A 56,300-nucleotide genomic window follows, 5' to 3' on the forward strand; every position below is an offset into this window, starting at 1 on the left:
AACGCAAAAGCACGCGACGCGAGAACCGAGTTCGCAAATGCAACTTGACAGCCCAGACAGTCGCTCTCCCCCGATCGGCCGGGGGAGAGGAAGGGCGCGAAACCGCCTTCTCTCCTTCCGGAATACCAAAAGGAGAGAACGGAGAAGTCTGCGCTACTCGTCCGCCTTGAACGTCTGCTTCTGCTGGCCCAGTCCTTCGATGCCGAGTTCCACGACGTCTCCGGCCTTCAGGAACACCGGCGGCTTCATGCCGAGGCCGACGCCGGGCGGGGTGCCGGTGGAGATGATGTCGCCGGGATGCAGCGACATGAACTGGCTGAGATAGGAGACCAGATACTTCACGCCGTAGACCATCGTCTTGGTCGAGCCATTCTGCATGGTCTTGCCGTTGACGGTCAGCCACATCTTCAGGTTCTGCGGGTCGGCAACCTCGTCCTTGGTGACCAGCCACGGGCCGGTCGGGCCGAACGTGTCGCAGGACTTGCCCTTGGTCCACTGGCCCTGGCGCTCGGCCTGGAAGGCGCGCTCCGACACGTCATGCGCGACGCAATAGCCGGCAACATAATCCAGCGCGTCGTCCTCCGAGACATATTTCGCCGTCTTGCCGATGATCACACCGAGCTCGACTTCCCAGTCGGTCTTGACCGAGCCGCGCGGGATCAGCACGTCGTCATCGGGCCCGACGATCGCGGAGCTTGCCTTCATGAAGATGATCGGCTCCGGCGGCACGGTGGCGCCGGTCTCGGCGGCGTGGTCGGAATAGTTCAGGCCGATGCAGATGAACTTGCCGGTGCCGGCGACGCAGGCGCCCAGGCGCGGCTTGCCGGAGACCACCGGCAGCGACTTCGGATCGAGCCTGGAGAGCATCTCCAGCGAGGCCGGATGAAGCGCCGTGCCGGCGATGTCGGCGACATGAGCGGAAAGGTCACGGATGTTCCCATCCGCATCAAGCAGGCCCGGCTTCTCGCTGCCAGCTTCGCCATAGCGCAACAACTTCATCTCAACTTTCTCCAGCTTGCGGCCAAGGGCCGGTTTTGCAAATTCCCGTCAAAGCCAGCGGACCCTAGTCGCCGACCACACCGGCGGCAAGCAAGCCTTGCTGCCATGCCGACCAAATCGTCGAGATTTTCAGACGCTTCGATCCGACCGCCCCGCCGATATCCGAGCCTTTCGTCAGATCGACCAGCCGCCGTCGATATTATAGGCCTGCCCCGACGTGTAGGTGGCGCCGGCAAGGTAGACGGCGAGATCGGCGATTTCTTCCGGCGTGCCGAGCCTGCCCATGGGCTGGCGGGCGATGAAGGCCGCGCGGGCTGCCTCATAGTCGCCCTGCGCATGCATGCGGTCCTGCAGCGACGGGCTTTCGACCGTGCCCGGGCAGATGGCGTTGCAGCGAATGCCCTTGGCCACATAATCGGCGGCGACCGCTTTGGTCAAGCCAACCACGGCCGCCTTGGTCAGGCCGTAGACGAAGCGGTTCGGCACGCCCTTCTGCGAGCTTGCCAGCGAGGCCATGTTGATGATCGAGCCGTCGCCGCGTTCCAGCATGCCCGGCAGCACGGCGCGGATGGTGCGGATCATCGAACGGACATTGAGGTTGATCGCGAAGTCAAGATCCTCATCCTTCATCTCGAGGATCGAACCGCCATGGACGAAGCCGGCACAGTTGAACAGGACATCGACGCGGCCGATTTCGGTGAAGGCGGAAGCGACGGCCGCATCGTTCAGCACGTCGAGCTTGCGGGTCTTGATGCCGGCCGTCTTGCCGAGTTCCGCCAGCAACGGCTCATTGATATCGGTGGCATGAACGATGGCGCCCGCCTTGGCGAAAGCGAGCGCGCTCGCCCGGCCGATGCCTTGCGCCGCCGCGGTGATGACAACCACCTTGCCTGCCAGATCCGCCATGTTTCTTCTCCTCGCCTGCCTGGAGCGTTTCACCGTTTCACGGAAACGGCGAACCGCCCTATTCTCGTTGTTCAACGCAATCGGGGCGGAAAAGCGCTCACACTTTTCTGGGATTGCTCTCGCGTCCGCCTCTATCGATGACCGGCCCCAGCGTCGTGGGCCAGACAGTCGCATCGTGCGGTCACATTGCCGCTTCACAAATAAAGATGTTTTTTCTCCATAAAGAGCACTTGCCCGAGCGTCAAGCCCGAAGGATCACCTTCGGCAAAGCCGACACGGCTCCGGCATACCGAAGGCCGTTGCTCCAAAAGCACCCCTCAGCGGGGTGCCTCAGTCGCCATAGGGCACCCAGACGTTCTTGACCTCGATGGCGCGGCGCAGGAAGGGCTCGCCGCCGGCCTCGTTCGAGCCCCAGTCGAGCGTGCGGCCGTTGCCGGTCCAGACGCGCTTGAGATTGCCGACGGAATCGGCCTCTGCTTTAGCGCAGGTGTCGGCATCGGCGAACACCCAGAGCCCGTCGACATCGTCATGCTTGGCCAGCACCCCGGCGAGTTCGGCGCTGCGGCCGGTGACGATGTTGATGGCGCCGGCAGGCACGTCGGAATACTCGATCACCTGATAGAGGTCGGTGGCCACGAGCGGATGCCGCTCGGAAGGGACGGCGACCACGGTGTTGCCCATGGCGAGCGCCGGCGCCAGCAGTGAGATGAAGCCGAGCAGCGGCTGGTTGTCCGGCGCAACGATGCCGACGACGCCGACCGGCTCATGCAGCGCAAGCGTCACGACGCGGGCCGGCGGCTGGTGGACACGGCCCTCAAACTTGTCGGTGAGCCCGGCATAGAGGAACAGCCGCTCGATCGACTGTTCGACCTCTTCACGCGCCGCCTTCGCCGTCACGCCCGTCAGTTGGACAAGGCGCGCGGCGAACTCGTCGGCGCGGCCCGACAGGTTCTCGGCGAAATAATAGAGCACCTGGCTGCGGTTATAGGCGGTCGCATCCGGCCAAGCCTTGCAGGCGCGTGCAGCGGCGACGGCGTCGCGGATGTCCTTGCGATTACCGAGGCCAACCTCGCCGGCAAGCTTCCCCTTGGCAGTGGCGACGGCAAGCGAATAGTTGCCGTCCGGCCGCACCTGCTTGCCGCCGATGAACAGCTTTGCCGTGCGGTCGATTGCCGTGCCGTCGGCCTGCTCGACCGGCTGGGCCGAGCCGGCTGCGGCCGGCTTGACGACAGGCCCGACCGGCAGCTTCGCCGCCAGATACTCGAACATGCCTTCGCGGCCGCCGTCGCGGCCAAAGCCGCTTTCGCGATAGCCGCCGAAGCCGCAGGCGGCGTCGAACATGTTGGTGCCGTTGACCCAAACGACGCCTGCTTTCAGTTGCGGAGCAACGTACAAGGCAAGGTTGACGTTCTCGCTCCACACCGAGGCAGCAAGGCCGTAGCGCGTGTTGTTGGCAAGCTCGATCGCTTCCTCGGTGTTGCGAAAGCTCATGGTCGCCAGCACCGGTCCGAACACCTCCTCCTGCGCCAGAATATTAGCCGGCGAAACACCTGTCGCCAGCGTCGGCAGATGATAATACCCTGTGGTCGGCACGGCAGCGTCCGGCTGCCAGCACACCGCGCCCTGCTTCGCCCCCTCGGCGATCAGGCCTCTGACGCGATCGAGCTGGGTGCGATCGACCAGTGGGCCGATATCGGTGTTCTTGTCGAGCGGGCTGCCGACGCGCAGCCGGCTCATCCTAACCTTGACCTTGGCGATGAAGGCCTCCGCTACACCCTCCTGCACAAGCAGGCGCGAGCCGGCGCAGCAAACCTGGCCCTGGTTGAACCAGATGCCGTCGACCAGCCCTTCGACGGCGCTGTCGAGGTCGGCATCCTCGAAGACGATGAAGGCCGACTTGCCACCGAGCTCCAGCGACAGTTTTTTCCCTGAACCGGCCGTCGCCTTGCGGATGATCTTGCCGACTTCGGAGGAGCCGGTGAAGGCGATCTTCTGGACGTCAGGATGGTTGACGATGGCAGCACCCGCCTCAGGCCCGCCCTGGACGATGTTGACGACGCCTTTCGGCACGCCCGCACGCTCGCAGATCTCGGCGAACAGGATGGCGGTGAGGGGCGTGAATTCGGCAGGCTTCAGCACCACCGTGCAACCGGCGGCCAAAGCCGGCGCGATCTTCCAGGCCAGCATCAGCAGCGGGAAATTCCACGGGATGACCTGGCCGACGACGCCGACCGGCTTGTGGTCGGGAAAATCTTTCTCCAGCGTCTGCGCCCAGCCGGCATGATGGGTGAAGTGGCGGATCGCCAGCGGCACGTCGATATCGCGGCTCTCGCGGATCGGCTTGCCGTTGTCGATCGATTCCAACACCGCGAACAGACGCTGGTGGCGCTGCATGGCGCGGCCGATGGCGTAGAGCACTTTCGCTCTGGCATAGCCCGAGCTGGCGCTCCATTTCGGCAGCGCCTTGGCCGCCGCCGCGACCGCGGCGTCGATGTCGGCGGCGCCCGCATCCGAGACCTTGGCGAGCAGCTTGCCGGAGGAAGGCTCGCTGGTGTCGAAGGTCTTGCCGCCGGCGGCTGCCTTCCAGGCGCCGTCGATGAACAGCGCTTTTGAGAAATCACGTCCCGCGAGCCAGGCATCGGCCTCGTTGCGGGCTTCCGGCGCCGGGCCATAATCCATGGCGTGATAGCGTTCGAGGATATTCATGGGGCGCCTCCTTTACCCTCCCACTTGTGGGGAGGGTCGATCGGCAGAGCCGATGGGGTGGGGGTAAACGATTAGCGGATTGGTGCATTTGACAGGTCGATTTGTTTTTTGGCCCCCACCCCGCCGCTCCGCGGCGACCCTCCCCACAAGGGGGAGGGTGGGTGCTAGGCCATCGCGTGGCGGTGGTTGGCCGAATAGTGACCGGTCAAATGATGTTCGAGCTGGCGTTCGATGTCGGTGAGCAGGCTGGAGGCGCCGAAGCGGAACAGCTCCGGTTCCAGCCAGGGCCGGCCGAGTTCTTCCTTCATCAGCACCAGCCAGTCGAGCGAGGCCTTGGCGGTGGAAATGCCGCCGGCCGGCTTGAAGCCGATGAGATAGCCGGTTTCCTCGAAATAGGCGCGGATGGCGCGCACCATGGCGAGGCCGACGGGCAGCGTGGCGTTGACGCTTTCCTTGCCGGTCGAGGTCTTGATGAAATCGGCGCCGGCCATCATCGCCACCATGGAGGCAAGCATGACATTGCGCAGCGTGGAAAGGTCGCCGGTGCCGAGGATGACCTTGAGATGGGCGTCGCCGCAGGCGGCCCGCATCGCGACGATCTCGTTGAACAGCTCGCGCCATTTGGCGCCGTAGACCAGGCCGCGCGGAATGACGACATCGATCTCGTCGGCGCCGTCCTTCACCGAGGCCTCGATCTCCTGCAGGCGAGTCGAGAGCGGGGCAAGGCCGTGCGGGAAGGCGGTGGATACGGCGGCAACATGGATGCCGGTGCCGCGCAAGGCGTCGACCGCGGTGGCGACGAAGGGATGATAGACGCAGACCGCCGCCGGGCGAATGGTTTCGCCTGATATGCCGAGACCCTCGACGATATCGCGACGCAACGGGTTGATCGCCTTGGCGCAGAGCCGGCGCACGCGCTCGTCGGTGTCGTTGGAGTTCAGCGTGGTGAGGTCCATGCAGGCAATGGCACGCAAGAGCCAGGCGGCCTGGTTGTCGGCCTTGATCGAGCGCCGCTTGGTGAGCGTCGCGACGCGACGCTCCAGCGCCGAGCGATTGACGCTGCGCACCGATTCCAGGAAGCCGAGATCGAGCTTCATGCCGGGGTTGCGGGCAATGCCATGTTCCAGCGGCACCGGCGTGTTGGCGGCGGCGCGCGCCGGCAGCGGCATCACCTTGGACGCGCCTGCGCCAGCCTCGCGGATCGTGCTCATCTCCTGCCCTTCCATTCAGCGACCTCAGCCGAAGATAACCCGTGAAGCGATGCTTCACGAGTCCTTCAAAGGCTCATAGCGGAAAAAGGCGGCAAATGCAGTAGATTTTTGACCGTATGGTCAAAACGCGGAAGACGCGCGCCCTCAGCCGACGAAGGCACGCTCGACGACGAAGCTTGCCGGGTGGCTCAAGGAACCTTCCTGGAAGCCGAGGCTTTCGGCGAGTTCCTTGACGTCCTTCAGCATGTGCATCGAGCCGCAGATCATGATGCGGTCGGTCTCGGGATTGAGCTTCTCGATGCCAAGGTCGGAATAGAACTTGCCTGAGCCGATCAGCGCGGTGATGCGGCCCATGCGCGCCGATTCCTCGCGGGTCGTCGAATTGTAGAGCGTGACACGGCCGCCGGTCAGCTCACCGATCAGCGGGTCGCTCTCGAGCCCGGCCACCAGCTCCTGGCCATAGGTGAGCTCGGCATTGTCGCGGCAGGTGTGGGTGAGGATGACCTCGTCGAACTTTTCGTAGGTATCGGGATCGCGCAGCAGGCTGGCGAAAGGCGCGATGCCGGTGCCGGTCGAGATCATGATCACGCGCTTGGCGGGCGTCAGCGCGTCCAGCACCAGCGTGCCGGTCGCCTTCTGGCGCATGATGACGGTGTCGCCGATCTCAATCTTCTGCAGCTCGGAAGTCAGCGGACCGTCCGGCACCTTGATCGAGAAGAATTCGAGCTCGTCGTCCCAGGCGGGGCTTGCGACCGAATAGGCGCGAAAGATCGGCTTCTCGGCATTGGGCAGGCCGATCATGACGAACTCGCCGGAGCGGAAGCGCAGCGACTGCGGGCGGGTGATGCGGAAGGAGAACAGCCGGTCGGTATAGTGCTTCACCGACACCACGGTCTCGGCATAGACATTGGCGGGAATCGGAAACTGCAGCGGCTTGGCGCCGGCGACGTTCAACGCGGATGTCGTGTTCATTCCAGCCCAACTTTCCGGCCCAGACGGAACGCACCGGGCGCCAAATTTCTCCTGCGCGTCCGAACGGTCAGGTTCCGAGGCGCTCCTCACACACTGCCAAGCGGTAAGCTATTGTGTCGGGAATTTATTAGTATACAAATGATCTTGAGGTCAAGATGGCGACGTAAAACGCCTTTCCAAACCGAGGTATATCCGTAGTCCTGGTATTTCGGGTTTCGGCAATGAATGAGAAATTTTCGGCGTCGGCCGGAAGCGTCGTGGCTGGCATCGATGTCGGCGGAACCTTCACCGATCTGCTTTTGATCGACGGCAAGGCGGGCGGCAAGGTGCATATCGCCAAGACGCCGACCACGGTGGAAAACCAGGCCTTCGGCGTGGTCGCCGCGCTTGGCGCGACCGGCTTTCCGATCGACGGTATCGACCTCATCGTTCACGGCACGACGACCACCACCAACGCCGTGCTGGAACGCCGCCTGGCGCGGACCGGCATGATCACCACGCGCGGCTTTCGCGACGTGATCGAGCTTGGCCGCCGCACAAGGCCGCAGGCCTATGGCATGACAGGCACGTTTGTCCCCGTCATTCCCCGCGACCTTCGGCTCGAAGTGTCGGAACGGGTCGAGGCGTCCGGCGCCGTGCGCATTCCACTTGACGAAGCCGAGATGCGCGATGCGGTGAAGAAGCTGCTCGCCGCGGGCTGCGAGTCGCTGGTCATCCACTTCCTGCATTCCTACGCCAACCCGTCGCATGAGCAGCGCGCCGCCGAGATCGCGGCAGAGCTCTGGCCGAACGGGCACATCACCACCGGACATGCGCTGCTTTCGGAGGCGCGCGAGTTCGAGCGCGGCGTGACGGCCGCCGTCAATGCCTCGGTGCAGCCGATTCTGGAGCGCTATATCGAGCGGTTGCGCAAGGAACTGGCGGCAAAAGGCTACGCGCGCGACTTCCTGATCATGAACGGCAATGGCGGCATGATCTCGGCCCGCTTCGTCACGCTGGAATCGGCCAAGACCGTGATGTCCGGTCCCGCCTCCGGGGTGATCGCCGCCGCCTATACCGGAAAACGCGCCGGCTTCGGCAACCTCGTCACCTATGACATGGGCGGCACCTCGACCGACGTGGCGCTGATCCGCAATGCCGAGCCCGCCGTGTCGAATGAGATCGAGATCGAATATGCGATGCCGATCCATGTGCCGATGGTGGCGGTGCACACGGTCGGCGCCGGCGGCGGCTCGATCGCGCGCGTCGATGCGGCCGGGCTGATACAGATCGGCCCTGAAAGCGCCGGCGCAAACCCGGGCCCGATCTGCTACGGGCGCGGCGGCACGGAGCCGACCATCACCGACGCCAATCTGGTGCTCGGCCGCCTGGCGCCGAAGAAGCTGCTCGCGGTCGACAATCCGGTCACGGTCGAGCGCGTGACCGGTGTTTTCGAAGACAAGATCGGCAAGCGCAGTGGTCTCTCCGGCGTCGAAGCCGCGGGCGCCGTGCTCAGGCTCGGCAACATGAAGATGGCGGGCGCGATCCGCATGGTGTCTGTCTCGCGCGGCCATGACCCGCGCGATTTCGCGCTGTTCGCCTTCGGCGGCGCCGGACCGCTGCATGCGACGGCGCTTGCCCGCGAGCTCGGCCTGCCGCGCGTGCTTGTACCGGCGCGGCCAGGCATCACCAACGCGCTCGGCTGCGTCGTCGCCGATTTGCGCCACGACTTCGTCAACACGATCAACCAGCCGGTTAAGCTGCTCGATGAAGCCTCGCTTCACGAGGTATTGGAACGGCACCGTAACGAAGGCGAGGCGCTGATCGCTAAGGAAGCGGTGAAGCCGGACGCGATCCGCGTCACCCATTCGGCCGACATGCAGTTCGTCGGCCAGACGCATATCATCAATGTGCCGCTGCCCTCCTCCTCGGTTTCACGAGAAACGCTGCAGGAATTGTTCGAAAAGGCCTATTTCGCCCGCTTCAAGGTCGAGCTGCCGGAAATCCGCGCCAACCTCGTCAATCTCAACACCTCCGTCACCGGCGTGCGGCCGCAGATCGATCTGTCGCGGCTGATCGACCCTGCAGGACGGGCGGCGACGCTCGAGGAGGCGCGGCGCGAAATCCGGCCGGTCTGGTATAATGGGCACTGGCACGACACGCCGGTCTATGCCCGCGAAAAGCTGCCGCTGGACGCCGTCATCGAAGGCCCCGCGATCCTGGAACAGATGGACGCCACCACGGTGCTGGAGCCCGGCGACCATGCGCGCTCGGACGCCGACGGCAACATCATCATCGACATCGGCGAGGCTTGAAATGGCAAAGCTCGACACGATCACGCTTTCGGTGCTGCAGGCCGCCCTGCAGCAGGTCTGCGACGAGATGGACCTGACGTTTTCCCGCGCGGCCTTCTCGCCGGTCATCGCCGAAGCCAACGACCGTTCCGACGGCATCTATTCGGCGGTCGACGGCTCGCTGATTGCGCAAGGCAGCCAGGGCCTGCCGGTGTTCGTCGGCGTCATGCAATATTCGACCAAGACGGTGATCGAGATGATCGCCGACGGCCGCTGCGTGCCACCGGAACCGGGCGACATCTACATCGTCAACGATCCCTATCTCGGCGGCACGCATCTGATGGATGTGCGCTTCGTCATGCCGGTCTATCGCGGCGGCAAGATCTTCTGCTGGCTGTCCAACACCGGACACTGGCCGGATATCGGCGGCTCGGTGCCGGGCGGCTTTTCGGCCTCGGCCACCGCCGTCGAGCAGGAAGGTCTGCGGCTGCCGCCGGTAAGGCTGTTCAAGAGGGGCGTGCTCGATCCAGAGATCTACGCCATCATCTGCTCGAACATCCGGGTCGCCGACCAGCGCATTGGCGATATCCGCGCGCAGGCCGCCGCACTGCTGATCGGCCAGGACAGGCTCAATGAAATTCTCGATCGTTACGGTGACGAAACCGTCGTCGAGGCGATCGCGGAGCTACGCCGCCGCGCCGCCGAGCAGATGCGCGCCTCGATCGCTGTCATACCGGACGGTGTCTATCGCTCGCAGGCCTTCGTCGATTCCGACGGTGTGGTCAATGAGCCGCTGACGATCAATCTCGCCGTCGAGAAGAGGGGCGACACGCTGACCTTCGATTTTGCCGGCTCATCGAAACCGTGCGCCGGACCAATGAACAGCGTTCTCGCGACGACCCTGTCGTCGGTCTATCTCGCCATGCGCCATATCTTTCCGGAGGTGCCGATCAGCGCCGGCGCCTTCGAGCCGCTGATCGTCAAGCGGCCGGAAGGCACGTTCCTTGACGCGAAATATCCGCGCCCCGTCTCCGGTTGCGCGGCGGAGGTTTCGCAGCGCATCGCCGAGGCCGTGTTCGCCGCGATGGTGCAGGCGCTGCCGGATAAGGTGACGGCGGCGCCCGCCGGCTCCAGCGGCAATTTCGCGCTCGGCGGCAACGATCCGGCGCGCGGGCGCGACTATGTGATGTACCAGATCTCGGGCGGCGGCTACGGCGGCAATGCCGGCCATGACGGGTTGAGCAATGGCTGCTCGACCATCGGCATTTCGAAATCGCCGCCGGTCGAGATCATGGAGCAGGCGTTCCCGGTGCTCTACCGGCATTACGCGCTGCGCGAGGGCTCGGGCGGCGCGGGAAAACATCGCGGCGGCTTCGGGCTCGCCTATGAAGTCGAGATCCTGCGCGGTGAAGCCCGCGCGTCCTTCGTCATGGATCACGGCCGCTTCGGCCCGCAGGGCGCGCTCGGCGGCAAGGACGGCGCGCCGAACAGCGTGACCGTGTTCCGGGACGGCGAAGCCCATGTGCCGCCGCATCTTTCCAAGGAACAGGACATCGCGCTCAAAGCCGGCGACCGCGTGCGGGTCGGCACGCCGGGCGGCGGCGGTTATGGCGATCCGCGCGAGCGCGATCCAAGGCAGGTCGCCGAGGATGTCAGGCTCGGCTACTATACGGCCGAGCAGGCCGGGGAGATGTTCGGGGTGGAGCTGCCAGCGGACGGGCGTGGCAATAGGCCAAACGCCTAAGTCGAGTTCCTAAAGATGCCATCCCGCCGAGCCTAACCTTCACGCCAGCTTCGCCAGCAGCCGCAAGAAGGTCGCGGCTTCCTTGGCGGTGAGCGGCGCCAGCGTCTCCTCGGTGATGGTGCGCGCCAGCGGGATCAGCCGCTCGATCGCTTCGCGGCCTTCAGCCGTGAGATTGACCAGCAGCCGCCTTTTGTCGACTTCGTGCTTGGCAAGCTCAACCAGGCCGCGCGCCTTCAGCCGGTCGATGACGCCCTTTACGGTCGCGGCATCCATGGCGATCAGCGTTCCCAGCTGGTTCTGCGAGGTCTCGCCGATATCGTAAAGCTTGGCCAAGGCGGCGAATTGCGGCGGCGTCAGGTCGCCAATATGCGAGGCGAAGATCGAGACATGGCGCTGATGCGCCTTGCGCAGGATGAAGCCGACCTGGTCCTGCAGGTGGTAGTTGTTCTCGTCGCCGTCTTCGGCCTCGACCAGCCGCAGCAGATTGTCCTCGCCGCTCATCTGAGGCCGTCCCATGCCTTGATGTCCTCCGCCGCCAGGCCGCCCATGCGGTTGTGGACGCGCGGACCGCAGGTCATGGCGAGGCAGAACAGGATCTCGTCCGGACGCGGGCCGTCGCTGATGCCGACCTCCATGGCGTCGAAATGGCTGCGCACATAGGCGGCGTTGATGTGGCCGAGCGGCACGTCGAGCTTTGACCCGAAGGCGCCGACCTTCTTGGCCGAGGGCACGATCGCCTTGGCGCCGCCGAGGCGCTCGCGCATGGCGTAGCCGCCCGGCACGTGCCATAGCGCGCCGTGCTCCAACTCGCCCGCCGTGCCGACGATGGCGCCCTTGCCATAGCCGTCGATCCTCTTCACATCGCCGCCAAGTGCTGTAATCAGCCTGTCCGAGAGCAGAAGCCCGAGCGGCTTCAGATCCTCCATCGCGCCCTGCAAATCCTCGACATAGCGGCCGGCAAAAGGATTTTTCACGAGCGCCATGGCAGCGGCGCGCAGGCGCGGCTCTTTGGCCGCGGGTCCGCCCTCGTGGAAAATTTCCTCGGTCAGAACCGCGATTTTGCGGATCGGAAACTCAGGCATCGGCAAATTCCTCCTGTGCATGCTTATTGGGCGCAGCGAGCGTCACCGAGCCACTGATGCGGGCCTCGCCCGCCAGAAACAGCGCCGAGGCGGTGACCAGGCCGCGCCGGCGAAAATCTTCGGCGACGGCAAGGCCGTTGTCCAGCGCCCGCGCCACCTCGGCGGCGCCAAGCGCGCCGACGCTTTGCGTCACCAGTAGCTCACCGAGATCGCTGTCGGGCGCCAGATCGCGCGCGGACACACGTTCGATCGCCGGGTGGCCCGGCAGGTCGACGGCGTTGGCAATCAGCGTCGCCGCGGCGTCGGCCTCCGCGCCGGTGCGCGCAAGAACGGTGACGGCATCGGCAATGCCCAGCGAAAACGACCGGCCGCGCCAGCCGCTGGTGGCGACGCCGCGCACACCATCTTCGGAGCGGATGGTAACCCGGTCGGCCATGCCATTGCCGGTGCCGGCGATCGCAACCGTCATCGACCTCCCGATGCCAAGATGGAGCGCGCAGTCGCCGCCATTGTTGACGTAAGCGCGGTCGAGGCGGCGGCCGGCGAGCATTGAGCCAAGAATTTCGTCGGCCACCGAACCGGCAACGGCGGCCATCGGCGTGATGAAGCATTCCGCCAACGGCATGACGGCCGCTTCCATGCGGCGGGCCGTTGGGCCCGCAAAATCGCGCGGCGCCAGGAAGAAGGCCGGCAAGCGCAATTCGGGCAGTTCCTCGACCACCTCGATCAGGATCGTCTGAAAGCGGGCGACTGCCTGCTCGTAAGCGGCGCGGCATTCATCCGTTTCACCGAAGGCCTCGACGATCAGATCGATCGGCCCATGGTTGAGATGAAGCCGCCGGCCGTCGGCGAGCCAATGCGCCTGCGGGCCATTCATCATCCAGCACCATTCGCCGCACGCCGCAGCTGCACCAGCGGTGGCCAGGGATTGCCGGCCGGCGCGCCGGTGTTGCTGCGCGGATTGAGATATTCGCCGCCCTTGGCGAGGATATCCTCGACGCTGCGTATCTCGTTCTCATAACCGCCGAGGCGGACATAATCGTCGCGGCGCATGGTGAATTCGATCGGCGCCACAAGTGCCGGGGTCGGTACATAGCCGAAGGCGCCTTCCGGAACGCGGGTGACGTCGACCATCAGCGTGATGCCGCCGCCTGGCCAGACATAGACCGGCGCGCCGCCGACCGTGACATAGGTTTTCAGGCCCTGCACCGATCGGGTGAGGTTGACCGGGTTTTCGGTGACGCCGGCACGCAACGAGCCGCCGGCGCCGCCGATGAACAGAACCGTGCACAGCGCCGGCTCGCAATTGTCCTCGATCAGGCCGACGGATTTTTGCAGCCGCTCGGGGAACGGCTTCTGGATCGGTTTCAACTGGTCGTCGAGCTCGTAATAGGCGAACTGCTCGCCGGTGGTCGAAACCATCAGCAGCGACAGGCCCGGGCGCGCGCCCTTCTTGGCGTTCCAGTCGCCGAGGATCGACAGCGGATCGGAGATCGTCGTGCCGCCCCAGCCGAGCCCGGGTTCCGATACCTTGAAATAGCGGCCGGGCGTCGAGCGGCGACCGATGATCTTTATGCCCGTATCCTCCCAGCCCAGCACCTTGCCGGCCTGATGCTCGGACACGACACCCGTGATGTGGTCGTCGACCACCACCACCTCGTCGACCAGCCCGCGCCATTGCGTGGCGAACATGCCGATGGTGGCCGAGCCGCAGCCGACGCGCATGCGGTGCTCGACCTTGCCGTCGATGACCGGCGCCTTGCCGGCCTCGACGATGACCGTCGCGCCGCCATCGATGGTGAGCTCGACCGGCTTCCTGTTGCAGAGATTGAGCAGCGCGTCGCAAGTGGCACGGCCTTCCTGCTTGGAGCCGCCGGTCAGGTGATGGACGCCGCCGAGCGACAGCATCTGCGAGCCATACTCGCCGGTGGTGACATGGCCGATCGCCTCGCCTTGTGCGCGTACCGTCGCCGTCTCGTCGCCGATGTGGCGGTCGGTGTCGATCTTCACCTTGACACCGCAATAGGAGAAGATGCCTTCGGTGACGACGGTGACGAGATCGACGCCCTCGACTTCCTGGCTGACGATGAAGGGCGCCGGCTTATAATCCGGATAGGTGGTGCCGGCGCCGATCGCCGTGACGAAACGCCTTCCGGTGTTGACCAGTTCGCCGTTCCAGGCTTCGCCCTCGGCGACGAACGGCACGACCGAGCCACCGGTCTCGGCCGTATGGTCGAGGATGGTCAGCGGATCCATGCGCACGATGCGGCCGCCGATATTGCCGTAGCGGTCGCAGGCGCCGGTGCGGCCGTCGGCGATGTAGCACATGACCGGGCAGGCATCGCAGCGGATCTTTTCCGCCACCTGCTTCTCGCCGGGATCATGGGTTTCGAAACGTTCGGCAAGCTCGCTCATCGGCGCGCCTCCTTCTCGCGGATCGCCGCCAGGATGCGGCTCGGCGTCGCCGGCACCTTGGTGACCAGAACACCCGTGGCATGGCGGATGGCGTTTAGGATCGCCGGCGCCGTCGGGATCAGCACATGCTCGCCCAGACCCTTGGCGCCAAACGGCCCTTCGGGATCCGGAACCTCCACCAAAATGTGCTCGACCGGCGGCACGTCGCCGATGGTCGGGATGAGGTAATCGTGCAGATTCTCGGTGCGGCCGGGGATATATTCCTCCATCAGTGCCATGCCGATGCCTTGCGCGATGCCGCCCTCGATCTGGCCCTCGACCAGCAGCGGATTGATCGCCTTGCCGACGTCATGCGCGGCGGTGATCTTGATCAGCCTCACGGTGCCGAGCTTAAGGTCGACCTCGAGCTCGGCGATCTGCGCGCCATAGCCGTAGACCGCGTAAGGCTTGCCCTGGCCCTTGGCGTCGAGCGGCAGCGTTGGCGGGTCGTAGGTTTCTTCCGCAACGAAAACCAGGCCATCGCCATCAACCTTCAGCGCCGCGAGATCGATGCGCCGCACCGCGTCGCCCTCGCAGATGGAGATGCTGGCGCCATCGAGAACGATCGTCGCGTGCTCCGAGACATTGGCGAAGCGCAGGATTTTCTCGCGCAACGCGCGGCCGGCCTTCTCGGCCGCCTTGCCCGTCACAAAAGTCTGGCGCGACGCGGATGTTTTGCCGGCATCGGGCGTAATGGCGGTGTCGGCACTCTTCAGCTTGAACCTGTCCAGCGGCAGGCCGAGCGCGTCGGCGCAGATCTGGGCGATAACCGTGTTGGAGCCCTGGCCGATGTCGACCGCGCCCTGGTGCAGGACGACCTCGCCCGAGGCCGAGATGCCGACCTTGATGGTCGAGGGATTGGGCAGCGAGGTGTTGCCGCAGCCATACCAGCAGGAGGCGATGCCGACGCCGCGCTTGCTTGCGCCATGGCTCTCATTGAACGCCTCCGCCTCCGACAGCGCGCGCGCCCAGTGCGGCTGAAGCTTCTCCAGGCATTCGCCGATGCCGACACCCGATTCCAGGCGCTGGCCGGTGACCGTCTCGCAGCCGTCGCGCAAGCAGTTCTTCAGGCGGAAATCGAGCCGGTCGATACCGAGCTTGCCGGCGAGCTCGTCATAGAGCGTCTCCTGCATGATGGTCGCTTGCGGCACGCCGAAGCCGCGGAAGGCGCCGGCGATCGGCCCGTTGGTGTGGATGGCATAGCCCGTCGCCCGGTAGTTTGGCGTGAGGTAAGGACCAGAGGCATGCACCGGCACGCGATTGGCGACAGTCGGGCCCCAACTGGCATAAGCGCCGGTGTTGAAATCGCCTTCGAAGACCATGCCGATGACGCGGCCTTCGGCATCGGCGCCGATCGTCGCCTTCATCTCGGCGGGATGGCGCTTGGTGGTCGACATCATCGATTCGTTGCGTGTGTAGGCAAGCGCGGCCGGCCGCCCCGTCTTCATCGCCACAAGGCCGATCAGCGGCTGCAGCGAGACATCGAGCTTCGAGCCGAAGCCGCCGCCTGTGGCGGTCGGCACGATGCGCACCTTCTCGACGGGAAGGCCCAGCACCTTGGCGGTGTCGTCGCGGTCCATATAGGGTGCCTGCGTGCAGGCGACGACGACCAGCGTGTCGCCGTCCATGTAAGCGTAGCCGGCTTCCGGCTCGATATAGGCATGCTCGACGAAGGAGGTCTCGATGGCGCCCGAGACCGTGGCCGCTGCTGCGGCGAGCGCTCCTTCCGGATCGCCGCGCTCGACATAGCCGGAGGTGAGCAGGTTCGCCGGCCGGTGCGAATGGATCAGCGCGGCACCTTCGGCCTTCGCCTCGCCGGGCTGCAGCAGATGCGGCAGCTCGGTCCAGGTGATCGGGAAATCCGTCAGGTCTAGGTCAAGGATGGCTTCGCGCTCACCCGCCACCAGCGCCACCGCCTCGCCGCGCAGACGGACAAAACCCTCGGCCAGAGCCGGTTGGTCGGCGAAGGGGCCGATGACGCCGAAACAGTTCTTGCCCGGAATGTCCCTGGCGGTGAAGACGCCGGCGATGCCGGGACGGACCTTTGCCCAGGCGTCGAGGTCGCCGAAGTTGAAGCGGGCATGATAATGCGGCGAGCGGACGACAAGCACCGCCAGCGCGTCGGCAGGAAAGGAGTCGCCACCGAACTTCTCGTCACCGGTGACTTTCGGCACGCCGTCGAGCCGGATCGGCGAGGCGCCGACGGCGCGGCCCGCTTTCGGCAGGCGAAGGTCGAGGTTACCGTCGAACCGAGGAGGTTGGCGCTGCCCCTCACCCTTACCATCTCCCCGTAAGGACGGGGAGAGGGGAATCGCCGCAGTTGGAGCGCGTCCCTTCTCCCCGTCTCTATACGGGGAGAAGGTGCCGGTAGGCGGATGAGGGGCAGCGCCGTCCGTCGGTGATTCGCACCGAGCAGCATCCATGACAGCCGCAATGATCTTGCGATACCCCGTGCAGCGGCAGAGCACGCCGCCCAGCGCATCCTGCGTCTCGGCTTCGCTCGGGGTGGGGTTGCGCTCCAAAAGCGCGGTGGCCGCGACCAGCAGGCCAGGCGTGCAGATGCCGCATTGCGCGGCGCCATGCTCCAGGAACGACGCCTGCAGGGCCGAAAGCCGGCCATTGGCAAGTCCCTCGACAGTGGTGACGGATGCGCCGACCACCGAGGCTGCCGGCATCAGGCAGGCGCAGACCGGATTGCCGTCGACCAGCACCGTGCAGGCGCCGCAATCGCCGGCATCGCAGCCGACCTTGGTGCCGGTCAGCCGCAACTCGTCGCGCAGAACCTGCGATAGCCTCCGGACCGGCGGCACCGAAACGCTGACGGCCGCGCCATTGACCTCGAAGGCGATGTCGGCGCGTTCGATGCCGGACTGGGCCATGCCGGATTGGGCCGTGCTCATGCCGCCACCTTGCCTTGATCAAGCCCGACGGCACCGCGCACGGCGCGGACGACGATCTCGCGCGCCGCTTGCTCCCGGTATTCGGCGCTGCCGCGCACATCGGCGATCGGTGACAGTTCATCGAACGGCGCCGACAGCACCGCATCGGCAAGCGCCTCATCGATCGGACGCCCGCGCAGGGCCGCCTCGACGCCGGCAAGACGGCGGGCGACCGCCGAGCAGGAGCCGACGGCAATCGCCGCTTCGGCGACGGCGCCATTCTCAACCACGAGCCGCGCCGCCGCCATGGCGATCGAGATGACGAGATAGCGCCGGGCGCCGAGCTTGACGAAGGCCGAGGCGCCGGCCGCGGAACGCTTCGGCACGCGAATGGCGGTGACCATTTCGCCCGGCTGCAGCGCCGTGCAGCGATTGCCGAGAATGAACGCGTCGAGCGGCAGGTGACGGGTGGCGTCTACGGAACGCAATTCGACATCGGCGTCGAGCGCCAGCAGTGCCGGCACGCCATCCGCTGCCGGCGAGGCGTTGCAGAGATTGCCGGCAACGGAAGCGACATTCTGGATCTGCACGGAACCCACCTCGCGCGCGGCTGCCTTGAGCGCGTCGAACGCCGCCGGCAGAGGGTGCCGGACAATGTCGGTCCAGGTCGTGCGGGCGCCGATCCGCCAATGCTCACCTGCCTCCGCGATGCCGCGCAGTTCGGCGAGACCGTTGATGTCGAGGACGTTGTCGCGGAACGGCTTCGCGCCCTGCGCCGGGTAGAAATCCGTGCCGCCGGCGAGAATGCGCCAGCGATCCTCGCCAAGCAGAGCGAGCGCCTCGTCGACCGTGGTGGGTTTCGCGTAACGGATCACGCTCTGCCTTCCAGAACCTTTCCAGAAACGGACCATTCCCACTTGGCCCTCCCAAAGCACTGACCTTGGGCTTTCTGCCGGTTCGCACCGGTCAAATTCATTCGTATGCAAATGATATCAGGCGGGCCGGAATTGTCAAAGCCGGAGTTGGCGCCGCGAAGACCTGAACGCGATTGTTATGGCGCCGGAGGTTGACGCCGCCGGCCATCTGGTCAAGGTTCCCTCTCTGGTCGCGTCAGCGGCTTTTGACTGCAGCCCCCAAAGCCGAACCAGGGGGGGCCGAACCAGAGGGCCGACCGAGAGGGCCGAACGAGAGGAAGCCGCATGGCCGAAGAAGCGCTCATCGTCATCGACCTGCAGAACGATTTTTGCCCGGGCGGCGCGCTGGCGGTCGCCGGCGGCGACGAGATCGTGCCTTTGGTCAACGATCTGATCCGGCGCAGCGAGCATGTGATCCTGACGCAGGACTGGCATCCGGCCGGACATTCGAGCTTCGCCTCCAGCCATCCCGGCAAGCAGGCGTTTGAAACCATCGAGATGCCTTACGGGCCGCAGACGCTATGGCCGGACCATTGCATCCAGGGCAGCCTCGGTTCCGATTTCCATTCCGGACTTGCCTGGACTAAGGCGGAGCTGGTGATCCGCAAGGGATTCCGCACCGCGATCGACAGCTATTCGGCCTTCTTCGAGAACGACCACACGACGCCGACCGGCCTTGGCGGCTATCTCAAGGAGCGCGGCATCGACGCGATCACGCTGGTTGGGCTGGCCACCGATTTCTGCGTCGCCTTCTCGGCGCTCGATGCCATCAAGCAGGGCTTCAGGACGACCGTGCGGCTCGATGCCTGCCGCGGCATCGACCTCAACAGCTCGGTCGAGGCGATGCTGAAGCGCATGCGCGAAGCCGGCGTGATGCTCGAAGATCGTCCGGCGGATTGACCGGACTGTGGGATATCGAGGCGGCTTCTCGATCTCGATGAGCAGCTTGACCGCCGGCCTGATCGCTGCGGCCCTGATCGCATTTGCGCAGCCGGCGCTCGCCGCCGAAATTCACGAACTGCCGGGCGCCGCCATGTCGCTGTGGTGGGGGCTACCCTTTGCCGGCCTGCTGTTGTCGATCGCGACGGGGCCGCTGCTTTTCCCGCATGTGTGGGAACATCACTATGGCAAGATCACCGCTGCCTGGGCTGCGCTGGTGGTCGTGCCGCTGGCGGTCGTCTTCGGCCTTCCTTCGGCAGGCGAAGCGGTGCTGCACACGCTGCTCACCGAATATCTGTCCTTCATCATCCTGTTGTTCGCGCTCTACACGATCTCGGGCGGCATCCTGCTTGCCGGCAACATCCACGGAACCCCGCTCACCAATGCCGGCCTGCTGCTCATCGGGGCGCTGCTTGCCTCGGTCATCGGCACGACCGGCGCCTCGATGATCCTGATCCGGCCGATGCTGCGCGCCAACGACAACCGGCCGTTCAATGCCCATGTCGTGATCTTCTTCATCTTCCTGGTCTCCAACATCGGCGGCTCGCTGACCCCGCTCGGCGATCCGCCCTTGTTCGTCGGCTTCCTGCGCGGGGTCGACTTCTTCTGGACGACCGCGAATTTGTGGCGCGAGACGCTGTTCACCGGCGGCCTGGTGCTCATCGTCTTCCTGGCGCTCGACATCGTGCTGCATCGTCGCGAGGGCGGCATGCCGAAGATCAAGGACCCGACGCCGGACACGAAAGTGCGCCTGCGCGGCCTGGCCAATTTGCCGCTGCTGGCCGGCGTGATCGGCGCGATCCTGCTTTCGGCAAGCTGGAAGCCGGGCGTCAGCATCCCGATCCTCGGCGTCGGCCTCGAGCTGCAGAACCTGGTGCGCGACGCCATCATCCTGGCGCTGGCCTTCCTGTCGCTCAAGGTCTCGTACAAGAGCCACAGGGAGGCGAACGGCTTCACCTGGGGGCCGATCGCCGAGGTGGCGAAACTCTTTGCCGGCATCTTCATCTGCATCGTGCCGGTCGTCGCCATTTTGCGGGCCGGCCATGACGGCACGCTGGCGCCGCTGGTGGCGCTTGTCACCTCCGCCGACGGCCGGCCCAACGATCTCGCCTATTTCTGGCTGACCGGGGCACTGTCTTCCTTCCTCGACAACGCGCCGACCTATCTGGTGTTCTTCGAGCTTGCCGGCGGCGAGGCGCACCACCTGATGACGGAAGCCGCCTCGACGCTTGCCGCGATCTCGGCCGGCGCCGTGTTCATGGGCGCCAACACCTATATCGGCAACGCGCCGAACTTCATGGTCTTCGCCATCGCCAGGCATCGTGGCTTCAAGATGCCTGGCTTCTTCGGCTATATGGCGTGGTCCGGCCTGGTGCTGTTTCCGACGTTTTTGATTGCCGGGTTTTTGTTTTTCTAACCGACGCCGACATACCGCCGCACTGCGGACGGATCCGCCCGCAACGCCTCGACATCGACCGTCTCGCGGTTGCGGCCGTTCTCGATGAAGCAAACCCGATCCGCCACCGACAGCACGGCATCGACACGCTGCTCGACCAGGATGGTCGAAACCCCGAACTGGCGCAGCTTCGCCACCGTCTCGCGGATCATGGCGATCATCGACGGCATCAGCCCTTCGGTCGGCTCGTCGAGCAGGAGCACTTGCGGCTCGAGGCAGAGCGCGCGGGCCATCGCCAGCATCTGCTGCTCGCCGCCGGACAGCGTGCCCGAACGCTGCTTCAGCCGCTCCCCGAGCAAAGGGAAGAGATCGAGGACGTTGTCACGCGTCTGCTTGCCCTTGCCGCGCGCCATCAAGCCGATCTCGATGTTCTCCGCCACGCTCATGTCGGCAAACAATCGCCTGCCCTGCGGCACATAGGCGACGCCGGCCTTCGGCACGTCATGCGCGGCAAGCCCGGTCAGTTCCTTGCCGTCGAGCTTGATCGAGCCGGCAGCCGCCGGGACCAGCCCCATGATCGCCTTCAGCGTCGTCGTCTTGCCGGCGCCGTTGCGGCCAAACAGGCAAAGCACCTCGCCCTTGTTCAAGACGAGGTCGAGGCCGTAGAGCACCTGCACCTCGCCATAGAAGCAGCCCAGCCCGGAAATGGTCAGCAACCCCGGATCAGCCATGGGTCGCTCCGAGATAGGCGTCCTGCACTTGCGTATTGGCGCGGATCTCACCCGGCGTGCCTTCGGCGAGGATCTTTCCCGAGTTGAAGACGGTAATGCGATCGGCAAGCTGCATGACCACCGGCATATTGTGCTCGATCAAAAGCACCGTCGCGTTCCTGGCGATCTCGCGCACCAAAGTGATGAAATTGTCGATCTCGCTATCGGCCAGGCCTTGCGTCGGCTCGTCGAGGATAAGCAGGCGCGGCTTCAGCGCCAGGCCCATCGCCACTTCGAGCAGGCGCTGGTGGCCGTAAGAAAGCTGTCCGGCCAAAGTGCCGGCGCGGTCGGCAAGGCCGGTGCGCTCCAGAGCCGCCATCACGCCGCTCCTCACCTGCCCCTTTGTGCGGCCGTCCGTGAGGGTACGCTGCACAGGCAAGGCGACATTGTCGAAGGCGGTGAGATTGGCGAAGACGCTGGTGATCTGGAACGTATAGGCGACGCCGAGGCGAACCCTTTTGTAAGCCGGCATGGCGGTGATATCGGCGCCGTCGAAGACGACCATGCCGGAGGACGGCCGGATGCGGCCCGAGAGCAGGCTGACGAAAGTGGTCTTGCCGGCGCCGTTCGGGCCGATGATGGCGCGGATCTCGCCCGGCATCAGCGCGAAGTCGACGCCGTCGACGGCGCGCAGGCCGCCGAAATTCCGCGACAGGCCCTTGGTGGTGAGCAGCGGCTTCATGGCAGCCACCCCAGCCAGCGTTCGCGGATGCTGCCCAGGACGCCTTTCGGGAAGAACAGCACCAACAGGATGAGCGCCACGCCGACGATCAGGAGATAGGCGGAGGTGAAGCCGCTGGTGATGTCGGTGACATAATACATGAACAGCGTGCCGATGAGCGGCCCGAGCGTGGTCGCGGCGCCGCCGAGCAGCACCCAGAGCAGCGGCAGGATCGAGTACTGGATCGACGCGAAGCTCGAGCCGACATAGCCGAACAGCAAGGCATAAGCAGCACCGGACGCCGCGCAGATGGCGCCGGAGGCAACGACCGCCGCAAGCTTGTTGGCGACCGTATCGTAGCCCAGCATCTTTGTCCGCTCCTCGTTCTCGCGGATCGCCACCAGCACGCGGCCAAAGCGGGAGCGGACCGTGGCTAAAGTTACGAGCAGAATGATCGAGAAAAGCGCCAGCGCAATCATGTAGCGCACTGTCGGATCGGTCAGGTCAAAGGATGCGCCGCCGATCGCGACCACCCGCGATGCCTGCTGGATGACCAAGCCCTGGTCGCCGCCGGTCCAGGCGGCGAAGTAAAGAATCAGCAGATAGAAGACCTGGGCGAACATCATGGTGACGATCATGAAGGCAACACCCGAAGTGCGCAGCGCGAGCAGGCCGATGACCAAGGCGAGCAGCGCGCCGCAGGCGATCCCGACGACGAAGGCTTCCGGCACGCCCCAGCCGAGATGATAGACGGTCAAGCCAGCGCCATAGAGGCCGGCCGAGAAGAACATGGCGTGGCCGAGGCTGAGCAGGCCGCCATAGCCGAAGAGCAGATTGTAGCCCATGGCGAAGACGGCCAGCGCCATGATGCGGGCGAACAGGCCCTGGTGATAATCGGGCAGGATGAAGTTCAGCGCGAAGAGAAGCGCGATGACGCCGATATGCAGGGCGTAGATCTTTGCCGGCGAAGCATCCCTCATCTGGACGTCGCCCCGAACAGGCCTTGCGGCCGGAACACCAGCACCATGGCGACGACCAGCGTGGCGATGATCTTGGCGAGCGTCGGCGAGAAGAACATCGAGATGATGCCGTCGGAGAGGCCGATCAGGATGGCGGCGACCACGGTGCCGCGGAGCGATCCCAGGCCGCCGATGATGACGACGATGAAGGACAAGAGCAGCGGGTCCTGGCCCATCAGGTAATGCGCCTGGCTGATCGGCACGATCAGCACTGCGGCGATGGCCGCCAGCATGGCGCCGACGGCGAAGACGCCGGCATAGACGCGCTCCACCGGAATGCCGAAGGCCTGCGCGGTCTCGCGGTCATATTGCGTGGCGCGCATGATCAGGCCGATTTTCGTCCGGGTCAGCACCAGCCAGGTGATCACCAGCAGAATGGCGGAAGCGGCGACCACCGACAGCTTGTAGCCGGAATAGCCGAACCACGGCAAAAGGATGCGGTAGCTGAAGGGCGGCTCCACCGGACGCGCTTCCGGGCCGTAGAAGGTCAGCGCCAGCTGCTGGATGATGTAGAGCATGCCGATGGTGGCGACGATGGTGCCTTCAGGATTGTAGTTGAGCCGGCGCAGCACCAGGCGTTCGGCAACGAGCGCGACCAGCCCGACCAGCAAGGGCGCGATCACAAGTGCTGCGACGAAGCCGATCGCTGGATGGCCGGAGATCGCCGTCGACACCGCCCAGGCGAGCACCGCGCCCAGCATGAAGAACTCGCCATGCGCGACATTGACGACGCGCATGACGCCGAATACCAGCGACAGGCCAAGCGCCGTCAGCGCCAGCACAGCGGAGGTGACCAGGCCCTCGAGGGCGGCGAGGAGGAGATGGGGTCCGAAGTGCATCAGCTATGAGACAAGCTCACAGCGCCTGCGTCGTATAATCCCCTTCCGGCTCGTAGAGGCCGTCCTCGATCTTGGTCTTGTGGACAACCTTGAGCTTGCCGCCTTCGACCTTGGAGATGTTCTGGATGCCGAAGCACTGGTGGATCTTGCCGTTGAAGGTCTTCGGACCCTGCGGATGCTCCGGCCCCTCGGCGAATTCCTTCAGCGCTTCGGTCGCCTCGACCAGCTTGGCGCGGTCCTCCGGCCCCTTGTAGCCGGCATCCTCCATCGCCTTCTTGACGACATAGAGCGTCTCCCAGCAGCCGAACATGTGGGCGGCGGTGGACACGTCCTTGGCGTCGCCGACGGCGGCGCCATTGTCGTCGATGCCGACGGCGGCACGGTAGGCCTTCTGCGCGGCGGAATCGTCGGGCTGCGCGTAGCGCGGCGAGCCTTCCCAGAAATGGCTGCCGTCGAGGAATTCGAGGCCCGGGCTGTTGATGTCGACGGCTTCGAGCGAGTCGATGAAGCCGAAGAGCTGCGGCCTTTGCGAACCGTAGAACTCGCCGAGCTCCTTGACGAAGGTGAGCACGGCCGGACCGACCATGACATGGTAGATCACCTCGGTCTCGGCCGGGATCTGCGGGAAGTATTTGGTGAAGGAGCTCTCCGTCGGCGGGATGGCGATCTGCGCGATCACGTCACCACCTTGCGCCTTCAGCGCCGGCGGCAGGTAATCGCGGTGGTCGTAGCCGAAAGCGAAGTCCGGGAAGATCTGCGTCACCTTCTTGCCGGCATTCGCCGCGATCCACGGCGCCATCGACTGGATCTGGCTCTTCACGTCGGTGATGCCGGGCTGGAAGACATAGCGGTTGAGCTTGGTGGAGGCGACGTGATGGCCTTCGCTGACGACGAAATAGGGAATCTTGTTCTCGCCGGCGGCGGGCGCCGAGCCGATCACGACATGCGAAAACAGCGTGCCGAAGACGATGTCGGTCTTGTGCTGCTTGGCGAATTTGTTGACCACCTCGGCGCCGCGGGCCGGATCGGTGCCGTCATCCTCGATCACCAGCTCGACCTTGCGGCCGCTAATGCCGCCGGCATCGTTGATCGCCTTGACGGCGGCCGCGCTCGTCTTTTCGTACCAGCGGCCATAGGCGGCACCGATGCCGGTGCGGTGCGACTGGAAGCCTATTCTGATGGGCGCCGAGCTCTGCGCCTGGCTATAGCGGACGAAGCCGGGGGCCAGCGCAAGGCCGGCGCCCGCGGCCATGCCCTTCAGCGCGGTGCGGCGCGACAGCGTCGTCTTGGAGAGGTCGAAAAATCCGTTCTTGTCAGCCATGTCCGTTCCCCTGTTTTTTCAGTTCTGACCAGCGATAAGGCGGCTAAACCATCCTCTTCCCGAGGATGGGAAAATTGCATGTGTACAAACTAAATCACCAAAGCCCCGACCTGGCAAGCGAGCTTCCCCAAGGACAGCAACCTTGTCTCATCCCGCTGTCGGCGTTGCAAGCAACCACAGACCGAAGATGGTGTAGGCGATCATCAACAGGGTGAGCGGGAGCTGGCTGAGCGCGGCGCGGGACAAATGCTTGTGAAGGCGCCAGGCAAGGCCATGCGCGACGAGGACCGCCAGCACATGGCCGGCGATGATGACGCCGGCTTGCAGGTTCCACAGCCACCAGGCCGATTGAGCGCCGGCGACGACGCCGGCTTCGACCATCATGCTGGCGGTGCCGAACAGGTTCCAGCCAAGCCCAAAGGGATCGGACATGGCGACCAAGGCGTATTGGCCGTCGACCAAAAGCACGATGAGGTAATGCGCGATGTGGTAGGCAAGCGCGATCGGCACGATCGACCAGACCAGCAGGCCGGCGGTTTTTCCGAACGGCTGCGCATCGCCGGCGAGTCGTTGGCCGAGAAAGACGGCCAGCGCGAACACAGCCGCGAGCAGGATGAAGGTGAGCACGAGGCCGAAGCTGCCGATGCCGATCAGCGCGGTGCGGCCGGGATATTCCAGCGGGTTGACGCCGAAGAGGCCCAACCAAAAGAAGGTTTTCGACAGGCCGTCAAAGGATACCGAAGACAGCGCCAGCAGAAGAAAGGCCGTGCCGCTCAGCGGCAGCGGCTCGGCCGCGAGCAGCTTGGCGCCCGGCCAGCAGAGCGAGAGCCGGCCATCGCGGCGATCGAGCGGCGCGAAGCGGGCGACCATGGAAAAGAAGACGGTCAAAAATTCGCCGCGCTTGCTCCAGGCGCCATAGCCGAAGACGAGCATCGCGACAAAGCTCGCCAGCCAGTAGATGCCGGCGGCAAAGGCGAGGCGGGCCGGATCGTCGGGCGCCGGATCGATCAGCTCGAACCAGGCGAAGGCGAGGAACAGCGCGAAGGCGGGCCAGTAGCCGAGCCATGGCGGCAGGCCCGTTGGTTTGGCTTCGCCGGCCTGAAGGCCGAACATGCGAGAGGCGACGCGCCAAGGGCCGTACCACGGGTTGAGCCACGACCAGAGGTCACCGCAGATGCCCTGCAGCAGCGTGAAACCGGCCCAGAGCAGGGTCCAAATAACCAGCGGGAGAGGATTGGAAAGCGGGTCGCGGCTGCCGAAAAGACCGGCGGCGACGAGAAGTATCAAGCCGGAAAATGAAATGACGCTGACGATGATGCGCAGGCGGTCACTGAAGGCAAGCAGGGGCAGGCGCCGGCGCCAGAAGCGGTCGAGGGCGGCCGGCGGCAGCAGCGCCAGCACGAGGAAGCTGACGGCCACCGCCAGCGCGCCGCCGGCGATGTAATAGCCCGTCGGGAGAAGCAGGACATGGCCGCGGTCGGAGGCGTGGGCGAAGGCAGGGGTGGGGAGGAGGGCTGCTAAGGCAGTTGCAAGAAAGGCTAGCCTCCGAGGTTGGCGCCCTACGGCGCCCCCCTCTGTCCTGCCGGACATCTCCCCCTCAAGGGGGGAGATTGGCGGCTTCAGCGCCGGCTCATTCCTGACAGCGTTGAAAATTGGCGAAAGCGGGGGTGCCAAGATGATCTCCCCCGTAGAGGGGAAGATGTCCGGCAGGACAGAGGGGGGCGCGAAGGAACTCAGCCTATCCAACTTTGCTGTCCTGCAGGGTGACGTCAGATCGGCAGAGTGTTCACACCTTCACCAGCTGCTCCACCCGATCCTTCTCGCCGAAGATCCTCAGATACCTTTTGATCTCCTTCTCCTCGCCGGTCGCCTTGGCGGGATTGTCCGACAGCTTCACCGCCGGCCGGCCGTTGGCTTCGCTGACCTTGCAGACCAGCGAGATGGCGTCGAGGCTTTTGGTTGCGGTCGGCGCGCAGCCCTCGAAATCGTTGGTGAGATTGGTGCCCCAGCCGAAGGACATGCGCACCTTGCCGCGGAAATGCTTGTAGGTCTCCTCGATGGTTTCGACTTCCAGGCCGTCGGAGAAGATGAGCAGCTTCTGCTTGGGATCCTTGCCCTTCTCACGCCACCAGGAGAGGATCTTCTCGCCGCCTTCGATCGGCGGCGCGCTGTCCGGCCGGAAGCCGGTCCAGTCGGCGATCCAGTCCGGTGCGTCGCGCAGGAACGCGGCCGTGCCGAAAGTGTCGGGCAGCACGATCAGGAGGTTGCCGCCATAGTAGCGCTGCCAGTCCTGCAGCACCTTGTAGGGCGCTTCGCGCAACTCCTGTTCGGAATTGGCAAGCGCTGCAAACACCATCGGCAATTCATGCGCGTTGGTGCCCAAAGCCTCGAGGTCGTTGTCCATGGCCAGAAGCACGTTGGAGGTGCCGGTGAAGGCTTCGCCGATGCCTTCCTTCAGGGCCTCGACGCACCAGCGCTGCCACAGGAAGGAATGGCGGCGGCGCGTGCCGAAGTCGGAAATGCGGATGCCGGGCAGCGCCTTCAGCCGCTCGGTCTTATCCCACATCTTGGCCTTGGCGCGGGCATAGAGCACATCGAGCGTGAAGGGGCCGAAGGAGCGCATCGCCGCTCGCGAGCGCAGCTCGTTGATGATGGCCAAAGCCGGAATTTCCCAGAGCGTCGTGTACATCCAGGGGCCGGCGAAGGAGAGCTCGAACTGGCCGTCGCGCCTGGAAAGCTCGTATTCGGGCAGGCGGAAGTCCTCGAGCCAGGCGAGGAATTCCGGCTCGAAGATCTGCTTGCGGCCATAGAAAGTGTTGCCGCCCAGCCAGATCATCTCCTTCTTGGAAAAGCGCAAGGTGCGAGCGTGGTCGAGCTGCTCGCGCAATTCGCCCTCGTCGATCTCGTCGGCCAGCCGCACCGAGGTGGTGCGGTTGATCAACGAGAAGGTGGCGTCGACCTTGGGGTACATGCCCCAGATCATCTGCAGCATCAGAAGCTTGTAGAAGTCGGTGTCCAGCAGGCTGCGGACGATCGGGTCGAGCTTCCAGGTGTGGTTGTAGACGCGCCGCGCTATATCGGTCTTTGCCATGTCTCAATGCGCTTTCGTTGCTCGCTAGATCACTGTTGTTGAATCGTCATCCTGATCTAACTTTGGATTGGAGCACGGTTCCCGCTTTTCGGGATCATGCTCTAGCCGCGGGAATGCGTCTTAGCATTGTATTTTCGAACGCGCTTGCTGCTTTGCAAGCTGGCCCGACAAAAAGCAGCTATGCAAGTCCAGCCCTCGGGACGCCGCCTGAACCATTTACACCTTTCCTGAAATTGCTCTCGCCCCGACAACCCTGAGCGATGGACGTTTCCTGCGGCTCGGCACGCGGCCGGCCACCGGGGCGTCGGCGCGGGCCTCGTCCTGCTCCTTTTCGGCGAACAGCCAGTCGATGAAGAGCTGCACGATCGGCGCCGAGCGCATCTCGTTGCGACAGACGACGTAGAAATCATCGACCGCCGGCACCGACAGCGTGAAGGGCGCGACGAGCATGCCTCTGGCGAGCAAGGCGCGCGCGGTGACGGAGTCGCCCAGCGCGACGCCATGGCCGTGCACGGCGGCCTCAGTCGCCATCCGCGCATCGCCCAGACGATGACGGCGGCCGCGCTCCAGATCGAGCGCGTCGGCGGCGGCCAGCCAGGTATGCCATTCACGGCCGTCGTCGCCATGCAGGAAAACATGGTCGGCAAGGTCGCGCACGCTGCGGATCGGACGGTTGTTGATCAGCGTCGGACTGACCACGGGGAAGAGTTCCAGCCCGGACCATTTGCGCATCCAGCAGTCGGTCCAGCCGCCGTCACCATAATGCACGCAGACGTCGATATCCGGGGCGCGGATGTCTTTGGGGTCGTTGGACGGGATCAGGGTGAGCTGGATGTCCGGATACTGCGCCGTGAAGGAGCCGAGCCGCGGCGTCATCCACAACAAGAGCAGCGCCGGCACGCAGGAGACCGACAGCGCGCCGGCATTTGCTGGCCTGGTCATGCGCTGGGTGGCGGCGGCGATACCGTCAAAGGCGGCCGACACCGCCGGCAGGAATTCGGCGCCATGCGGCGTCAGCTTCACGCGCTGACCGATGCGCTCGAAGAGTTTCACGCCGAGCGACTGCTCGAGCGCCTTGATCTGGTGGCTGACGGCGCCATGCGTGACATTCAGCTCACCCGCGGCCTTGGTCAGCGAGGCATGCCGCGCCGTGGCCTCGAAGGCGCGCAAGGGGTTTAGCGGCGGCAGGCGCTTGGCCATGGAAGAGCTCCTACTTTGTGAGATTTTCTCACAGCCAGGACCCTAACAATATCAATTGATTTTTCAATGCGGCTGCCCGAGACTTTTACCCGGAACAGCTTCAAGAGACGTGGAATCCGCAGCAGCCGGGAGCAACGATCCAGCCGGACAACGGGCTGGCTTGGCAAATCGCCCATGCGGGCAACGCTGCAGGCAGGCAAGAGAGGAGAACCACATGGGTTACGATCGCGGCAAGCTCGAAGCGTTGCGCCGCAAATATGGCGAGAGCCATGGCGGCGAGATGTTCGACCCGAAATTCCGCAAGGTCGCCGACAAGATCTTCAACAAGTCGGGCACGCGCCTCGCCCCCTATTCCGGCGTCCCGACCTTCCTCGCCGCGCCCTACCGCGAAATCGCCGCCGAGAATCCGGATTTCGGCGACCTGCAGGTGGCGATGATCGGCGTGCCGATGGACCTCGGCGTTACCAACCGTCCCGGCTCGCGCTTCGGGCCGCGCGCGCTGCGCGCCATCGAGCGCATCGGCCCCTACAACCATGTGCTGGAATGCGCGCCGACGCATGAGCTGCGCGTCGCCGATATCGGCGACACGCCGTTCCGCAGCCGCTACCGGCTGGAGATCAGCCATGAGGACATCGAAAAGCGCACCAACCAGATCGTCGATGCCGGCGTGCTGCCGCTTTCGGTCGGCGGCGACCATTCGATCAGCCATCCGATCCTGAAGGCGGTCGGCAAAAAGGCGCCGGTCGGCATGATTCATATCGACGCCCATTGCGACACCAGCGGGCTGTTCGACATGACCAAGTTCCACCATGGCGGGCCGTTCCGCAACGCGGTGCTGGACGGCGTGCTCGATCCCTCGCGCACCATCCAGATCGGCATCCGCGGCTCGGCCGAATATCTGTGGGAGTTCACCTACGAATCCGGCATGACTGTCGTGCATGCCGAGGAGCTGACCGGCCTCGGCATCCCGGCCATCATCGAGAAGGCGCGCAAAATTGTCGGCGACGGCCCGACCTACATCTCCTTCGACGTCGACAGCATCGATCCGGCCTTCGCGCCGGGCACCGGCACGCCGGAAGTCGGCGGGCTGACGACGCGCGAGGTGCTGGAGCTGCTGCGCGGCCTGAAAGGCCTCAACATCGTCGGCGGCGACGTCGTCGAGGTGGCGCCGCAATATGACGCGACCACCAACACCGCCCATGTCGGCGCCCAGGTCCTGTTCGAGATCCTCAGCCTGATGGTGTTCAGCCCGGCGATCAAGAAAGGCTGATACCAAAGCACGCAATTCCGGGCGGAAGACCGCTTCCCCTGGAACTGCTCTACCAACACGGCCGCCGCGCTGGAGCCGACGGCCGGTTTCAAACAACAAGCTTCCAGCAGGGGAACTAAAATGACTCTTCGCAACGTACTGAAATCCGCTTTCGCAGCAATGCTGATGCTCGGCGCCGCCGGCCTGACCACACATGCCAAAGCCGACGCCGTCGACGACATCACCAAGGCCGGCGCCATCAATGTCGGCATCTTCTCGGACTTCCCGCCCTTCTCCTCGGCCAGCGCCGATATGAGCATCAAGGGCTACGACATCGACGTGGCGCAGGCGATCGCCGATGCCTTGAAGGTGAAGCTCAACCTGGTCAGCGTCACCGGCCAGAACCGCATTCCTTATCTCACCGACAAGCGCGTCGATATTTTGATGAGCGTCGGCTACTCCAAGGAGCGCGAGCAGGTGATCGATTTCGCCGCCGCATACGCGCCCTATTACATCGCCGTCATCGGCCCGGCCGAGCTTGCCGTCAACGGCAAGGACGACCTCGCCGACAAGTCGATCGCCGTCAATCGCGGCACTCTGGAAGACACCTCGCTGACCCAGGCTGCTCCCGCCTCGGCCGACATCCGCCGCTTCGACAACTACAATTCCGTCATCCAGGCCTTCATCTCCGGCCAGACCCAACTGATGGTGGTCGGCAACGATGTCGGCGCCCAGGTGCTGGCCAAGCAGGATGCGCTGAAGCCGGAGCAGAAATTCCAGCTTTTGACCTCGCCCTCGCATATCGGCCTCAACAAGAATGAGGACCGGCTGAAGAAGGCGGTGAACGACGCCGTCGCCAAGATGCTGGCGGACGGCAAGCTCGACGAGAGCTCGAAGGCCTGGCTGAAGACGCCGCTCAATCCCGACAACCTCAAGGATTGATCTTCGGAGCGGTTCGGCGTCGTAAGAGGCGCCGAACCCTCCTCAGGTCAGGCACCTTCCAGCAAGGTCAATCGCCATGGGCTACAGCCTCGACTTCGGCTGGCTTGCGGGCGCGGCGGGCGTAATCGCAAGCGGCGCGGCGATGACGCTGCTTTTGATCGCAGTTACGACGCTGGCGGGCACGTTCCTCAGCATTCTTGGCGCCGCCGGCAAGAGAAGCGGCCCGAAGCCGCTCAGGCTGGCGATCGGTGCCTATGTCGAGGTGATGCGCAACACGCCGTTCCTGGTGCAGCTGTTCTTCATCTTCTTCGGACTGCCCACGCTCGGAATCAGGCTGGACCCAATCCTTGCTGCCATGCTGGCCATGACGCTCAACATGGCGGCCTATACGATCGAGATCGTCGGCGCCGGGCTGGACGCCGTGCCGCGCGGCCAAACGGAAGCCGCCCTGGCGCTCGGCCTCAGGCCCCGCCAGGTGTTCGTCAAGATCGTGCTGCCGCAGGCGCTGAAGGTGATCTACCCAGCGCTGACCAGCCAGATCGTCATCATGATGCTGGAATCGGCCGTGGTCTCGCAGATTGCGGTGCGCGAGCTGACCTACGAAGCCGACATGCTGCAGGCGCGCACCTTCCGCGCCTTCGAGACCTATTTCGTCGTGACCATGGTCTATCTCGGCCTGTCGATGGGGCTGCGCCGGCTGCTCATTGCCGGCGGACGAGGGGCGCTCGGAGCAGGTGTGTCATGATCGAGTTCACCTTCTGGGACATATTGCGCAACCTGCTGCTCGCCGCGCGCTGGACGGTGCTGTTGTCGCTGGCCGCCTTCATCGGTGGTGCGCTGGTCGGGCTCATGGTGCTGTTCTTCCGCATCGCCCGGAACAAATGGGTCAACCGGATCGCCTCGGGCTATATCGCGCTGTTCCAGGGCACACCGCTTTTGATGCAGCTCTTTTTGATGTTCTTCGGCCTGCCGATGCTGGGCCTGCGCATCGAGCCATGGACGGCGGCGGCGCTGGGCTTGACCTTCTTCGCCAGCGCCTATCTGGCCGAGATCTGGCGTGGCGGCGTCGATGCGCTGCCGCGCGGACAATGGGATGCCGGCGCAAGCCTCGGGCTGCACTATCTGCAGGAGCTCAGGCTGATCATCCTGCCGCAAGCCTTCGCGATCACCCGCGCGCCGACTGTCGGCTTCCTGGTGCAGCTCATCAAATCGACGGCGCTGACCTCGATCATCGGCTTCGAGGAACTGGTCAGGACTTCCAACGCGATCAACAACGCGACTTTCGAGCCGTTCAAGGTCTATGGACTGGTGGCGCTGATCTTCTTCGTCATGTGCTTCCCGCTGACGCAATACGCGCGGCGGCTGGAGCAACGCGCAGGGGCGCGCTGAGACGCCAAGGCTGCTGACGACTGGACGCGCAGCCTTGTCGATCAATGCCCGAAGGCGAGCGCCGGCGCGATGCGATCGCGCCTGAGCCAGCGCGCGAGCAGGAGCGCCGCCACCACGGCCAGTCCCGAGGCCAGGCCGATCCAGATGCCGACGCCGTTGAAGCCGAAATGGAAAGCGAGCAGCACGCCGAGCGGCAGGCCGATGCCCCAGTAGCCGACCGCCGCATAGATCATCGGGACCTTGGTGTCGTGCAACCCGCGCAGCATGCCGGCGGCGACGGCCTGGGCGCCGTCGAAGATCTGGAACAGCGCTGCGAACATAAGAAACGACACGGCAAGCGTGATCACCCTGGCATTGGCCGGATCGGCGAGATCGATGAAGGCGCTGATCAGCAGATGCGGCCACAGAATCATCACCAGGCCCATCAGCGCCATGAAGGACACACCGACGACGAAGGCCGTCCAGCCGGCGCGCGAAACGCCTTCCGGATTGCCGGCCCCATGCGCCAGGCCGACCCGGACTGTGACCGCCTGGTTGAGGCCGAGGGGCACCATGAAGGAGATCGAGGCGATCTGGATGGCGATGGCATGGGCGGCAAGCGAATCCGCGTCGATCAGACCCATGAGCAGGGCCGCCGCGTTGAAGATCGTCACCTCGAAGGCGAGGATGCCGGCGATCGGCAGGCCGAGCCTGAGCAGGCCGCGGAAACGCGGCCAGTCGGAGCGCCAGAAGCGGCCGAACAGACGGTAGCGGCGGAACTTCTTCTCCTTGATCACCACCGCCGCCAAGCCGGCGAACATCAGCGTGCTGGACAGAGTGGTGGCGAGGCCGGAGCCGGCGATGCCCATCGACTTGACGCCGAGATTGCCGAACATGAACACCCAGTTGAAGAAGGCGTTGCAGGCGACCGCGACGAAAACGATGATCAGCGCCCAGCCCGGCCGCTCGAGCGCCGAGATGAAGGAGCGCAGCACGATATAGCCATAGAAGGGCAGAACCGCCCATTGCAGCCAGTGCAGATAGATGCCGGCCTCATGCGCAAGCTCCGGCTGCTGGCCCATGGCCAGAAGCACCTCTTCGCCATGCGAGAGAAAAAGCCAGATAGGGATCGAGATCAGGATTGCCAGCCAAAGGCCCTGGCGCACGGTGCGGCGCAGGTCGCGCACCGAATGGCGATGACGGCCGAGCTCGGTCGCCATCATCGGCGAGGTCGCCAGCATCAGGCCGAGGCCGAAGATCAGCGGCATGAAATAGAGGTTGGAGCCGAGCGCGCCGGCGGCGAGCGTATCGGGCCCGAGCCGGCCCATCATCATGACGTCGGTCGCGGTCATGGCGGTCTGGCCGAGATTGGTCAGCACCATCGGCCAGGCGAGCGCGATCGTCGCCCTGATTTCCTGACGCCAAAGATTTTCCGGCGCGCGAGCGCCGGCTTCGATCGCAGACATTGTTCCGCTCTTTCAGAACACGGCGCGTCGGCCAAAGGGCCGGAAGCCGCACGACAACGGCGCAAAATGGCGCCATTTGCGTCGCCTTGTGAACGAAATGCGACATGTTGGCAAGGGAGGAAGCCCGGTTAGCGATTGATCCAGGCGGAGCCGGGATGCAGCGACGCCTCTTTCATTTGCCGCCTGCAGGCTGCTACGGATCCCTCAGGCATGCGCAGCCAGCCGCCATGCCGGGAGGAATGGATGCCGTTCAGGCGCAGAAAGAACACGGCCGCGATCCCGCGCACGGTGCCCGCTTTCGAGCACATCGTGACCGAGGCGAGCGAGAGTTTCCTGTGGCGGCTGGACGACTATCCGTGGGAGCGCAATGTCTGGAATTTCCATCCGGAATACGAGATCCATCTGCTCAGGAAATCGTCCGGCGTGGTGCTGGTCGGCGACCATATCGGCGAGTTCGGGCCGGGCTATCTGACCATCGTCGGCGGCGGGCTGCCGCATGACTGGGTGACAGCGGTGCAGCCCGGCGAGCTGATCGAAGGCCGCGATATCGTGCTGCAATTCGATCCCGAGCGGCTGCGCGGCTCGGCCGGGCTGCTGCCGGAGCTGCGCGAGCTGGAGCCGTTCCTGGAACGCTCGCTGCGCGGCATGGTCTTCCATGGCCGCACCGCGCTCGACGGCGCCGAGCTCATGGAACGGATGGGCGAGGTGCACGGGCTGGCAAGGTTCCGCATGTTCCTCGAGCTGCTCGAGCTGCTGGCCACCACCGACGAATACGCGCTTTTGTCGTCGCCCGACTTCTCTCCGCTTCTGGACGCCGAGTCGCTCGACATTATCCAGCGCTCGTTGACCTATCTGTTCCAGCATTTCGCCGAGGACCTGAGGCTGCCGGACGTCGCGGCATTGGCCGGCATGAGCGAAAGCAGTTTTTCCCGCTTCTTCCAGAAGAACACCGGCAACTCGTTCAGCGACCACCTCGCCAAGCTCAGGCTCTGGCAGGCCTGCAAGCTGCTCGCCGACACCGATATCCCGATCACCGATATCTGCTTCCAGGTCGGCTATATGAACATCTCGAACTTCAACCGCGCCTTCCTGCGCAAGCACAAGATGACGCCGTCATCCTATCGCAAGCTGTCGCGGCAGCGGCTGGCGCTAAGGGCGTAATACAGCCGAGATACGTCCACTTCGATAGTTCTGATACTCGTGTGACGAGCAGACTCTGCCTGCGCCATATTTTGCGTCGCACAATGCATAAAAGTACAGGTCTGCTGCAACGGGGCTTCTAGTCTCGCTCCCTCCAACTGCTCATTTTGGCGACGGGTGGCAGGTCACATGGGCGACGGTGAGGGTCGCTTAGCCCGAGGACCTGCCGCTTTTCGCGAGTGTTCCTGGAGGAGAAAAACCAATGAATTCAACCCGGCTCGCTGCCAGCCTCGGCGCAGCGTTCGTGCTTACCGCTTCTGTGTCAACCGCAGCACTTGCCCAGGCGCCGGTCTGTTCGGCGCCGGTCAAGGTGCTGGCGCAACCGCGCGACGGGTTGACGCTTCTGGAGGACTCCAAGGACGAGTTCAAGAAGCTCTCCGGCGCCTCGTTCCAGATCGACTACCTCAACGAGAACGACCGCCGCGCGAAGTCGCGCGCCGATGCCTCCACGGTCGGCAATTACAACGTCTACTACGTCGACGAGGCCAATGTGGCGCTGTTCGCCTCCTCGGGCTGGATCGCGCCGCTCAAGGATTATTATCCGGCTGAATATGACTACGCCGATTTCGATCCGGGCCGCCAGAAGGTCGCCACCTATGACGGCAAGGTCTGGTTCGCGCCGCTGACCGGCGGCGGCGACCTGATGGTCTATCGCAAGGATGTGCTGGAAGCCGCCGGCATGCAGCCGCCGAAGACGCTGGATGAGCTGATCGCCGACGTGCCGAAACTGACCAATGCCGACAAGGGCATGTATGGCATCGCGCTGCGCGGCGCGCGCGGCTCGGGCGCCAATGTCTGGCGCTGGATGCCGTTCTTCAAGGCCTATGGCGGCAAATGGTTCGACGGCGACAAGCCGGCTTTCAATTCGGACGCCGCAGTCAAGGCGACCGAGACCTATCTGAAGCTGTTCAAGGACTCGGCGCCCGGCACGCAGACCGGCAGCTGGGATGAATCGACCGGCGCCTTCCTGTCCGGCCAGGTGGCCATCCTTGTCGAATCGACGCCGCTATCGGGCATGGCGGTGGACCCGAAAACCTCGCAGGTGGTCGGCAAGGTCGGCTTCCTGCCGCCGCCCTCGCCGCTGCCGGGCGGCGGCTATGGCCACGGGCTTGCCATCGGCACCAAGGCCAATGCCGATGACGCCGCGAAGAAATGCGCCGGGCTGTTCATCGCCTGGGCGACATCCAAGGAAAATGAGAAGCGGCGGCTCGACGCGCACCAGTTCGGCGAGCTGAACCGCACCAGCATCCTCTCCAGCGAGGAATTCGCCGACATCTACGGCGCCGATCTCGGCCAGGCGCTGGCCGAAACCGGCAAGGTGACGGCGGTGAACTTCTGGCAGGATCCGCGCTGGCCCGATCTCGGCGACCGCTGGGGCATCATTCTGGAGGAACTGGTCACCGGCACGCGCACAGATATCAAGGGCGGCCTCAACGAGCTCGAGGCCTATGCCAACGAGCTGGTGAAGAAGAAGTAATCCTCCCGCCCGCGGCGCGCGGTTCGCGGCGTTCGAAGGAATGCCGGGATGCGCGCCGCGGGACCTTCACCAGACAGCAGCAAAAATCCGAGGATAGGCAATGCGCCGACGCTCTTCCCTGCCGGTCACATTTCTGGTTCCGACGCTTGCCATCCTTCTGGTGCTGTCGATGGTGCCGACGCTCTACGCCATCGTGATCGCACTGCAGAACCGTGAACTGAGCGCGCCGGGCTATTCCTGGGTCTGGTTCTCGAATTTCGCGGACCTCTTTGCGGACCGCCGCTTCCTCAATGCCGTCTGGGTTTCGGTGAAGTGGGAGATCGTCACCGTCATCGCGACGATGGTGGTTGCGGTCGGGCTCGGCGTTTTGATGTTCGAGGTCGCCTCGCCGCGGCTGCGCAACTTCTACTACCTGCTCTTCATCATCCCGGTGCTTTTGCCGCGCGTCTCTGCGGCCTTCGTCTGGAAGTTCGCATATCACCCGCTCTACGGCATAGCCACCTATCCCTACCGGCTGATCACCGGCGGGCTGGTCTTCGATCCGCTGTCCAAGCCGGCGACCGCCTTGTTTGCCGTCGCATCGGTGGATGTCTGGCAATGGGGACTGTTCTTCGCCGTCATCGTGCTGAAGTTGCTTGAAACCTTGCCGCCGCAGCCGATCGAGGCGGCCAGGCTCGACCACGCCAAGCGCTGGCAGATTCATGCCTATGTCACCTTGCCGATGCTGAAGGCGCCGCTGATCAGCCTGATGTTCGTCAAGATGATCGAGTCGCTGCGCTCCTTCGACCTGATCTATGTGATGACGCGCGGCGGGCCGGGCGTCGCGACCGAAACGCTCGACATGTACGCCTTCTCGCAAGGCTTCATCGAGTCCGGCAAGGTTTCCTACGCCTCGGCCATGGCGGTGCTGATGATGATCGCGACCGTCATCACCTTCACCTTGCTTTGGAAGCGGGTGCAGGCATGAAGCAATATCGATTGAGACCGGGCCGCGTGATCGCCAAGGCCGTCCTGGCGCTGGCCGGATTCCTGGCCGTGTTCCCGCTTTTCTGGACGGCGCTCAACGCGCTGAAGAACAATGTCGACATCATCACCCGCGTGCCGAAGGTGATCTTCACGCCGACGCTCGCCAACATCAGCTACATCCTCGGCCGCGACAGCGTGCTGACCGGGCTGTACAATTCCGCGGTCGCCTGCGGCGCGGCGGTGCTGATCGGCATCGTGCTCGGCCTGCCGGCGGCCTATGCGGTGGCGCGCTATCCCAATCGCTTCGCCGGCGACATCCAGTTCTTCGTGTTGTCGCTGCGCTTCCTGCCGCCGGTGGCGGTCGCCATCCCGCTGATGGTTATCTGGCTGCAGGTCGGCCTCTACGACACGCTTCCCGCGCTGATCGTCACATACTCGCTGCTCACCATCTCGGTGATCATGTGGCTTGCGATCCCCGCCTTCCAGGGCGTGCCGAAGGAGATCGAGGAAGCGGCCTTCGTCGACGGCTACGGCGCCTATTCGGTGTTCTGGCGGATCGCGCTGCCCGTCGCCGCGCGCTCGCTGATCGGCGCCATCGCCTTCAGCTTCGTGCTGGTCTGGAACGAGTTCCTGATCGCGCTGATGCTGTCGAGCTCCAACGCCAAGACGCTGCCGATCGTGGCATCCGAGCTCTCCCAGCAAGGTATGAACGTGCCCTGGGGCATCCTCAACGCCTCGGTCGTGCTTCTGTCGCTGCCGCCGCTGCTCTTCCTCGGTGTTTTGAGCGGCTTCCTGAATTCCGTTTTCCGGCAAAAGAAAAGTTGAAGTGAGGATACCCGATGCGGGCACTGGTGCTTGAGAAAAAAGGCGAACTGTCGCTGCGCGAGATCGCGCTGCCGCAAGACGTCGGACCGGACGATGTCAGGATCGCCATCCACACGGTCGGCGTCTGCGGCAGCGACGTGCATTACTACACGCATGGCGCCATCGGCAGCTATATCGTGCGCCAGCCGATGGTGCTCGGCCACGAGGCCTCGGGCACGATCGTCGAGGTCGGCGCGAACGTCACGAACCTCAAGGTCGGCGACCGCGTCTGCATGGAACCCGGCGTGCCGAACCTTGCGTCGCGCGCAACGAAGCTCGGCATCTACAATGTCGACCCGGACGTCCGCTTCTGGGCGACCCCGCCAGTGCATGGGGTGCTTGCGCCCTATGCCGTTCATCCGGCCGCCTTCACCTACAAATTGCCGGACAATGTCTCTTTCGCCGAGGGCGCGATGGTCGAGCCCTTCGCCATCGGAATGCAGGCGGCGGCGCGCGCCCGGATCGTGCCCGGCGACGTCGCCGTCGTCGTCGGCTGCGGCCCGATCGGCATCATGATCGCGCTCGCCGCGCTGGCGGGCGGCTGCTCCAAAGTGCTGATCTCGGACTTCTCCGCGCCGAAGTTGGAGATCGCCGGCCAATATCCGGGGATCGTGCCGGTCAATATCGGCGAACAGTCGCTGGTCGATGCCATGCGGTCCGCCACTGACAATTGGGGCGCCGACATCGTGTTCGAGGCGAGCGGCAGCCCGAAGGCTTTCGCCAATTTGTTCGACATCGTGCGGCCGGGCGGCGCAGTGGTGCTGGTAGGCCTGCCGGTGGAGACGGTCGAGCTCAACGTGCCGGCGGCGATCGCCAAGGAAGTCCGCATCGAGACCGTGTTCCGCTATGCCAACATCTTCGACCGCGCCCTGCAGCTCATCGCCTCGGGCAAGGTCGATCTCAAGCCGCTGATCACCGGCACCTATGATTTCTCCGAAAGCATCAAGGCGTTCGAGCGCGCGGCGCAAGGCAAGCCGCAGGACGTCAAGCTGCAGATCCTGCTGACCGACGAGAAGGGATAAGGGATGTCCGCGATCGTTTGCTCCCATGTCGACAAGGCCTATGGCGCCACGACCGTCATCCGCGATCTCAATCTCGCGATCGAGGAGCATGAGTTCGTCGTGTTCCTAGGACCCTCCGGCTGTGGCAAGTCGACCTTGCTCAGGATGCTCGCCGGGCTGGAGGAGATCAGCGGCGGCGAGGTTTCGATCGGCGGCAAGGTGGTGAACGATCTCGAGCCGGGCGACCGCGGCATCGCCATGGTGTTCCAGAATTATGCGCTCTATCCGCATATGACGATCTTCGACAACATCGCCTTTGGACTGAAGCGGCAGAAAGTGCCGGCGGTCGAGATCAGGAAGCGAGTCGAGGCAGTCTCCAGGACGCTCGGCCTGGAGCCTTATCTCGGCCGCAAGCCGACCGAGCTTTCCGGCGGCCAGCAGCAGCGCGTGGCGATCGCGCGCGCCATGATCAAGACGCCGAAAGTGTTCCTCTTCGACGAGCCGCTCTCCAATCTCGACGCCAAGCTGCGCAACCATATGCGCGTCGAGATCGCCAGGCTGCACCAGTCGCTGAAGACGACCACCGTCTATGTCACGCATGACCAGCTCGAGGCGATGACGCTGGCCGACCGCATCGTGCTGTTGAAGGACGGCGTGATCGAGCAGGTCGGCTCGCCAGCGGAGATCTATCGCCGTCCCGGCAACCAGTTCGTAGCCGGCTTCATCGGCACGCCGAGCATGAATTTCATCGAGGCCACGGTGGCCCGAAAGGGCGATGGCTGGACGCTGACCGGCGCGGGGACAGTGCTGTCGCTGCAAGACGGCGACTTCCACCTGCAGCACGGCGATCGCGTGGTGCTCGGCATCCGGCCTCCGGACCTGAAGACGGCGCAAGCCGGTAACGCAAACCTTTTGCAGGGCACCGCCGACCTCATCGAGTTTCACGGCAACGACGCGCTGGTGACCTTCGGCTCGGGCGGCAAGGAGGTCAGCGCTCTGGTGCCGGCCCGCGAATGCCCGGAGTTGCGGGCGCCCGTGCGCTACAGCTTCGAGGAGGACTGCATCCATCTGTTTGACGGAGAGACAGGCAAGTCGCTGCGCAGACAGTAAGACGGCGGAAGCGTTCCTGGAATCGCTCTACCCGATCGCGTCGAGCGCCTGCCGCTGGCGGTGCATTTCGAGGAAGATGCGGTAGTCGCGGTCGAAGCGGGCGCCGGCTTCCTTGTTGGGGGTGCGCGTCCGGCCGCCCTGCTGCATGGCGACGCAGGCCGCGTTGAGATCGGGGTAGAGCCCGGCGGCGGTCGCCGCCACCATGCCGGTGCCGAGCAGCACCGCCTCGTCGGCCAATGGCTCGACCACCGTGCAGCCGGTGGCGTCGGCATAGAGCTCCATCAAAAGCGGGTTCTTGGTGTGGCCGCCGGTGACGTGCAGCGTGTCGATCAGATAGCCGTTCTCGTTCAGCGCCTCCAGCACATGGCGCACGCCGAGCGCGATGCCGACGGCGGTGCGCCAGTAGAGCTTGCACAGGCTGTCGAAGGAGGAATCGAGCGTCAGTCCGCTGATGACGCCGACGGCATGCGGGTCGGCGAGCGGCGAGCGGTTGCCGTGGAAGTCCGGCAGCACATGCAGCCTTGCGGCCAGCGCATCGCCCTCCTCGGCGCGCAGCTCGGCGACGCGCCTGGCGATCTTCATATGCATGGCCGCGTCCGGCTCGCCGCCAGCGCCATGCCAGCGGATGATGTGATCGAGCAGCGCGCCGGTGGCCGACTGGCCGCCTTCCGACAGCCACAGCCTCGGCAAAGCCGCGCCGTAATACGGCCCCCACACCCCGGCGAAGGGCTGCGGGTCCTTCGACATGGCCATGACGCAGGACGATGTGCCGGCGATCAGCGCCAAATGCCGGCTGATGTCCTTCTCGTCGCCGGCAAAGCCGCCGAGGACGCCGAGCGCACCGGCATAGGCATCGATGACGCCGGCGCCGACGCGGCATTTTTCGGTGAGGCCGAGCTCGGCGGCGGCCGCGGCCGTCAGCGGACCGATATCGGCGCCGACCGGGCTCGCCTTTTCCGGCAGATTGCCATGCTCGAACAGATCGCCAAGGCCGACGAGATCGAAGAAATCGCGCCGCCAGCTTTTTTCCTCATGCGCGAGATAGGTCCATTTCGCCGTCAGCGTGCATTGCGAGCGGGCGAGCGAGCCTGACGCCTTCCAGGTCAGGAAATCGGCAAGGTCGAACAGATAGCCGGCTTCATTCCATGTCTTCGGCAGATGGCGCTTCAGCCACATCAGCTTCGGCGTCTCCATCTCCGGCGACATCACGCCGCCGATATAGTCGAGCACGGCGTGGCCGCTTTTCGTGCATTCATCAGCCTCGGCGATGGCGCGATGATCGAGCCAGACAATCGTGTCCCAGCGCTTCTCGCCAGTGACGGAGACGCTGATCTGGCCGCCCTGCCTGTCGCGCGCGACCAGCGAGCAGGTCGCGTCGAAAGAGATCCCGGCGACATCGCCGGCGGCGACGCCGGATTTCTCGAGGGCGGACCGCACCGATTTGCACACCGCCGACCAGACATCTTCCGAATCATGCTCGGCATGGTCGGGCTTGGGCTGGTGCATGGCGATCGGATGATCGGCACGGCCGAGCAGGTTGCCTTCAGAGTCGAGAATGCCCGCGCGAGCGCTCCCGGTGCCGACATCGACCGCGCAAACGAAACTCTTCCTCAAGATGCTTTTTCTCTCGCTCCCAGGCCTGCAATCAGATCGGGCAATTGCAGCATGTCAGCGAATATAAAGTCCGGTTCCGTCGACGCAAGCCGCGCCTTGAGGGCGGGGTTGGCGGCATGCGAGCCGCCGGTGAAGGCAAGGACGCGCATACCCGCCGCGCGGGCGGCGGCGATGCCGGCTGGGCTGTCCTCGATCACCAGGCACTCGCGCGGATGCGCCCGCATGCTGGCGGCGGCGTAGAGGAAAAGATCGGGCGCCGGCTTGCCGCGCTTGACCATGGTGGCGCTGAACAGATGCGGCTCCAGCAGGGATAGCAGGCCGGTGACGTCGAGCGCGTAACGGATGCGCTCCAGCGTGCCCGACGAGGCGACACAGCAAGGCAGGCCTAGCTTCGGCAGCACCTCCTTGACGCCCGCGATCGGCTTCAGTTCCTCGCGGAATTTGCGCATCAGGTCGACGCGCATCGCGGTCAGATGCTGGTCGCTGATGTCGAGCCCGAACTCTTGGCCGAGGATCTCGCGCACGCTCTTCATGCTCTTGCCGAGGAAATGCTCGTAGGCGGCGTCCTCGCTGACCGTGCCGCCGGCAAGCTCGATCATGCCGAGCAGCGCCGAGACCGAAAGCGCCTCGCTGTCGACCAGAACGCCGTCACAGTCGAAGATGACCAGTTCCGGCGTCATGGCTGTTGCTTCCAGCTAAGCAATTCCAGGAACAGCGTGAGCGGTTTTCCGTCCGGAATTGCGTCAAAAGAGACAGAGGCTTTCAGAGCCTTCCGGCGAGATAGCGCGTCAGGGTTTCGCGCGCGCCGTGCGCCCACAACACCTTCAAGGCATGAGTGAAGGCCTCGGCGAAGACGGGCGAGCGGCCGACATCGCCGTAGATGTCCTCCATCGCCAGCCAGGCCTTCGGATCGTCCTTGGCCGCCTTGGCGGTGGCTTGCATGCGGTCCCAGCTCGGATCGTTCGGCTCGATGACGGCGCCGCTGTCGGTGGTGCCAAAGCAATAGCGGCACCAGAGCGCGGATTCCAGCGCGAGGCCGGCGACGCCCTTGCCCGCCTTCAGCCGGTCGGCGATCGTCGGGATGATGAATTTCGGCTGGCGGTTGGAGCCGTCGAGGCAAAGCCGCCGGATGGTGTCGCCGATCTTGGGATTGGAGAAGCGGCGCTCGATGAGCTGGTAATAGTCCTCCAGATCGGTATCTGGCACCGGCGGCACGGTCGGGATGATCTCGTCATGCTCGAGCTTCGACAGGAAGGCGCGCACCAACGGCTCCTGCATGCCTTCATGAACGAAATGGATGTCCATCAGCCCCGCCGGATAGGCGATCGCGGCGTGGCCGCCATTGAGGATGCGGATCTTCATCAGCTCATAGGGCGAGACATCCTTGACGAATTGCACGCCGACCTTTTCCAGCGCCGGGCGGCCGGCGGTGAAATGGTCCTCCAGCACCCATTGCTTGAACGGCTCGCAGAACACCGGCCAATTGTCCTCCAGCCCGAAATCGTCGGCCAGGATCTTGCGCTCGCGGTCGGTCGTGGCCGGCGTGATGCGATCGACCATGCCATTCGGGAAGGCGACCTTGTCGCCCACCCATTTGGCGAGATCCTCGTCGATCAGCCGGGCGAGGCCGATGACGCCGTCGGAGGTGACGTGGCCGTTATGGGGGATGTTGTCGCAGGACATAACGGTGAACGGCACGATGCCGTCGGCGCGCCGGCGCAACAGGCCGGCCAAGATGATGCCGAAAACGGTTTTCGGCACGGCGCCCGGCTGCGCGTCGGCGACGATGTCGGGATGGGCCGGGTTGAACTTGCCGGATGCCGGGTCGATGAAATAGCCGCCTTCGGTGATGGTCAGCGAGACGATCTTGATCGCCGGATCGGCAAGCCGCTCGACGATGGCGGCCGCATCGCCGGGGGTGAGGAAATCGACCATGGCGCCGGTGACGCGGGCGCTCATGTGGCCGTCGTCCTGCTCGACTACCGTGGTCAGCCAGTCCTGCTCCTCGAGTTTGGAGCGGCCGATCTTCTCGCCTTCGAACACGCCGGCGCCGATCAGGGCCCAGTCGTGACCTTCGCCGGTGGCGAACAGATCGTCGAGATAGACCGCCTGGTGCGAGCGGTGGAAATTGCCGACGCCGAAATGGACGATGCCGGCCCTGAGGGTAGAGCGGTCATATTTCGGACCGGCGACGTTGGCCGGCAGCCTGGCGAGGTTCGAGGAAGAGAGTTTCACGGTCATCGCATTTACCCTTTGGCCGATCTGCAGCCCGACTGATTACGCCTCCTTCGAGAGGAGCGAAGATGAGGGGCAACACCTGGTGTTCCAGTATGCTGCCCCTCACCTGCCCCGCGGCGTCTTCTCCGGAGGAAGAAGAGAAGCGCCTCCCCTCAACTCGTCCGCTCAACTCATCCATTGGCCACCATCGACATTGTAGGTCTGGGCGACAATGTATTCGGCCTCGTCGCTGGCGAGGAAAACCGCCATGCCGGCGAGGTCCTCGGGCTTGCCCATGCGGCCATAGGGAACGCCCTCGCCGACCAGCCGCTTCTTCTCGCCTTTCGGCCGGTTCTCGTATTTGGCAAAGAGCGCGTCGACCTGGTCCCACATGTCGCTGTCGACGACGCCCGGCGCGATACCGTTGACGTTGATGCGGTGCTTGATGAGGTCGAGCCCGGCCGACTGCGTCAGCGAGATGACGGCGGCCTTGGTGGCGCAATAGACCGCGACCAGCGGCTCGCCGCGCCGGCCGGCCTGGCTCGCCATGTTGATGATCCGGCCGCCCTTGCCGCGCGCGATCATCGAGCGGGCGGCTGCCTGCAGCATGAAGAGCGTGCCGGCGACATTGACGGAGAACAGCTTTTCATAGCTCGCCCTGGTTATCTCGACGATCGGCGCGAGGTCGAAGATCGCCGCGTTGTTGATCAGCACATCGAGACCGCCGGTCTTCGCCTCGACCGCCTTCACCGCCGCCTCGATCGAGGACTGATCGGTGACGTCGAGCCGGATCGCGTAAGCGGCGGGGCCGATCGCTTTCGCCGTCGCTTGCGCCGCCTCCAGGTCGATGTCGGCAATCGCCACCGTCGCGCCCTCGCGCACATAGGCTTCGGCGAAGGCCCTGCCGATGCCGCGCGCCGATCCGGTGATCAGCGCCGATTTGCCTTTCAGTCTCACTGTCCCGTCCTCACTGGACCAGCGCCTTGCCGTCGGCGCCGAAGCGGTGGAGCTTGGCCTTGTCGGGGGTCAGATAGACGGTGTCGCCATGCTTCACCGCGACCTCGCCGTCGGCGCGGACATTGACGGTGCCGATGCCGTCCGCCTGGACATGCAGGAAGGTGTCGGAGCCGAGATGCTCGGCAACGCCCACCGTCGCCTTCCAGTCGCCGGCCGAGGTCGAGATGTTCAAGTGCTCGGGCCGGATGCCGATGGTCTTGGCGCCGTACTTCTCCGCCGGCGCGCCTTCGATCATGTTCATCTTGGGCGAGCCGATGAAGCCGGCGACGAAGAGGTTCTTCGGCGTCTTGTAGAGCTCCATCGGCGAGCCGACCTGCTCGATATTGCCGGCATTGAGCACGACGATCTTGTCGGCCATGGTCATGGCCTCGACCTGGTCGTGGGTGACGTAGATCATCGTCGTCTTCAGCTGATGATGCAGCTCGCTGATCTCGAGCCGCATGGTGCCGCGCAACGCCGCGTCGAGGTTGGAGAGCGGCTCGTCGAACAGGAAGGCCGAAGGCTGGCGCACGATGGCGCGGCCGATGGCGACGCGCTGGCGCTGGCCGCCGGAAAGCTGGCCGGGGCGGCGCTCGAGATAGTTGGTGAGGTTCAAGACGCGCGCGGCGTCCTTCACCTTCTTGTCGATGGTCGCCTGGTCCTCGCCCGCCATCTTCAGCGGGAAGGCGATGTTCTTGGCGACCGTCATATGCGGGTAGAGCGCGTAGGACTGGAAGACCATGGCGAGCTTGCGCTTGGCCGGCGCCTCGCGCGTGACGTCACGGCCATCGATCGAGATGGTGCCGCCGCTGGTGTCCTCCAGCCCGGCGATCAGCCTGAGCAGCGTGGACTTGCCGCAACCCGAGGGGCCGACGAACACCACGAACTCGCCGTCCTCGATGTTGAGGTCGATGTTCGGAATGATCGTCGTCGACCCGAAGGACTTGGAGACGTTCTTGAGCGTGATGTTTCCCATGGTTTCCTCCCGGGGATGGTCTTCGTCGTCCGCCGCCTGAGCGTGCTACTTCACGGCGCCGAAGGTGAGGCCTCGCACCAGCTGCTTCTGGCTGAACCAGCCCATGATCAGGATCGGCGCGATCGCCAGCGTCGAGGCCGCCGAGAGCTTTGCCCAGAACAGGCCTTGCGGACTGGAGAAGGAGCTGATGAAGGCCGTCAGCGGCGCGGCGTTGGTGGTGGTGAGCCGGATGGTCCAGAACGCCTCGTTCCAGGCGAGGATGATGTTCAGGAGCATGGTCGAAGCAATGCCGGGAATGGCCATCGGCGTCAGCACATAGATGATCTCGTTCCACAGCGAGGCGCCGTCCATGCGCGCCGCCTCCAGGATCTCGCCGGGTATCTCGCGGAAATAGGTGTAGAGCATCCAGACGACGATCGGCAGGTTGATCAGCATCAGCATGACGGTGAGGCCGATGCGGCTGTCCAGCAGGCCCGAGTCGCGGAAGATCAGATAGATCGGAAATAGCACCGCGACGGCCGGCATCATCTTGGTGGACAGCATCCACATCAGGACGTCCTTGGTGCGCTTGGTCGGCGAGAACGCCATCGACCAGGCCGCCGGGATGGCGACGATGAGCGCGAGGATGGTCGAGCCGACCGACAGCAGCACCGAATTGAAGAAGAATTTGAAGTAGCCGCTCTGCTGCTGGACCTCCGAGTAGCTCTCGAAAGTCCCGGAGGGGATCAGGTTGAAGCCCTGGATCGCCTCCTGCTCCGACTTGAACGAGGTGATGATCGTATAAAGGATCGGAAAGAAGATCAGCAGGGCGACGATCCAGGCCGCGGCCGTGGCGATGGTTTTGTGCTGGGTGGTGACTGCGCGTGCCATCTTGTCCTCCCTTACTTGTCCAGGTTCTTGCCGACGGCGCGCATGGCGAAGAATGCAACGATGTTGGCGAGAATGACGGCGATCACGCCACCGGCGGATGCCTGGCCGATTTTGAACTCCAGGAGCGCCTTCTGGTAGACGAGGAAGGGCAGGTTGGTGGAGGCATAGCCCGGGCCGCCATTGGTGGTGACCAGGATCTCGGCATAGATCGACAGCAGAAAGATCGTCTGGATCAAGATGACGACGGTGATGGCGCGCGACATATGCGGCAGCGTCAGATACCAGAAGCGGCTGAGGAAGCCGGCGCCGTCCATCTCGGCCGCTTCCTTCTGCTCGCCGTCGAGTGACTGCAACGAGGTCAGCAGGATCAGCGTCGCGAAAGGCAGCCACTGCCAGGCGACGATCAGGATGATGGCGGTCAGCGGATGCTGGCCGAACCAGTCGATCGGCTGGGCGCCGAAGAAGCGCGCGATGTCAGCGAAGACGCCGTATTGCGGATGCATGATCATGTTCTTCCAGACCAGCGCCGCGACCGGCGGCATGACGAAGAACGGCGAGATGACCAGGATGCGCACGACGCCCTGGCCCCAGATCGGCTGATCGAGCAGCATCGCCAGAAGGATGCCGCCGACCACAGTGATGACCAGCACGCTGACGACGATAATCAACGTGTTGAGGATCGAGGAGAGGAAGGCCGGGTTGGAATAGAACAGCGCGTAATTGGAGAAGCCGACGAAGCCGTTCCGGATCGGGTTCAGCGGATTGTATTGTTGGAACGAGAACCAGAGCGTGAACAGCAGCGGCACGATCATCCAGACGAACAGCAGGATCACCGATGGCGCCATCATGAAACGGGCAAGCGAACGGGTTTGCTGAGTAGCCATGACGGTCACCCTCCCAAAGTCAGCCGGATTTCCAGTGTTGTGCCAGAATTTTCCCGATTTTGAAGGGGGGCCGCCCGAACTGGGTTTCGGGCGGCCCCTTGCCGGTCATGATGCGCGGCCGGCGTTCGGCACCGGGAGGAGCCTTACTTGATATAGCCGCCTTCGGTCATCGCCGCGGTCGCTGCGTCCTGAGCCTGCTTCAGCGCGTCGTCGACGCTCGACTGGCCGGCAAGGGCGGCCGAGAAGAGCTGGCCGACGGTGGTGCCAAGGCCCTGGAATTCAGGAATGGCGACGAATTGCACGCCGACATAGGGCACCGGTTTGACGGTCGGATGCGTCGGGTCGGCGGCATTGATGGAGTCCAGTGTCATCTTCGCGAAAGGCGCTGCCTTCTGGTACTCCGGATTGGCATAGAGCGAGGAGCGCGTTCCAGGCGGAACGTTGGCCCAGCCTTCCTTCGAAGCCACCAGTTCCAGATAGTGCTTCGAGGTCGCCCAGGAGACGAACTTCTCGGCGGCATCGGCCTTCTGGGTGCCGGCGGGGATCGCCAGCGACCATGCCCACAGCCAGTTGCCGCGCTTGCCGAGGCCATTGTCGGGCGCCAGCGCATAGCCGACCTTGTCGGCGACCTGCGAGGCCTTCGGATCGGAAACGAAGGACGCGGCGACGGTGGCGTCGATCCACATGCCGCACTTGCCCTGCTGGAAGAGCGCCAGGTTCTCGTTGAAGCCGTTGGAGGAAGCGCCTTCAGGACCGTCGGCCTTCATCAGGTCGACATAGAACTGCAGCGTATTCTTCCATTCGGGCTGGTCGAATTGGGGCTTCCAGTTCTCGTCGAACCAGCGGGCGCCGAAGGAGTTCGACATAGCGGTGAGGAAGGCCATGTTCTCACCCCAGCCGGCCTTGCCGCGCAGGCACACGCCGTTCACGCCGTTGGCGCGGTCGGTCATCTTGTCGGCGGCCTGCTTGATGAAGTCCCAGGTCGGCGCGTCGGGCATCTTCAAGCCCGCCTTCTCCATCAGGTCCTTGCGGTACATGACGAAAGAACTCTCGCCGTAGAAGGGCGCGGCATAGAGCTTGCCGTCGACGGAGAGGCCGCCGGCGATGGCCGGGATGATGTCCTTGACGTCATAGTCGTTGCCGAGCTTGTCGAGCGGCAGGAGCCAGTTCTGCTTCGCCCAGATCGGGACCTCATAGGTGCCGATGGTCAGGACGTCGTACTGGCCGCCCTTGGTGGCGATGTCGGTGGTGACACGCTCGCGCAGCACGTTTTCTTCAAGCGTGACCCAGTTGAGCTGGATGTCGGGGTTAGCCTTGGTGAAGTCGTCCGTCAGCTTCTGCATGCGGACCATGTCGCCATTGTTGACGGTGGCGATGGTGATGGATTCGGCATGCGCGGCGAAAGCGAGGGCGCTGGCCGACAACAGGCCCAGGATGAGCGTGCGAAGTTTCATCAAATTCCTCCCATAAACCAAGATGAGCATTTGCCTTGGCTTTGGGCAATTACTCACTTACCGTGATTTATGTCAAGCCGGAATCTGTGCTGCAGCGCAGCAGAAATGACGCAACGTGAGCCGCCCGGCGACGTGGCCCGGCCCACTGGAAGGGAAGCCGGGTGGCCTGCTTACGGGCAGGCGATCTCGGCCAGGATCCAGTCGCGGAAGGCGCGGATCTTCGGCACGTTGCGACGGGCCGTCGGATAGACCAGCCAATAGGCGTGGCCATCATCGCCGACGAGGTCGAAGGGCTGGATCAGACGGCCGTCGGCGAGCTCGTTCTTGAACAGCGCCCTGGTCAGGATTGCCACGCCATGGCCGGCCATCGCCGCGTTCGCCTCATAGGCCTGCGCGCCCATGCTGGAGCCCGGCCGTTTGGCTAGATCGTGCCCGGTCACGCCGGCGGCCTCGAACCATTGCGCCCACCAGATGTCGCCGGGGTCGAGGATCGGCAGCCGCAGCAGGTCCGCCGGTTCCTTGACGCCGCCTATGCTTGCCGCGAGCTTGGGACTCAGCATCGGCGTGAAATCGGCGTCGAGCAGCTTGTGCGCCTCCAGGCCCGGCCATTTACCAGCGCCGGAGCGGATGGCAAGATCGACATCCTCGCGCGCGAAATCGGTCAGGCGGCTCGACGTGTCGAGCCGCACGGCAAGTGCGGGATGGGCGAGTTGGAACGAGCCCAGATGCTGCGCCAGCCAGTTCGAGGCGAAGGTCAGCACGGTGGTGACGCAGAGCAGGCCGTCGGCGCCGCCGCGCGCCGCGGCATAGGCATGGCCCAGGATGGAAAAGGCCTCGCTGACGGCGGGCGCCAGGCGCTGGCCGGGCTCGGTCAATTCGATCTGCTTCGGCCGGCGCAGAAACAGCGGCGCGCCGATGCGCTCCTCCAGCACCTTGATCTGATAGCTCGCAGCCGCCTGGGTCATGCCCAATTCCTGCGCCGCCTTGGTGAAGGACAGGTGCCTCGCCACCGCTTCGAACACCCGGATCGCCTGCAGCGGCGGCAGCGGCGCAAGCTGCGGAGAACTCAGATCGGGCATAAGGCCTCCTTATGGGTCATGATCGAGGTTTAATTGGAAGCACGAAGCGGTCAGCCCGATATTTGGGATCAACGATCAATCCAGTTCAAGGCTGACGATCATGGTCACGGTTCAGGAAAAACTCGTTTCCACCCCGGCACGCGGCTGGTTTCTCACGCTCGTGCGGGAATTTGCAAGGTTTTCGGGCCGCAGGCGCACTTATCTCGATGTCCGGGAACTATCCGAGCATCTGCAGCGCGACATGGGTTTTCTCGACGGCAACGATCCGCATGGCCGTTCGCAATAGCCGGCTCTTTTTTATGGGCAGTCAGCCGGCAAGCAGGGCTTCGGCCGTCCGTTCGTCGGTGATGAGGCCGTTGACCAGCCGGCGATTGACGGCGGCAAGGATGCCCGGCAGCTTGCGCTCGCCCATGGCCAAAGCGATGACCAGCGACCTTTCCCGCGACGGCAGCGCGGCGGAAGACACGCGGTCATTGGTGATGCCCTCGATCATGCGACCTTCGCGGTCGAAGACCCAGCCGACGATCTCGGCGATGCCGCCGGCCTTCTGCAGCGCCTTCAACTCGCTTTCGGAAATGAAGCCATCCTCGTAGAGCGGAGCTTTGGGCCCGAGGTCGCCGATGCCGACGAAGGTGACGTCGGCTTCCGCGGCAAGCGCCAGCGTCGGCTGGATCATCGGCTGGTTGAGCAGCATCTCGCGCTCTTCCGGCGAGGAGGCGATGACCGGCAGCGGCATCGGGAAGGACCGCGCCTTGACGCGGTCGGCCATGGTGAAGATAACGTTGTAGAAGGCGGCCGAGCCGTCGGGCGAGATGTTGCCGGTCAAGGACACGACCTTGTGCTGCGGGCAGTCCATCGGCGGCAGCTGCTCGATCGCCGCCTTCAGCGTGCGCCCGGTGCCGATCGCCATGACGATTGGGGTCTCCGAGCGCAGCCGGCGTTCGATCTCGGCCGCGGCCGCCTCGGCGATGCCGATCGTCGTCGAACTCGACGTCGGGTCGCTCGGCACCACCTCGACAAGGTCAAGCGCGAAGCGCGACTTCAGCCGCGCCGCAAGGTCGAGGCAGTTGGCGATCGGATGATCGACGCGCACCTTGATCAGGCCTTCCGACATGGCGAGCGACACCAGCCGCTGCGCGGTCTGCCTGGAGATGCCGAGCTTGGCGGCGATCTGGTCCTGCGTGTTGCCGGCAACATAATAGAGCCAGCCGGCGCGCGCGGCGTCGTCCAACCTGGTGCTGCCGGTTTCCTGTCGCGAATTCACGTCCTGCCTCCCCACCCGCAAGAATACTGAAACGGGCGCCATAGCTTACAGCGAATATCGTAACGCGCAATTGCCTATCGAAAGAGCAATTGCTTGGGCGTCTCGCAGGTTGGCGAAGGATCAATTCGCCATGCTTGCGACATTTGCCGGCGGGACGGTTTATCTCCACCGGGAAACCGATTAAGGGGATCGGCGAAAGGAGCCGCGCATGACGCCGAAAGCCGTTTTCTGGGATATGGACGGAACGCTGGTCGACAGCGAGCCGCTGCACGAGGCGGCGCTCGCGGCGGCCCTGCGCAGCGTCGGCATCGCCCCGCCGCACGACCTGCACGAGCGGGTGCTGGGCATCGCCGCATGGCCCGTCTACGAGATGCTGCGCGACGAGTTCGGCCTCGACCTGCCCTTCGACGACTGGATCGGGCGCAAATACGATCACTATCTGCCGCTGGCCAAAACACTGAAGCCACGCCCCGGCGCGATCGAAGTGTTCAACGAATTGCGCGCGCTCGGCGTCGAGCAAGCGGTGGTCTCCAACTCCGACCGGCTGATCGTCGACGCCAATCTCAACGCTGTCGGCCTTATCTATCCCGGCATGCTGACGGTCAGCCGCAACGACGTGATCGACGGCAAGCCGCTGCCCGAGCCCTTCCTGCGCGCCGCCTATCTGGCCGGGGTCGAGCCGGCGGACGCATTCGCCGTCGACGACAGCCTCACCGGCGCCATGGCCGGCCTGGCGGCCGGCATGAAGACGATCTTCTGGCCGGAAGCACCGATGGAAGGTCCGGCCGGGGCGATCGTCATCAACAGCGCCGAGGAGTTGCGGGCGCAGTTGGGACTCTGAGAAAATCGCCAACGGAGGCGCTGGTCGACCCCCACTCCGTCCCGGCTTCGCCGAGCCATCTCTCCCCCGATCGACGGGGTAGAGGAAAGGCGCCCCGCTTTTTGCCGTCAACGCTCGGCTAGCAACACTCCCTTCCTTTCCCTCCGGAGGGGGGAAAGGTGGCGCTGCGAAGCAGCGACGGATTGGGGGAACCACGTGGCAATCAAGCCAAGGCCCGATCAGCCGCACCAGTAACAGAAGATGTGTGCGTAGCGTAACCGGGAGAAGGAAGCCAGCATCAATTCCGGTAGACCGGCTCTTCCTCGTCGAGGATCGCTTTCAGCTCGGCCAGATGGCGCTCGGCCTGGCCGGGGTAATCGTCCATTTCGCGCGCGGTCTTCTCGGCGATCTCGTCGGAGAGGGTGCGCAGCGGACGGCCGGTCCACAGCGCCTTGATGTAGGTCTCGGCGGCGCGCTCGAAATAGAACATGCGGTTGAAGGTGTCGGCGACGGTGTCGCCGATGACCATCACGCCGTGATTGCCCATGACCATCACCTTGACCTTGGGGTCGGTGAGAAGCTGCGAGCAGCGCTCGCCCTCCTCCTCGAAAGCCAGCCCGCCATAATTGGCGTCGACGACATGGCGGTTGAAGAACATGGCGGAGTTCTGGTCGACCGGCGGCAGCGTCGAATCCGCCAGCGAGGCAAGCACCGTGGCGTGGATCGAATGGACATGCATGGCGCAGCGCGCATGCGGGACATTGCGATGAATAGCGCCATGCAGGCCCCAGGCGGTCGGGTCGGGGGCATCGGGACCGGACAGCGTGTCGGGATCGTTGGCGTCGATCAGGAGTAGGTCGCTCGCCTTGATACGCGAGAAATGCACTTGGTTCGGGTTCATCAGGAACTTCGTGCCGTCCTCGTTGACCGAGAGCGAGAAGTGATTGGCCACCGCCTCGTGCATGTTGAGCCGGGCGGTCCAGCGGAAGGCGGCGGCGAGATCGACCCGCTCCTCGTAATAGGGCAGGTTGCTCAGCGGTTCCTTGTGCAGGCGGGCAAGGCTCATCGAAATCCTCCGCTTGGGTTTGTTTTTCCGAGAATGCCGCGCATGGCCGCTGCCAGCAACCGATAATCGGTGGCTCAGCGGATCAAGCCGCCGGGCGCGCCGGTTGCAGCCCGCCCTGCTCGACGATGAAGTCGATCACTTGCTGCAAGCCCTTGCCGCGCGACAGGTCGGTGAAGCCGAAGGGCCTTTTGCCGCGCATGCGGCCGGCGTCGCTCTCCATGACGTCGAGGTTGACGTTCACATAGGGCGCCAGATCGCTCTTGTTGATGATCAGGAAATCCGAGCGTGTGATGGCCGGGCCGCCCTTCCTCGGAATCTCCTCGCCCTGGCAGACCGAAATGACATAGAGCGTCAGATCGGCAAGATCGGGCGAGAAGGTGGCGGCGAGATTGTCGCCACCGGATTCGATGAAGATGATGTCGAGATCCGGAAATTTTTTGTTCAACTCGGCGATGGCGCGCAGATTGATCGAAGCGTCCTCGCGAATGGCGGTGTGCGGACAGCCGCCGGTCTCGACGCCGACGATGCGCTCTTCGGGCAAAGCTTGTAGCCGCGCCAGCATCATCGCATCCTCCTTGGTGTAGATGTCGTTGGTGACGACGGCGATCGAAAAATCATCGCGCAGCGCCTTGCAGAGCTTTTCGGTGAGCGTCGTCTTGCCGGAGCCGACCGGGCCGCCGATGCCGATGCGAAGAGGACCGTTTTTCGACGTCATGCCGGAAACTCCGAGATAGCGAGAACGACAAAGCCCAACCCGATCAACAGGCAAAGCGGCGAATAGAGGCGCTGGTCGAGCCGCGCGAAAGGCTGTTCGGGCGCAAGCCTGCGCCACCAGGGCGTGAAACCGGCAATGCCGCGTCCTAGGAAGACGAGGCCGATCATCAATGCTGTGGCCGCCAGGCCTGCTCGTGGAAAGGGCGTCGCAAAGACACCCGCAAGCGCCAGGGGCCAGAGCGTCGCCAATGCCAGACAGGCCGCGACGGCAAAGCTCGCAGCTGTCGACGGCATCTCGTCGACGCCGCGGAAGCCGACGACGGCACGCGCACAGGACGCCTGGTCCGTGCCCGGCCAGATGCCGCCTATGCCCCAATAGACATGCAGCGTGGTGATCAAAAGCAGGACGAAGGCGAGGATGACGGCAAGCACGATCATGAGCGGAACAGCCGCGAATATTGCGTTTCGTGGCTCATCGCGACGATGTCGGAGACAAAAGCCGCGCCGCCCAGATCGTCGAGCGTCGACACCGTTGCGCGAGCTGCCGTGTCTATAGCCCAATTTTCAAAGCCGGCTAACAACGAGACGGCATCGAGCTGGCCGACGACGCCGAGCCTGATCGCCGCCTGCACGAGATTGGAGAAGAAAGCCTGAAGGAAGGCCGACAGAGCCTGCGCGAGGTCGATGCCGCCGCTGCCGGCAACGGCACCGACCGCGACGCAATAGGGGCAATCGGCCGGCAGGCGCTGCAGCACCGGAGACGACCAGGCGGACGCCGCCTGGAGAAAAGCCGCGCCCTGCAGCATGGTTTCGAGATGACGCTCCCGCGACCCGGCGAGCGCTTCGGCCAATGTGGCGACTTCCGCCAGGTCGCCGCCGTCACGCGCGCGGCGCCAGCTCTCGGCGAAGAGGACCGCGTCGTTCCAGCCTGAACCCATCTCGACCAGAGTCTCCAGCCAGCCGGTGAGATCTTCGCGATCCGCGATCAATCCATCCTGCACGGCGCGTTCCAGGCCATGACTGTACGAGAAGCTACCGACCGGAAAGGCCGGCGACAGCCAGGTCATCAGCCGCAGCAGCGCTATCGATGACGGCTGGTCAGTCATGGTGGTGATGGTGGTCGTGATGGTCGTGATCGTGATGATCGTGGCCATGGTGGTCGTGGTCATGGTGGTCGTGCGAATGGCCGTGATCGTGGCCATGCCCGGAATAGGCACCGCGCACCGGGCTGAACGGCTCCGACACCTCGTTCACCGTGGCGCCGAGGCCTTCGAGCATCGCCTTGATGACATGATCGCGCAGGATGAGGATGCGGTCCGCCTCGATC

Annotated in this window: 51 protein-coding genes (1 of these 51 running past the window's edge); 16 read left to right on the top strand and 35 right to left on the bottom strand. The window is 64.5% G+C overall.

What is annotated here, in order from left to right:
- Positions 1 to 153: 153 nt before the first annotated feature.
- From P9273_RS24280 to P9273_RS24300, 5 genes are all read right to left on the bottom strand, one after another.
- Positions 154 to 999 carry a fumarylacetoacetate hydrolase family protein gene (locus tag P9273_RS24280; RefSeq protein ID WP_278051028.1) on the bottom strand — a complete coding sequence of 282 codons (846 nt, stop codon included), beginning with the start codon at positions 997 to 999 and terminating at the stop codon, positions 154 to 156.
- Positions 1,000 to 1,173: 174 nt separating this feature from the next.
- Positions 1,174 to 1,905, bottom strand: coding sequence for an SDR family oxidoreductase (locus P9273_RS24285; RefSeq protein WP_278051029.1), 732 nt, complete (start codon positions 1,903 to 1,905; stop codon positions 1,174 to 1,176).
- Positions 1,906 to 2,235: 330 nt separating this feature from the next.
- Positions 2,236 to 4,611, bottom strand: a complete 2,376-nt coding sequence (locus tag P9273_RS24290) for an aldehyde dehydrogenase family protein (RefSeq protein WP_278051030.1) — start codon at positions 4,609 to 4,611, stop codon at positions 2,236 to 2,238.
- A 164-nt stretch (positions 4,612 to 4,775) separates the two neighbouring features.
- Positions 4,776 to 5,822 (bottom strand): deoxyribose-phosphate aldolase, encoded by a 1,047-nt coding sequence (gene deoC, locus P9273_RS24295; protein WP_278051031.1) that lies wholly within the window; start codon positions 5,820 to 5,822, stop codon positions 4,776 to 4,778.
- 144 nt (positions 5,823 to 5,966) lie between these two features.
- Entirely contained in the window at positions 5,967 to 6,794 is an 828-nt protein-coding gene (locus P9273_RS24300; RefSeq protein ID WP_040998372.1) for a ferredoxin--NADP reductase, read from the bottom strand.
- 221 nt (positions 6,795 to 7,015) lie between these two features.
- On the opposite strand from P9273_RS24300, the gene P9273_RS24305 reads away from it, so the two are divergent.
- Both P9273_RS24305 and P9273_RS24310 read left to right on the top strand, forming a co-directional pair.
- A complete protein-coding gene (locus P9273_RS24305; RefSeq protein WP_278051032.1) occupies positions 7,016 to 9,088 on the top strand; it encodes a hydantoinase/oxoprolinase family protein in 2,073 nt (690 codons plus the stop codon).
- A 1-nt stretch (position 9,089) separates the two neighbouring features.
- Entirely contained in the window at positions 9,090 to 10,811 is a 1,722-nt protein-coding gene (locus P9273_RS24310) for a hydantoinase B/oxoprolinase family protein (RefSeq protein ID WP_278051033.1), read from the top strand.
- A 39-nt stretch (positions 10,812 to 10,850) separates the two neighbouring features.
- On the opposite strand, the gene P9273_RS24315 is transcribed toward P9273_RS24310, so the two are convergent.
- Genes P9273_RS24315 through P9273_RS24340 form a run of 6 tightly spaced genes read right to left on the bottom strand, consistent with a single transcriptional unit; the run spans position 10,851 to position 18,101 of the window.
- Positions 10,851 to 11,312: a MarR family winged helix-turn-helix transcriptional regulator gene (locus P9273_RS24315; protein WP_040998375.1), complete on the bottom strand. Its 462-nt coding sequence runs from the start codon at positions 11,310 to 11,312 to the stop codon at positions 10,851 to 10,853.
- Entirely contained in the window at positions 11,309 to 11,893 is a 585-nt protein-coding gene (locus P9273_RS24320; protein WP_278051034.1) for an amino acid synthesis family protein, read from the bottom strand. Before P9273_RS24320 ends, P9273_RS24315 begins: the two co-directional genes overlap by 4 nt.
- Positions 11,886 to 12,770, bottom strand: coding sequence for a UPF0280 family protein (locus P9273_RS24325; protein WP_040998380.1), 885 nt, complete (start codon positions 12,768 to 12,770; stop codon positions 11,886 to 11,888). The genes P9273_RS24320 and P9273_RS24325 overlap by 8 nt, the downstream gene beginning before the upstream one ends.
- Positions 12,770 to 14,308 (bottom strand): hypothetical protein, encoded by a 1,539-nt coding sequence (locus P9273_RS24330; RefSeq protein WP_040998382.1) that lies wholly within the window; start codon positions 14,306 to 14,308, stop codon positions 12,770 to 12,772. Before P9273_RS24330 ends, P9273_RS24325 begins: the two co-directional genes overlap by 1 nt.
- Positions 14,305 to 17,247, bottom strand: a complete 2,943-nt coding sequence (locus tag P9273_RS24335; protein WP_278051035.1) for a molybdopterin-dependent oxidoreductase — start codon at positions 17,245 to 17,247, stop codon at positions 14,305 to 14,307. Before P9273_RS24335 ends, P9273_RS24330 begins: the two co-directional genes overlap by 4 nt.
- Positions 17,244 to 18,101, bottom strand: coding sequence for an FAD binding domain-containing protein (locus tag P9273_RS24340; protein WP_040998451.1), 858 nt, complete (start codon positions 18,099 to 18,101; stop codon positions 17,244 to 17,246). Before P9273_RS24340 ends, P9273_RS24335 begins: the two co-directional genes overlap by 4 nt.
- 324 nt (positions 18,102 to 18,425) lie before the next feature.
- Here P9273_RS24340 and pncA point away from each other — a divergent pair, with 324 nt between their 5' ends.
- Both pncA and P9273_RS24350 read left to right on the top strand, forming a co-directional pair.
- Positions 18,426 to 19,040 carry a bifunctional nicotinamidase/pyrazinamidase gene (gene pncA, locus P9273_RS24345; protein ID WP_040998386.1) on the top strand — a complete coding sequence of 205 codons (615 nt, stop codon included), beginning with the start codon at positions 18,426 to 18,428 and terminating at the stop codon, positions 19,038 to 19,040.
- A gap of 37 nt (positions 19,041 to 19,077) precedes the next feature.
- On the top strand, positions 19,078 to 20,496 hold the full coding sequence (locus P9273_RS24350; protein ID WP_052458723.1) for a sodium:proton antiporter: 1,419 nt from the start codon (positions 19,078 to 19,080) through the stop codon (positions 20,494 to 20,496).
- Here P9273_RS24350 and P9273_RS24355 read toward each other — a convergent pair.
- From P9273_RS24355 to gcvA, 8 genes are all read right to left on the bottom strand, one after another.
- Complete coding sequence (locus tag P9273_RS24355) at positions 20,493 to 21,206, bottom strand: ABC transporter ATP-binding protein (RefSeq protein WP_040998388.1); 714 nt, start codon at positions 21,204 to 21,206, stop codon at positions 20,493 to 20,495. The two genes, P9273_RS24350 and P9273_RS24355, sit on opposite strands and share 4 nt — an antisense overlap.
- The gene (locus tag P9273_RS24360) at positions 21,199 to 21,927 is read right to left on the bottom strand and encodes an ABC transporter ATP-binding protein (RefSeq protein WP_040998390.1); all 729 of its coding nucleotides are present in this window, start codon (positions 21,925 to 21,927) and stop codon (positions 21,199 to 21,201) included. Before P9273_RS24360 ends, P9273_RS24355 begins: the two co-directional genes overlap by 8 nt.
- Positions 21,924 to 22,886: a branched-chain amino acid ABC transporter permease gene (locus P9273_RS24365; RefSeq protein ID WP_040998392.1), complete on the bottom strand. Its 963-nt coding sequence runs from the start codon at positions 22,884 to 22,886 to the stop codon at positions 21,924 to 21,926. Before P9273_RS24365 ends, P9273_RS24360 begins: the two co-directional genes overlap by 4 nt.
- Entirely contained in the window at positions 22,883 to 23,764 is an 882-nt protein-coding gene (locus tag P9273_RS24370) for a branched-chain amino acid ABC transporter permease (RefSeq protein ID WP_040998394.1), read from the bottom strand. The genes P9273_RS24365 and P9273_RS24370 overlap by 4 nt, the downstream gene beginning before the upstream one ends.
- Positions 23,765 to 23,780: 16 nt before the next feature.
- Entirely contained in the window at positions 23,781 to 25,085 is a 1,305-nt protein-coding gene (locus P9273_RS24375; protein ID WP_040998396.1) for an ABC transporter substrate-binding protein, read from the bottom strand.
- A 147-nt stretch (positions 25,086 to 25,232) separates the two neighbouring features.
- Positions 25,233 to 26,675 carry a hypothetical protein gene (locus P9273_RS24380; protein ID WP_278051036.1) on the bottom strand — a complete coding sequence of 481 codons (1,443 nt, stop codon included), beginning with the start codon at positions 26,673 to 26,675 and terminating at the stop codon, positions 25,233 to 25,235.
- A 196-nt stretch (positions 26,676 to 26,871) separates the two neighbouring features.
- Positions 26,872 to 28,176: a nicotinate phosphoribosyltransferase gene (gene pncB / locus P9273_RS24385; RefSeq protein WP_040998400.1), complete on the bottom strand. Its 1,305-nt coding sequence runs from the start codon at positions 28,174 to 28,176 to the stop codon at positions 26,872 to 26,874.
- A 216-nt stretch (positions 28,177 to 28,392) separates the two neighbouring features.
- Positions 28,393 to 29,376 carry a transcriptional regulator GcvA gene (gcvA, locus tag P9273_RS24390; protein ID WP_278051037.1) on the bottom strand — a complete coding sequence of 328 codons (984 nt, stop codon included), beginning with the start codon at positions 29,374 to 29,376 and terminating at the stop codon, positions 28,393 to 28,395.
- A gap of 214 nt (positions 29,377 to 29,590) precedes the next feature.
- Between gcvA and speB the strand changes: the two genes are divergently transcribed.
- The 4 genes from speB (at position 29,591) to P9273_RS24410 (ending at position 32,956) form a co-directional block, all read left to right on the top strand.
- A complete protein-coding gene (gene speB / locus P9273_RS24395) occupies positions 29,591 to 30,646 on the top strand; it encodes an agmatinase (protein WP_278051038.1) in 1,056 nt (351 codons plus the stop codon).
- A gap of 120 nt (positions 30,647 to 30,766) precedes the next feature.
- Complete coding sequence (locus P9273_RS24400; protein ID WP_278051039.1) at positions 30,767 to 31,567, top strand: transporter substrate-binding domain-containing protein; 801 nt, start codon at positions 30,767 to 30,769, stop codon at positions 31,565 to 31,567.
- 76 nt (positions 31,568 to 31,643) lie between these two features.
- A complete protein-coding gene (locus tag P9273_RS24405; protein WP_278051040.1) occupies positions 31,644 to 32,312 on the top strand; it encodes an amino acid ABC transporter permease in 669 nt (222 codons plus the stop codon).
- Positions 32,309 to 32,956 carry an amino acid ABC transporter permease gene (locus P9273_RS24410; protein ID WP_278051041.1) on the top strand — a complete coding sequence of 216 codons (648 nt, stop codon included), beginning with the start codon at positions 32,309 to 32,311 and terminating at the stop codon, positions 32,954 to 32,956. Before P9273_RS24405 ends, P9273_RS24410 begins: the two co-directional genes overlap by 4 nt.
- Before the next feature lie 41 nt (positions 32,957 to 32,997).
- On the opposite strand, the gene P9273_RS24415 is transcribed toward P9273_RS24410, so the two are convergent.
- Positions 32,998 to 34,401 (bottom strand): MATE family efflux transporter, encoded by a 1,404-nt coding sequence (locus tag P9273_RS24415; RefSeq protein ID WP_278051042.1) that lies wholly within the window; start codon positions 34,399 to 34,401, stop codon positions 32,998 to 33,000.
- 243 nt (positions 34,402 to 34,644) lie between these two features.
- On the opposite strand from P9273_RS24415, the gene P9273_RS24420 reads away from it, so the two are divergent.
- The 6 genes from P9273_RS24420 (at position 34,645) to P9273_RS24445 (ending at position 41,019) form a co-directional block, all read left to right on the top strand.
- Complete coding sequence (locus tag P9273_RS24420) at positions 34,645 to 35,562, top strand: AraC family transcriptional regulator (protein ID WP_278051043.1); 918 nt, start codon at positions 34,645 to 34,647, stop codon at positions 35,560 to 35,562.
- 241 nt (positions 35,563 to 35,803) lie between these two features.
- The gene (locus P9273_RS24425; RefSeq protein WP_278051044.1) at positions 35,804 to 37,078 is read left to right on the top strand and encodes an ABC transporter substrate-binding protein; all 1,275 of its coding nucleotides are present in this window, start codon (positions 35,804 to 35,806) and stop codon (positions 37,076 to 37,078) included.
- Positions 37,079 to 37,178: 100 nt separating this feature from the next.
- Positions 37,179 to 38,045: a carbohydrate ABC transporter permease gene (locus tag P9273_RS24430; protein WP_278051045.1), complete on the top strand. Its 867-nt coding sequence runs from the start codon at positions 37,179 to 37,181 to the stop codon at positions 38,043 to 38,045.
- Complete coding sequence (locus P9273_RS24435) at positions 38,042 to 38,869, top strand: carbohydrate ABC transporter permease (RefSeq protein WP_278051046.1); 828 nt, start codon at positions 38,042 to 38,044, stop codon at positions 38,867 to 38,869. The genes P9273_RS24430 and P9273_RS24435 overlap by 4 nt, the downstream gene beginning before the upstream one ends.
- A gap of 14 nt (positions 38,870 to 38,883) precedes the next feature.
- Positions 38,884 to 39,930 (top strand): NAD(P)-dependent alcohol dehydrogenase, encoded by a 1,047-nt coding sequence (locus P9273_RS24440; RefSeq protein WP_278051047.1) that lies wholly within the window; start codon positions 38,884 to 38,886, stop codon positions 39,928 to 39,930.
- Positions 39,931 to 39,933: 3 nt separating this feature from the next.
- On the top strand, positions 39,934 to 41,019 hold the full coding sequence (locus P9273_RS24445; RefSeq protein ID WP_278051048.1) for an ABC transporter ATP-binding protein: 1,086 nt from the start codon (positions 39,934 to 39,936) through the stop codon (positions 41,017 to 41,019).
- 27 nt (positions 41,020 to 41,046) lie between these two features.
- On the opposite strand, the gene P9273_RS24450 is transcribed toward P9273_RS24445, so the two are convergent.
- The 9 genes from P9273_RS24450 to P9273_RS24490 form a co-directional block, all read right to left on the bottom strand.
- Entirely contained in the window at positions 41,047 to 42,633 is a 1,587-nt protein-coding gene (locus P9273_RS24450) for an FGGY-family carbohydrate kinase (RefSeq protein ID WP_278051049.1), read from the bottom strand.
- Positions 42,630 to 43,313 carry an HAD family hydrolase gene (locus P9273_RS24455; RefSeq protein WP_278051050.1) on the bottom strand — a complete coding sequence of 228 codons (684 nt, stop codon included), beginning with the start codon at positions 43,311 to 43,313 and terminating at the stop codon, positions 42,630 to 42,632. Before P9273_RS24455 ends, P9273_RS24450 begins: the two co-directional genes overlap by 4 nt.
- An 82-nt stretch (positions 43,314 to 43,395) precedes the next feature.
- A complete protein-coding gene (locus tag P9273_RS24460; RefSeq protein ID WP_278051051.1) occupies positions 43,396 to 44,874 on the bottom strand; it encodes a mannitol dehydrogenase family protein in 1,479 nt (492 codons plus the stop codon).
- 162 nt (positions 44,875 to 45,036) lie between these two features.
- A complete protein-coding gene (locus tag P9273_RS24465; protein WP_278051052.1) occupies positions 45,037 to 45,807 on the bottom strand; it encodes an L-iditol 2-dehydrogenase in 771 nt (256 codons plus the stop codon).
- A gap of 10 nt (positions 45,808 to 45,817) precedes the next feature.
- Positions 45,818 to 46,822: an ABC transporter ATP-binding protein gene (locus tag P9273_RS24470; RefSeq protein ID WP_278051053.1), complete on the bottom strand. Its 1,005-nt coding sequence runs from the start codon at positions 46,820 to 46,822 to the stop codon at positions 45,818 to 45,820.
- 45 nt (positions 46,823 to 46,867) lie between these two features.
- Entirely contained in the window at positions 46,868 to 47,692 is an 825-nt protein-coding gene (locus P9273_RS24475) for a carbohydrate ABC transporter permease (protein ID WP_040998435.1), read from the bottom strand.
- Positions 47,693 to 47,703: 11 nt separating this feature from the next.
- Positions 47,704 to 48,576 (bottom strand): carbohydrate ABC transporter permease, encoded by an 873-nt coding sequence (locus tag P9273_RS24480; protein WP_278051055.1) that lies wholly within the window; start codon positions 48,574 to 48,576, stop codon positions 47,704 to 47,706.
- Positions 48,577 to 48,719: 143 nt separating this feature from the next.
- Positions 48,720 to 50,030, bottom strand: coding sequence for an ABC transporter substrate-binding protein (locus P9273_RS24485; protein ID WP_278051057.1), 1,311 nt, complete (start codon positions 50,028 to 50,030; stop codon positions 48,720 to 48,722).
- Positions 50,031 to 50,200: 170 nt separating this feature from the next.
- Positions 50,201 to 51,109 (bottom strand): LysR substrate-binding domain-containing protein, encoded by a 909-nt coding sequence (locus P9273_RS24490; protein ID WP_278051058.1) that lies wholly within the window; start codon positions 51,107 to 51,109, stop codon positions 50,201 to 50,203.
- A gap of 100 nt (positions 51,110 to 51,209) precedes the next feature.
- On the opposite strand from P9273_RS24490, the gene P9273_RS24495 reads away from it, so the two are divergent.
- Positions 51,210 to 51,395 carry a hypothetical protein gene (locus P9273_RS24495; RefSeq protein ID WP_040998444.1) on the top strand — a complete coding sequence of 62 codons (186 nt, stop codon included), beginning with the start codon at positions 51,210 to 51,212 and terminating at the stop codon, positions 51,393 to 51,395.
- Between the two features lie 21 nt (positions 51,396 to 51,416).
- Here P9273_RS24495 and P9273_RS24500 read toward each other — a convergent pair whose 3' ends face one another.
- Positions 51,417 to 52,373 (bottom strand): sugar-binding transcriptional regulator, encoded by a 957-nt coding sequence (locus tag P9273_RS24500; RefSeq protein ID WP_278051059.1) that lies wholly within the window; start codon positions 52,371 to 52,373, stop codon positions 51,417 to 51,419.
- 208 nt (positions 52,374 to 52,581) lie between these two features.
- On the opposite strand from P9273_RS24500, the gene P9273_RS24505 reads away from it, so the two are divergent.
- The gene (locus P9273_RS24505; RefSeq protein WP_040998448.1) at positions 52,582 to 53,214 is read left to right on the top strand and encodes an HAD family hydrolase; all 633 of its coding nucleotides are present in this window, start codon (positions 52,582 to 52,584) and stop codon (positions 53,212 to 53,214) included.
- Between the two features lie 277 nt (positions 53,215 to 53,491).
- Here P9273_RS24505 and P9273_RS24510 read toward each other — a convergent pair whose 3' ends face one another.
- From P9273_RS24510 to ureE, 5 genes are all read right to left on the bottom strand, one after another.
- Positions 53,492 to 54,259: a class II aldolase and adducin N-terminal domain-containing protein gene (locus P9273_RS24510; RefSeq protein WP_127251649.1), complete on the bottom strand. Its 768-nt coding sequence runs from the start codon at positions 54,257 to 54,259 to the stop codon at positions 53,492 to 53,494.
- A gap of 82 nt (positions 54,260 to 54,341) precedes the next feature.
- Complete coding sequence (gene ureG, locus P9273_RS24515; RefSeq protein ID WP_041003091.1) at positions 54,342 to 54,974, bottom strand: urease accessory protein UreG; 633 nt, start codon at positions 54,972 to 54,974, stop codon at positions 54,342 to 54,344.
- A complete protein-coding gene (locus P9273_RS24520) occupies positions 54,971 to 55,411 on the bottom strand; it encodes a DUF3995 domain-containing protein (protein ID WP_278051060.1) in 441 nt (146 codons plus the stop codon). The genes ureG and P9273_RS24520 overlap by 4 nt, the downstream gene beginning before the upstream one ends.
- Positions 55,408 to 56,142, bottom strand: a complete 735-nt coding sequence (locus P9273_RS24525; RefSeq protein WP_278051061.1) for an urease accessory protein UreF — start codon at positions 56,140 to 56,142, stop codon at positions 55,408 to 55,410. Before P9273_RS24525 ends, P9273_RS24520 begins: the two co-directional genes overlap by 4 nt.
- On the bottom strand, positions 56,072 to 56,300 hold the 3' portion of the coding sequence (gene ureE / locus P9273_RS24530) for an urease accessory protein UreE (RefSeq protein ID WP_278051062.1). It continues 341 nt past the right edge of the window; only the last 229 of its 570 coding nucleotides appear in the window; its start codon lies beyond the right edge, outside the window; its stop codon occupies positions 56,072 to 56,074. Before ureE ends, P9273_RS24525 begins: the two co-directional genes overlap by 71 nt.

Source organism: Mesorhizobium sp. WSM4935, assembly GCF_029625735.1.
GTDB lineage: Bacteria > Pseudomonadota > Alphaproteobacteria > Rhizobiales > Rhizobiaceae > Mesorhizobium.

What these genes read in the sequence shown, in the direction of transcription:
- P9273_RS24280 (WP_278051028.1), bottom strand. Translation starts at nt 999, where the DNA reads ATGAAGTTGTTGCGCTATGGCGAAGCTGGCAGCGAGAAGCCGGGCCTG.
- P9273_RS24285 (WP_278051029.1), bottom strand. Translation starts at nt 1,905, where the DNA reads ATGGCGGATCTGGCAGGCAAGGTGGTTGTCATCACCGCGGCGGCGCAA.
- P9273_RS24290 (WP_278051030.1), bottom strand. Translation starts at nt 4,611, where the DNA reads ATGAATATCCTCGAACGCTATCACGCCATGGATTATGGCCCGGCGCCG.
- deoC (WP_278051031.1), bottom strand. Translation starts at nt 5,822, where the DNA reads ATGAGCACGATCCGCGAGGCTGGCGCAGGCGCGTCCAAGGTGATGCCG.
- P9273_RS24300 (WP_040998372.1), bottom strand. Translation starts at nt 6,794, where the DNA reads ATGAACACGACATCCGCGTTGAACGTCGCCGGCGCCAAGCCGCTGCAG.
- P9273_RS24305 (WP_278051032.1), top strand. Translation starts at nt 7,016, where the DNA reads ATGAATGAGAAATTTTCGGCGTCGGCCGGAAGCGTCGTGGCTGGCATC.
- P9273_RS24310 (WP_278051033.1), top strand. Translation starts at nt 9,090, where the DNA reads ATGGCAAAGCTCGACACGATCACGCTTTCGGTGCTGCAGGCCGCCCTG.
- P9273_RS24315 (WP_040998375.1), bottom strand. Translation starts at nt 11,312, where the DNA reads ATGAGCGGCGAGGACAATCTGCTGCGGCTGGTCGAGGCCGAAGACGGC.
- P9273_RS24320 (WP_278051034.1), bottom strand. Translation starts at nt 11,893, where the DNA reads ATGCCTGAGTTTCCGATCCGCAAAATCGCGGTTCTGACCGAGGAAATT.
- P9273_RS24325 (WP_040998380.1), bottom strand. Translation starts at nt 12,770, where the DNA reads ATGAATGGCCCGCAGGCGCATTGGCTCGCCGACGGCCGGCGGCTTCAT.
- P9273_RS24330 (WP_040998382.1), bottom strand. Translation starts at nt 14,308, where the DNA reads ATGAGCGAGCTTGCCGAACGTTTCGAAACCCATGATCCCGGCGAGAAG.
- P9273_RS24335 (WP_278051035.1), bottom strand. Translation starts at nt 17,247, where the DNA reads ATGAGCACGGCCCAATCCGGCATGGCCCAGTCCGGCATCGAACGCGCC.
- pncA (WP_040998386.1), top strand. Translation starts at nt 18,426, where the DNA reads ATGGCCGAAGAAGCGCTCATCGTCATCGACCTGCAGAACGATTTTTGC.
- P9273_RS24350 (WP_052458723.1), top strand. Translation starts at nt 19,078, where the DNA reads ATGAGCAGCTTGACCGCCGGCCTGATCGCTGCGGCCCTGATCGCATTT.
- P9273_RS24355 (WP_040998388.1), bottom strand. Translation starts at nt 21,206, where the DNA reads ATGGCTGATCCGGGGTTGCTGACCATTTCCGGGCTGGGCTGCTTCTAT.
- P9273_RS24360 (WP_040998390.1), bottom strand. Translation starts at nt 21,927, where the DNA reads ATGAAGCCGCTGCTCACCACCAAGGGCCTGTCGCGGAATTTCGGCGGC.
- P9273_RS24365 (WP_040998392.1), bottom strand. Translation starts at nt 22,886, where the DNA reads ATGAGGGATGCTTCGCCGGCAAAGATCTACGCCCTGCATATCGGCGTC.
- P9273_RS24370 (WP_040998394.1), bottom strand. Translation starts at nt 23,764, where the DNA reads ATGCACTTCGGACCCCATCTCCTCCTCGCCGCCCTCGAGGGCCTGGTC.
- P9273_RS24375 (WP_040998396.1), bottom strand. Translation starts at nt 25,085, where the DNA reads ATGGCTGACAAGAACGGATTTTTCGACCTCTCCAAGACGACGCTGTCG.
- P9273_RS24380 (WP_278051036.1), bottom strand. Translation starts at nt 26,675, where the DNA reads ATGTCCGGCAGGACAGAGGGGGGCGCCGTAGGGCGCCAACCTCGGAGG.
- pncB (WP_040998400.1), bottom strand. Translation starts at nt 28,176, where the DNA reads ATGGCAAAGACCGATATAGCGCGGCGCGTCTACAACCACACCTGGAAG.
- gcvA (WP_278051037.1), bottom strand. Translation starts at nt 29,376, where the DNA reads ATGGCCAAGCGCCTGCCGCCGCTAAACCCCTTGCGCGCCTTCGAGGCC.
- speB (WP_278051038.1), top strand. Translation starts at nt 29,591, where the DNA reads ATGGGTTACGATCGCGGCAAGCTCGAAGCGTTGCGCCGCAAATATGGC.
- P9273_RS24400 (WP_278051039.1), top strand. Translation starts at nt 30,767, where the DNA reads ATGACTCTTCGCAACGTACTGAAATCCGCTTTCGCAGCAATGCTGATG.
- P9273_RS24405 (WP_278051040.1), top strand. Translation starts at nt 31,644, where the DNA reads ATGGGCTACAGCCTCGACTTCGGCTGGCTTGCGGGCGCGGCGGGCGTA.
- P9273_RS24410 (WP_278051041.1), top strand. Translation starts at nt 32,309, where the DNA reads ATGATCGAGTTCACCTTCTGGGACATATTGCGCAACCTGCTGCTCGCC.
- P9273_RS24415 (WP_278051042.1), bottom strand. Translation starts at nt 34,401, where the DNA reads ATGTCTGCGATCGAAGCCGGCGCTCGCGCGCCGGAAAATCTTTGGCGT.
- P9273_RS24420 (WP_278051043.1), top strand. Translation starts at nt 34,645, where the DNA reads ATGCCGTTCAGGCGCAGAAAGAACACGGCCGCGATCCCGCGCACGGTG.
- P9273_RS24425 (WP_278051044.1), top strand. Translation starts at nt 35,804, where the DNA reads ATGAATTCAACCCGGCTCGCTGCCAGCCTCGGCGCAGCGTTCGTGCTT.
- P9273_RS24430 (WP_278051045.1), top strand. Translation starts at nt 37,179, where the DNA reads ATGCGCCGACGCTCTTCCCTGCCGGTCACATTTCTGGTTCCGACGCTT.
- P9273_RS24435 (WP_278051046.1), top strand. Translation starts at nt 38,042, where the DNA reads ATGAAGCAATATCGATTGAGACCGGGCCGCGTGATCGCCAAGGCCGTC.
- P9273_RS24440 (WP_278051047.1), top strand. Translation starts at nt 38,884, where the DNA reads ATGCGGGCACTGGTGCTTGAGAAAAAAGGCGAACTGTCGCTGCGCGAG.
- P9273_RS24445 (WP_278051048.1), top strand. Translation starts at nt 39,934, where the DNA reads ATGTCCGCGATCGTTTGCTCCCATGTCGACAAGGCCTATGGCGCCACG.
- P9273_RS24455 (WP_278051050.1), bottom strand. Translation starts at nt 43,313, where the DNA reads ATGACGCCGGAACTGGTCATCTTCGACTGTGACGGCGTTCTGGTCGAC.
- P9273_RS24460 (WP_278051051.1), bottom strand. Translation starts at nt 44,874, where the DNA reads ATGACCGTGAAACTCTCTTCCTCGAACCTCGCCAGGCTGCCGGCCAAC.
- P9273_RS24470 (WP_278051053.1), bottom strand. Translation starts at nt 46,822, where the DNA reads ATGGGAAACATCACGCTCAAGAACGTCTCCAAGTCCTTCGGGTCGACG.
- P9273_RS24475 (WP_040998435.1), bottom strand. Translation starts at nt 47,692, where the DNA reads ATGGCACGCGCAGTCACCACCCAGCACAAAACCATCGCCACGGCCGCG.
- P9273_RS24480 (WP_278051055.1), bottom strand. Translation starts at nt 48,576, where the DNA reads ATGGCTACTCAGCAAACCCGTTCGCTTGCCCGTTTCATGATGGCGCCA.
- P9273_RS24485 (WP_278051057.1), bottom strand. Translation starts at nt 50,030, where the DNA reads ATGAAACTTCGCACGCTCATCCTGGGCCTGTTGTCGGCCAGCGCCCTC.
- P9273_RS24490 (WP_278051058.1), bottom strand. Translation starts at nt 51,109, where the DNA reads ATGCCCGATCTGAGTTCTCCGCAGCTTGCGCCGCTGCCGCCGCTGCAG.
- P9273_RS24495 (WP_040998444.1), top strand. Translation starts at nt 51,210, where the DNA reads ATGGTCACGGTTCAGGAAAAACTCGTTTCCACCCCGGCACGCGGCTGG.
- P9273_RS24505 (WP_040998448.1), top strand. Translation starts at nt 52,582, where the DNA reads ATGACGCCGAAAGCCGTTTTCTGGGATATGGACGGAACGCTGGTCGAC.
- P9273_RS24510 (WP_127251649.1), bottom strand. Translation starts at nt 54,259, where the DNA reads ATGAGCCTTGCCCGCCTGCACAAGGAACCGCTGAGCAACCTGCCCTAT.
- ureG (WP_041003091.1), bottom strand. Translation starts at nt 54,974, where the DNA reads ATGACGTCGAAAAACGGTCCTCTTCGCATCGGCATCGGCGGCCCGGTC.
- P9273_RS24520 (WP_278051060.1), bottom strand. Translation starts at nt 55,411, where the DNA reads ATGATCGTGCTTGCCGTCATCCTCGCCTTCGTCCTGCTTTTGATCACC.
- P9273_RS24525 (WP_278051061.1), bottom strand. Translation starts at nt 56,142, where the DNA reads ATGACCACGACCACCATGGCCACGATCATCACGATCACGACCATCACG.